Annotated in this window: 45 protein-coding genes (1 of these 45 only partly in view); 24 read left to right on the top strand and 21 right to left on the bottom strand. The window is 44.1% G+C overall.

The genetic code is table 11. The features are described 5' to 3' along the window. Positions 1-204 precede the first annotated feature (204 nt). Entirely contained in the window at positions 205-666 is a 462-nt protein-coding gene (locus NJD71_RS05640; RefSeq protein ID WP_319050970.1) for a BLUF domain-containing protein, read from the top strand. A gap of 348 nt (positions 667-1,014) precedes the next feature. Here NJD71_RS05640 and NJD71_RS05635 read toward each other — a convergent pair whose 3' ends face one another. Further along, entirely contained in the window at positions 1,015-1,374 is a 360-nt protein-coding gene (locus NJD71_RS05635) for a hypothetical protein (protein WP_319050969.1), read from the bottom strand. Between the two features lie 262 nt (positions 1,375-1,636). After that, positions 1,637-3,943: a DNA topoisomerase IV subunit A gene (gene parC, locus NJD71_RS05630; protein ID WP_319050968.1), complete on the bottom strand. Its 2,307-nt coding sequence runs from the start codon at positions 3,941-3,943 to the stop codon at positions 1,637-1,639. A gap of 568 nt (positions 3,944-4,511) precedes the next feature. Here parC and NJD71_RS05625 point away from each other — a divergent pair. The 6 genes from NJD71_RS05625 (at position 4,512) to NJD71_RS05600 (ending at position 13,081) form a co-directional block, all read left to right on the top strand. After that, a complete protein-coding gene (locus NJD71_RS05625) occupies positions 4,512-6,155 on the top strand; it encodes a vWA domain-containing protein (protein WP_319050967.1) in 1,644 nt (547 codons plus the stop codon). Positions 6,156-6,509: 354 nt separating this feature from the next. Continuing rightward, a complete protein-coding gene (locus NJD71_RS05620; RefSeq protein WP_319050965.1) occupies positions 6,510-8,237 on the top strand; it encodes an AMP-binding protein in 1,728 nt (575 codons plus the stop codon). 501 nt (positions 8,238-8,738) lie between these two features. Next, a complete protein-coding gene (locus tag NJD71_RS05615) occupies positions 8,739-10,538 on the top strand; it encodes an AMP-binding protein (RefSeq protein ID WP_319050964.1) in 1,800 nt (599 codons plus the stop codon). 183 nt (positions 10,539-10,721) lie between these two features. Then, positions 10,722-11,438 (top strand): ribonuclease PH, encoded by a 717-nt coding sequence (rph, locus tag NJD71_RS05610; RefSeq protein WP_319050963.1) that lies wholly within the window; start codon positions 10,722-10,724, stop codon positions 11,436-11,438. A 117-nt stretch (positions 11,439-11,555) separates the two neighbouring features. Next, positions 11,556-12,047: a hypothetical protein gene (locus tag NJD71_RS05605; RefSeq protein WP_319050962.1), complete on the top strand. Its 492-nt coding sequence runs from the start codon at positions 11,556-11,558 to the stop codon at positions 12,045-12,047. A 263-nt stretch (positions 12,048-12,310) separates the two neighbouring features. After that, positions 12,311-13,081 carry a hypothetical protein gene (locus NJD71_RS05600; protein ID WP_319050961.1) on the top strand — a complete coding sequence of 257 codons (771 nt, stop codon included), beginning with the start codon at positions 12,311-12,313 and terminating at the stop codon, positions 13,079-13,081. A 226-nt stretch (positions 13,082-13,307) separates the two neighbouring features. On the opposite strand, the gene hemJ is transcribed toward NJD71_RS05600, so the two are convergent. From hemJ to serB, 6 genes are all read right to left on the bottom strand, one after another. Further along, a complete protein-coding gene (gene hemJ / locus NJD71_RS05595; protein WP_319050960.1) occupies positions 13,308-13,742 on the bottom strand; it encodes a protoporphyrinogen oxidase HemJ in 435 nt (144 codons plus the stop codon). A 40-nt stretch (positions 13,743-13,782) separates the two neighbouring features. Beyond that, complete coding sequence (bioB, locus tag NJD71_RS05590; RefSeq protein ID WP_336623807.1) at positions 13,783-14,889, bottom strand: biotin synthase BioB; 1,107 nt, start codon at positions 14,887-14,889, stop codon at positions 13,783-13,785. Positions 14,890-15,188: 299 nt separating this feature from the next. Then, entirely contained in the window at positions 15,189-15,695 is a 507-nt protein-coding gene (locus NJD71_RS05585) for an SCP2 sterol-binding domain-containing protein (RefSeq protein WP_319050959.1), read from the bottom strand. 189 nt (positions 15,696-15,884) lie between these two features. Next, complete coding sequence (gene aciT / locus NJD71_RS05580) at positions 15,885-16,277, bottom strand: AciT family ciprofloxacin tolerance protein (protein ID WP_319050958.1); 393 nt, start codon at positions 16,275-16,277, stop codon at positions 15,885-15,887. Positions 16,278-16,563: 286 nt separating this feature from the next. Next, positions 16,564-17,559: a DUF368 domain-containing protein gene (locus tag NJD71_RS05575; RefSeq protein ID WP_319050957.1), complete on the bottom strand. Its 996-nt coding sequence runs from the start codon at positions 17,557-17,559 to the stop codon at positions 16,564-16,566. A gap of 218 nt (positions 17,560-17,777) precedes the next feature. Next, entirely contained in the window at positions 17,778-18,965 is a 1,188-nt protein-coding gene (gene serB, locus NJD71_RS05570; protein ID WP_319050955.1) for a phosphoserine phosphatase SerB, read from the bottom strand. Between the two features lie 399 nt (positions 18,966-19,364). Between serB and NJD71_RS05565 the strand changes: the two genes are divergently transcribed. From NJD71_RS05565 to NJD71_RS05540, 6 genes are all read left to right on the top strand, one after another. Further along, positions 19,365-20,795: a hypothetical protein gene (locus NJD71_RS05565; protein ID WP_319050954.1), complete on the top strand. Its 1,431-nt coding sequence runs from the start codon at positions 19,365-19,367 to the stop codon at positions 20,793-20,795. A 175-nt stretch (positions 20,796-20,970) separates the two neighbouring features. Next, positions 20,971-21,207 (top strand): PA3496 family putative envelope integrity protein, encoded by a 237-nt coding sequence (locus tag NJD71_RS05560; protein WP_057761656.1) that lies wholly within the window; start codon positions 20,971-20,973, stop codon positions 21,205-21,207. Between the two features lie 256 nt (positions 21,208-21,463). Then, on the top strand, positions 21,464-22,021 hold the full coding sequence (locus NJD71_RS05555; RefSeq protein ID WP_319050953.1) for a YecA/YgfB family protein: 558 nt from the start codon (positions 21,464-21,466) through the stop codon (positions 22,019-22,021). 158 nt (positions 22,022-22,179) lie between these two features. Then, positions 22,180-22,614: a YbjQ family protein gene (locus tag NJD71_RS05550; protein ID WP_319050952.1), complete on the top strand. Its 435-nt coding sequence runs from the start codon at positions 22,180-22,182 to the stop codon at positions 22,612-22,614. Between the two features lie 76 nt (positions 22,615-22,690). After that, positions 22,691-23,197 carry a YbjQ family protein gene (locus tag NJD71_RS05545; protein WP_319050951.1) on the top strand — a complete coding sequence of 169 codons (507 nt, stop codon included), beginning with the start codon at positions 22,691-22,693 and terminating at the stop codon, positions 23,195-23,197. 432 nt (positions 23,198-23,629) lie between these two features. Further along, the gene (locus tag NJD71_RS05540) at positions 23,630-24,553 is read left to right on the top strand and encodes a bile acid:sodium symporter family protein (protein WP_319050950.1); all 924 of its coding nucleotides are present in this window, start codon (positions 23,630-23,632) and stop codon (positions 24,551-24,553) included. 159 nt (positions 24,554-24,712) lie between these two features. Here NJD71_RS05540 and NJD71_RS05535 read toward each other — a convergent pair whose 3' ends face one another. Beyond that, entirely contained in the window at positions 24,713-25,864 is a 1,152-nt protein-coding gene (locus tag NJD71_RS05535) for a formate/nitrite transporter family protein (protein ID WP_319050949.1), read from the bottom strand. Positions 25,865-26,176: 312 nt separating this feature from the next. Between NJD71_RS05535 and NJD71_RS05530 the strand changes: the two genes are divergently transcribed. The 3 genes from NJD71_RS05530 (at position 26,177) to NJD71_RS05520 (ending at position 32,205) form a co-directional block, all read left to right on the top strand. Beyond that, entirely contained in the window at positions 26,177-29,122 is a 2,946-nt protein-coding gene (locus NJD71_RS05530) for a valine--tRNA ligase (RefSeq protein WP_319050948.1), read from the top strand. 168 nt (positions 29,123-29,290) lie between these two features. Further along, entirely contained in the window at positions 29,291-30,898 is a 1,608-nt protein-coding gene (locus tag NJD71_RS05525; protein WP_319050947.1) for a hypothetical protein, read from the top strand. An 8-nt stretch (positions 30,899-30,906) separates the two neighbouring features. Next, positions 30,907-32,205 carry a VWA domain-containing protein gene (locus NJD71_RS05520; protein ID WP_319050946.1) on the top strand — a complete coding sequence of 433 codons (1,299 nt, stop codon included), beginning with the start codon at positions 30,907-30,909 and terminating at the stop codon, positions 32,203-32,205. Between the two features lie 109 nt (positions 32,206-32,314). On the opposite strand, the gene NJD71_RS05515 is transcribed toward NJD71_RS05520, so the two are convergent. Then, complete coding sequence (locus NJD71_RS05515) at positions 32,315-33,211, bottom strand: ABC transporter substrate-binding protein (RefSeq protein WP_319050945.1); 897 nt, start codon at positions 33,209-33,211, stop codon at positions 32,315-32,317. A gap of 697 nt (positions 33,212-33,908) precedes the next feature. On the opposite strand from NJD71_RS05515, the gene NJD71_RS05510 reads away from it, so the two are divergent. Both NJD71_RS05510 and NJD71_RS05505 read left to right on the top strand, forming a co-directional pair. Beyond that, entirely contained in the window at positions 33,909-34,331 is a 423-nt protein-coding gene (locus NJD71_RS05510; protein WP_319050944.1) for a YbaN family protein, read from the top strand. 232 nt (positions 34,332-34,563) lie between these two features. Continuing rightward, positions 34,564-34,773: a cold-shock protein gene (locus NJD71_RS05505; RefSeq protein ID WP_045453470.1), complete on the top strand. Its 210-nt coding sequence runs from the start codon at positions 34,564-34,566 to the stop codon at positions 34,771-34,773. Positions 34,774-34,967: 194 nt separating this feature from the next. On the opposite strand, the gene NJD71_RS05500 is transcribed toward NJD71_RS05505, so the two are convergent. Then, positions 34,968-36,092 (bottom strand): YeiH family protein, encoded by a 1,125-nt coding sequence (locus NJD71_RS05500; protein ID WP_319050942.1) that lies wholly within the window; start codon positions 36,090-36,092, stop codon positions 34,968-34,970. Between the two features lie 246 nt (positions 36,093-36,338). On the opposite strand from NJD71_RS05500, the gene NJD71_RS05495 reads away from it, so the two are divergent. Beyond that, the gene (locus tag NJD71_RS05495; protein ID WP_319050941.1) at positions 36,339-37,274 is read left to right on the top strand and encodes a LysR substrate-binding domain-containing protein; all 936 of its coding nucleotides are present in this window, start codon (positions 36,339-36,341) and stop codon (positions 37,272-37,274) included. A gap of 96 nt (positions 37,275-37,370) precedes the next feature. Here the strand turns inward: NJD71_RS05495 and NJD71_RS05490 are convergent, their stop codons facing one another. Both NJD71_RS05490 and NJD71_RS05485 read right to left on the bottom strand, forming a co-directional pair. After that, positions 37,371-37,832: a universal stress protein gene (locus NJD71_RS05490; protein WP_057761630.1), complete on the bottom strand. Its 462-nt coding sequence runs from the start codon at positions 37,830-37,832 to the stop codon at positions 37,371-37,373. A gap of 142 nt (positions 37,833-37,974) precedes the next feature. Further along, positions 37,975-38,436, bottom strand: a complete 462-nt coding sequence (locus NJD71_RS05485; protein ID WP_319050940.1) for a universal stress protein — start codon at positions 38,434-38,436, stop codon at positions 37,975-37,977. Between the two features lie 374 nt (positions 38,437-38,810). Here NJD71_RS05485 and NJD71_RS05480 point away from each other — a divergent pair, with 374 nt between their 5' ends. Beyond that, a complete protein-coding gene (locus NJD71_RS05480; protein WP_319050939.1) occupies positions 38,811-41,891 on the top strand; it encodes an insulinase family protein in 3,081 nt (1,026 codons plus the stop codon). An 81-nt stretch (positions 41,892-41,972) separates the two neighbouring features. On the opposite strand, the gene NJD71_RS05475 is transcribed toward NJD71_RS05480, so the two are convergent. Further along, a complete protein-coding gene (locus NJD71_RS05475; protein WP_319050938.1) occupies positions 41,973-42,536 on the bottom strand; it encodes an NUDIX hydrolase in 564 nt (187 codons plus the stop codon). A gap of 344 nt (positions 42,537-42,880) precedes the next feature. On the opposite strand from NJD71_RS05475, the gene NJD71_RS05470 reads away from it, so the two are divergent. After that, positions 42,881-43,615 (top strand): NUDIX hydrolase, encoded by a 735-nt coding sequence (locus NJD71_RS05470; RefSeq protein ID WP_319050936.1) that lies wholly within the window; start codon positions 42,881-42,883, stop codon positions 43,613-43,615. A 164-nt stretch (positions 43,616-43,779) separates the two neighbouring features. Here NJD71_RS05470 and NJD71_RS05465 read toward each other — a convergent pair whose 3' ends face one another. Together NJD71_RS05465 and nhaA are read right to left on the bottom strand one after the other, a co-directional pair. Then, on the bottom strand, positions 43,780-45,120 hold the full coding sequence (locus tag NJD71_RS05465) for an oxygenase MpaB family protein (protein ID WP_442967653.1): 1,341 nt from the start codon (positions 45,118-45,120) through the stop codon (positions 43,780-43,782). A 442-nt stretch (positions 45,121-45,562) separates the two neighbouring features. After that, positions 45,563-46,765: a Na+/H+ antiporter NhaA gene (gene nhaA, locus NJD71_RS05460; RefSeq protein WP_319050935.1), complete on the bottom strand. Its 1,203-nt coding sequence runs from the start codon at positions 46,763-46,765 to the stop codon at positions 45,563-45,565. Positions 46,766-47,242: 477 nt separating this feature from the next. On the opposite strand from nhaA, the gene NJD71_RS05455 reads away from it, so the two are divergent. Further along, a complete protein-coding gene (locus NJD71_RS05455; RefSeq protein WP_319050934.1) occupies positions 47,243-47,998 on the top strand; it encodes a TSUP family transporter in 756 nt (251 codons plus the stop codon). 96 nt (positions 47,999-48,094) lie between these two features. On the opposite strand, the gene NJD71_RS05450 is transcribed toward NJD71_RS05455, so the two are convergent. The 3 genes from NJD71_RS05450 to radC form a co-directional block, all read right to left on the bottom strand. After that, positions 48,095-49,471 (bottom strand): dicarboxylate/amino acid:cation symporter, encoded by a 1,377-nt coding sequence (locus NJD71_RS05450; RefSeq protein WP_319050933.1) that lies wholly within the window; start codon positions 49,469-49,471, stop codon positions 48,095-48,097. 494 nt (positions 49,472-49,965) lie between these two features. Further along, complete coding sequence (locus tag NJD71_RS05445) at positions 49,966-52,896, bottom strand: acyl-CoA dehydrogenase (RefSeq protein ID WP_319050932.1); 2,931 nt, start codon at positions 52,894-52,896, stop codon at positions 49,966-49,968. Positions 52,897-53,256: 360 nt separating this feature from the next. Further along, positions 53,257-53,940: a RadC family protein gene (radC, locus tag NJD71_RS05440; RefSeq protein ID WP_319050931.1), complete on the bottom strand. Its 684-nt coding sequence runs from the start codon at positions 53,938-53,940 to the stop codon at positions 53,257-53,259. A 242-nt stretch (positions 53,941-54,182) separates the two neighbouring features. On the opposite strand from radC, the gene coaBC reads away from it, so the two are divergent. Together coaBC and NJD71_RS05430 are read left to right on the top strand one after the other, a co-directional pair. Then, positions 54,183-55,592, top strand: coding sequence for a bifunctional phosphopantothenoylcysteine decarboxylase/phosphopantothenate--cysteine ligase CoaBC (gene coaBC / locus NJD71_RS05435; RefSeq protein WP_319050930.1), 1,410 nt, complete (start codon positions 54,183-54,185; stop codon positions 55,590-55,592). 57 nt (positions 55,593-55,649) lie between these two features. Then, the gene (locus NJD71_RS05430) at positions 55,650-56,432 is read left to right on the top strand and encodes a sulfite exporter TauE/SafE family protein (RefSeq protein WP_319050929.1); all 783 of its coding nucleotides are present in this window, start codon (positions 55,650-55,652) and stop codon (positions 56,430-56,432) included. Positions 56,433-56,597: 165 nt separating this feature from the next. On the opposite strand, the gene NJD71_RS05425 is transcribed toward NJD71_RS05430, so the two are convergent. Next, on the bottom strand, positions 56,598-56,804 hold the full coding sequence (locus tag NJD71_RS05425; RefSeq protein ID WP_319050928.1) for a DUF2905 domain-containing protein: 207 nt from the start codon (positions 56,802-56,804) through the stop codon (positions 56,598-56,600). Between the two features lie 12 nt (positions 56,805-56,816). Then, a protein-coding gene (locus tag NJD71_RS05420; protein ID WP_319050927.1) for a histone deacetylase family protein crosses the window boundary here: on the bottom strand, positions 56,817-57,671 show its 3' portion. 75 nt of this gene lie beyond the right edge of the window; only the last 855 of its 930 coding nucleotides appear in the window; its start codon lies off the right edge, out of view — the gene reads right to left on this strand; it ends in the stop codon at positions 56,817-56,819.

Genomic DNA, 57,671 nt, shown 5'->3' with positions numbered 1-57,671 from the left:
TTAATAAGCTGCAATTGAATAAAAGTACAAGCTGGATTTTCGATGATTAATAACTTAAGGTTATCAATTAACAGTCATATAACAAAAAAACTAAGGGGTTATTGATTAGGGTGATTCTTAAATAGTATCTTAAGTTAAATGGATTTTTTAATTAGATATCTTATGTGTAGATTTATTGAATTCTAATTCAGAAGAGAGAAGGGAATGATTTCAGACGAGAGAAATAAAAATGGTGCTCACATTCTCACCAGTTTAACCTATATAGGTAAAAACCGCGAAAAAGACAATGGCGTCAAAATGGCTCGTACTTTTGAGATAGCAAGACGAAACAACGAGCAAAGCGGTATAACTTCAGCACTTGCCATCAATGATAACTATATTATTCAAAATATTGAAGGTTCAAGACTTGATGTCAACGAGCTGATAACCAGAATCATCACAGAACGTCCGCATTTATCAATTCATGTAGTAGAAATTAAAGAAGTGGAAGTACGTAAATGGGACGGTTTTTTGATTAGATATTTAACGTCAGGTCCTGAATACGAAGTGCATACCCTCAAACATTTTTCGGCAGGAACTGATTTTAATCCCTATCTTATGTCAAAGAATCGCATCATAAGCTTTATGGATGCGCTTTTTACAGATAAGCAGCTTAGTGAAATTTAAACTGAGTGTATGTGTTCGTTGAAGTGGTATTTTGCCATTTTAGTTTTAATAGCTTCTAGTGTCAGTAGCTCATAGCTTTAATATTCGATATGGTCAGCTATTTCTCTTCAGTAGTACAAATTCTTGTTTTGGCAATACAAATCTTTAGTAGCACAAAAAAGCCGCCTATATCATATAGGCGGCTTTTTGGTTAGAGTAAGGTGTGTTTCACATATCTATAAGATGTGTTGACTTGGTGATAAGGTAAAGTCTTTGTTAATGCTCTTAGCATCTAACTGATAAGAACACCTTGGTCAGGATCATTATTATCTAGTCAGGCCTACATGGTAAAAGCCCAGCCTACGGTTGCTAATCTCGATGCTCCCAAACAACAGTAATCTTAGTGCCTAGTATACTTTCTAATTCTTGTAATATTTCCGGACGAATAGATATGGTTTCATTAATATCGCTTTCAAATTCTTCGTTGTCATTGTCATCTAACTGCCAAAATTTATTTGTTGCTACAAAATCTCCAGCGGTCATCATAAATGGGCTAGTAATAATAATATCTGAATGGGTTAGTTCTAAATTTTCAACTGCTTCAAAATAGGGTTCATGTTCACACTCAATGATATTTTCGTCAAAAATAGAAAACGCTTTTTCTTTTTGTTCGTCGCTTATTACATGGTCTTGTTTTTTGACATAAATATAAACGTGTTGCTCACTCACAATATACTCCCGAAAAGTTAAGTAGATTTATTCAAGTTACTTGAAGCTTAATTAATTCCAATTCAATTTTAAATATACTGATTATGTCAAAATTTAACTAATCTACAATAATATATTTTAGAAAATATTAGTATGGATTGGTTATCTATATGGTACGCCCAGTACACTAACATAATAATCTCTAAAAATGGTGCACGGGGCGAACCATACGTCAACTAGGCTATTAATCGAGCTTACTCAAGCTCAAATAATCAAACCAAAACTACCCAACCTCAACACTCGTTACGTTCTGAAAGCCTCTTGGCAGCTGTCCACCCCGGTTGCCGCGACTACCTGTATAGTTAGCCAAATCATTCGGCTTTAGAGTCACATGGCGTTTGCCAGCAGTAATGACGAGGCTGTTTTGTTGATTCAGTGGCGTGATGGCGAGTACCTCTTCGCCATCTTTTAACTTGATCAGCTTATTTCCTTTACCGCGAGCCTGTTCAGGCAAATCATCGAGGGCAAATATCAGTAGATATCCGGCATTAGTTACCACAGCGACATGATCAGGACTTATATCTAGCTTGGTGGTCTCGTCATCAGTACTATCTGCCATTTTTACTGGTGCATCGATACGAGCAACAGACAGCAGACGGCTATCAGCAGCTAGATTAATGACATTTTTACCTGCCTTTTGATTGCTGTCTAAATTACCAAGAGTGTTGATAAAACCATAGCCCTGCGAGCTGGCAAGAATGATGCGCTGATCGTCAGCACCCGTCAGTAGCTGCTCAAAGCTGGCACCTGCTGGCGGCTTCAATACACTAGTTAGTGGATCACCTTGACCGCGCGCTGAGGCGAGGTTGTGCGCATCGATACTGTAGCTGCGTCCAGTACTGTCAAGTACGTAGATTTTTTCATTGGATTTACCGCGCACATGGGCTTGATAGCTGTCACCTGAACGATAGCTCATACCAGCGGCGTCTACGTCATGACCTTTGGCAGCACGAATCCAGCCTGCTTTCGATAAGATAGCAGTAATAGGCTCACTCGGCACCAGATCAGACTCTTTTAAGGCTTGTGCTTCTTCACGTTCTGCTAATGGTGATACGCGCTCGTTGCCATGTTCTTTCATATCGGCAGTCAGCTCATCGATCATCAGGTTGGTCAGACTGTCTGGGTTATCTAAATACTCTTGAATGATGGCACGCTCGGTAGCCAATTCGTCTTGCTCGCGGCGCAGCTCAATTTCCTCTAGCTTTGCTAGCTGACGCAGACGAATATCCAAGATTGCATTGGCTTGAATATCAGTTAAGTCATAGTCCTGCATCAGTGTCGCTTTTGGATCGTCTTCTTCACGAATGATGCGAATGACTTCGTCGATATTAAGGTATGCAATCAGCAAACCTGCCAGAATGTGCAAGCGCTTATCGATTTTATCAAGACGATACTGCAAACGGCGAGTGACTACTGAACGGCGACAGATGAGCCATTCTTCCAACACTTCTTTTAGGTTTTTGACCTGCGGTTTACCATTGAGGCCAATCATATTCATATTGACGCGGTAATTGCTCTCTAGGTCTGTACTGGCAAACAAGTGACTCATGACACGCTCGACATCGACCCGCGTCGAGCGTAGTTCCAATACGATACGGCAAGCATTCTCGTGATCCGACTCGTCATGAATATCGGTGATCCAAGGCAGTTTTTTGTCCGTCATAAGCTTGGCTATTTGCTCTTGGATTTTATTGCCTGAGACTTGGTAGGGCAGCGCATCAATGATGACGAGATTCTTTTCTTTGCTATCGATATGGAACGTGGCACGCATTTTATAGCTGCCACGACCAGTCTCGTACATCGCCTGCAAGTCTTTTTTGCTAGTGATGATTTCCGCTGGGGTTGGCAGATCAGGTGCTGGTATCGACTGCGTAATCTGCTTGACGGACAGCTCAGGATTTTTTAATAAACGAATCGCTGCGCGCACCACTTCATTGAGATTATGCGGCGGTATGTCAGTAGCCATACCGACGGCAATACCTGTCGTGCCATTCAAAAGGATATTAGGCAAGCGGGCGGGTAGGGTGGTTGGCTCTTGCATGGTGCCGTCAAAGTTATCTTGCCAATCAACGGTGCCTTGACCGAGTTCTGCAAGCAAGGTATTGGCATAAGCTGACATTTTTGCTTCGGTATAACGCATAGCCGCAAAGGATTTAGGATCATCTGGGCTACCCCAGTTGCCTTGACCTGTGATGAGCGGATAGCGATAGCTGAACGGCTGTGCCATCAGTACCATGGCCTCATAACAAGCGCTATCCCCATGCGGATGGTATTTACCGAGCACATCACCAACAGTACGTGCAGATTTTTTTGCCTTGGAAGAAGACTTTAGGCCAAGCTCGCTCATAGCGTAGACGATACGGCGCTGAACAGGTTTTAGACCGTCGGCGATATTGGGTAGCGCCCGATCCATGATGACGTACATGGCGTAGTTGAGATAAGCCTGCTCAGTGAATTCTGCAACTGAGCGAGTATCCATCGGTTCATTAGGAATGAGTGGAGCAATGGTATTATCAATGACATCAGACATAAAATAGACTTCGCTTATAGATTTTTAATTAGTATGGTTTATATAGTGATGCATAGTGTGAATATGCGTCGCCCGGCTATTGGGTTCGTCGCAACATTCACTTAAAAGTAAGATAGTGCTATCGTAAAGGATATTGAGCCAATTAAAAAGGCGTATGTCAGAATATACGACAGCTCGTGACGTGCCTATGGCTTACTTTTATAGACTTCCAATGTAGCGTTTTGATACGTGGCTTTCGCCCGTTAAGTTGAGTATAGTAAATCTACTATTTGCTTTTAAGTTGTTAATAAACATCCCGCGATATTGGCTACAGATGTGAATGAGCTAGCAAGTTTATACCATTGACAAGGACACGTCGCCATTGATCTATTTACAATAAGGAAAATCTGCTATGTCATCTGATCATTTATCATCAATACCAATACGTAACGCTGCGAAAAACACGACCAGGCATATAGTCAAAAGCTCACCTAAGAACTTACCTAAAAGCACATTCTTGACAGTCACTATCGTTACTATCGCCAGTTTAGGACTTGCAGCCTGCAGCTCATCGCAAAGAGACAGCTCCGTGTCAACTGTGACCAGTAACTCCGTCGGTCAGGACACAGTCGTGGTATCAGAGTCTATGATGATTGCGCCAAACAAGATGAGTGTAACCAGTGCCTCACAGATGATGATACGTGCTGCGCCTCAGTCGGGTATTCGTCCTCTGCCTAGTATAGCAATACAGCCAAAAGCAAGAGACAACTATCAAGAAAACACCGCCAATCCTGTGCACCGTACGATTGATATGGCAGTATCGACACTGTCTATTGATACAGATACCGGCAGCTATGCCAACGTGCGCCGCTACCTAAACGAAGGACAGCTTCCTCCAGTCGATGCTGTACGAGTGGAGGAGTTGATTAACTATTTTAATTATCAATTTGATGATGCTAAACGCGTCAGTAATGCGCCATTTGTTGTGGCAACGGAAGTTGTTGAGTCGCCATGGGACAGCGCAGATCAGAACAATAGAATAGTCAAGATCGGTATCAAAGCGGTTGAGAATAATTGGTCTTATAAGACTGACAAGCAGTCTATGCCGCCTACCAATCTTGTATTCTTAGTCGATGTCTCAGGATCTATGTCGTCGCGTGACAAGCTGCCACTAGCGCAATCCTCATTGAAGCTGCTGACAGAGCAAATGCGTGCTCAAGACAGCATCAGCATTGTGACGTATTCAGGCAGTACTAATGTGACATTATCAGCGACTACGGGTGACCAAAAAGCAAAAATACTTGCTGCAATTGATAGCTTAAATGCGGCAGGGTCAACCAACGGCGAAGACGCTCTAAAGCTGGCTTATAGACAAGCTGAACAAGCAATGAAAAAGAACGGTATCAACCGTATTGTCATGCTGACCGATGGCGATTTTAATGTCGGTATTAGTGATGTCGATGACATGCTAGATGTGGTCAAAGCCAATCGTGACCGTGGTATCTCGTTATCTACTGTCGGCTTTGGTCGCGGTAATCTAAACGACTATATGATGGAGCAAATGGCAGATAACGGCAATGGTAATTATAGCTATATCGATAGTTTAACAGAGGCCAAAAAGGTCTTTGGTGATGAGCTAGCAGCGACATTCAACACCGTTGCCAAAGACGTCAAAGTACAAGTAGAGTTCAACCCTAATGTGGTGAGTGAGTGGCGCTTGATTGGTTATGAAAATCGTGTGCTTGATGAGCAAGACTTTAACAATGACAAAGTCGATGCAGGTGAGCTGGGTGCTGGCAAAGCGGTCATTGCGCTTTTTGAAGTGACACCAACAGGACAAAAAGGCTTATATAGTGATAGGCGTTATGGTACGAGTAGTGATAAAGAGATGGGTTCCAGTATCAATAAAGGTCAAAGAACAAATGAGCTTGGTTATCTAAAGATACGTTATAAGGATCCTACAGGCAGCCGCTCAAAACTGATCAACCAACCGATTTCGAACACCGCTCAGGTACTTACCAAAGCCAATATAGACACCCAATTTGCGATAGCCGTGGCAGGGTTTGGTCAGCGTTTAAACCAGAGCGATTATATAAACAATTGGCAATATGACGATAGTGCCAAGCTCGTGCAGAACACCATCGACGCTAGAGCAAGTAGCGACAAAGATGGTATTCGTCGCAACTTTATAACATTGACTGAGCTGGCCGGTGCGCTTGAGAGTACTCGATAACAGGCCTGTACCATGCCAAAAGTATTACTAAAAGTAAAAAACACACTATGCTCAATTTGGGGGATGCGATTGGCTGATAACTATGTAAGTATTTGATATTTATGTCAATAGTAGCAGTCAAGCCAGTTTGAGAACTCGTGTAGCAATCTTTTATATTGAGTAGTCTGTACAAAGTGTGTATGTTAATGAACAAAGGGCTACTTACCACTATATTGTCCGCTTATCATCGTATGATTATATCTTAGCCTCGCTGACCATTATGATGGCAAGCTTGTGCTCTGATTTTTCGCATAGGTATCATATTGCGATTTGCATGAGTGGACGGTAATGTTTATTAATAGGAGAGAACAGATTATGGAAAATCAAGGTAACATGACTCGTCGTGACGACAAAGTATGGGTAAAAACGTATGAAAAGCTAGGCATTCAGTATGATATCGATATGCCACCAGCCAATACGTCTCTCATCGATATCATTGAGCAAAATTTCATCAACCATGCTGGAAAAACAGCATTTGTCTGTATGGATGTAAAGCTGTCTTACGAAGAGTTGGATCTCTATAGTAAACAAGTCGCCGCCTATCTACAGTCACTAGGATTGCAAAAAGGCGATAAAGTTGCGGTGATGATGCCCAACATTTTACAGCTGCCTGTTGCTGTACTGGGCGTGCTGCGTGCTGGCATGACATTGGTCAATGTCAATCCACTCTACACGACTAAAGAGCTATCGCATCAGTTAACAGATTCAGATACCAAAGCTCTAATCTTACTTGAGAACTTTGCCAAAACTTATGAAGACATCGGTCAGGACTTGGTTGACCATGTTGTTGTGGCTTCAATGGGCGATATGATGAGTCCGCTCAAAGGATTTATTGTTAATGCTGTTGTACGTCATGTCAAAAAAATGGTACCTGACTATCATATCAAAGGCAGTGTTAAGTTTAAAAAAGCAATGAACCGCTTTTCTGCTGCAAACTATAAGCGTCCCAATAACATCGGTCTCGATGATGTCGCTGTACTGCAGTATACCGGTGGTACTACTGGTGTCGCCAAAGGCGCGATGCTAACGCATGGTAACTTGGTGGCCAACCTGATTCAGAGCGATACGTATCTAGGTGATGCTTTTGAGAAGTTTGAGAAGGGTAACGAGCAGCCGGTTATTATGACTGCTCTACCGCTATATCATATTTTCTCGTTTACCGTTTGTGGTATGTATGGCTTATATCGTGGTTGTATTGGTCTACTCGTACCAAACCCGCGTGATCTACCAAGCTTGATCAAAGCATACAAAGATTATCCGCCAGCGTTTTTCCCAGCAGTAAATACATTGTTTACCGCGCTTGCTAACAACGAAGAGTTTCAGTCGTTAAACCATAGTAAGCTTGAGATGTCTATGGGCGGTGGTATGGCAGTACTAAAAGACACTGCGACCAAATGGGAACAAGTAACGGGTAACGTCATCGTTCAGGGTTATGGTCTGTCAGAGACTTCGCCAGTGGCGTCAGCAAACCCACATGGTACAGGCGAGTTTTCAGGTAATATTGGTCTGCCGATGCCTGCCACTGATATGGCAATCTTGGATGAAGAAGGCAATGAAGTTGCTCTAGGTGAGCGCGGTGAGATTAGTATCCGTGGTCCTCAGGTAATGAAAGGCTACTGGAAACGCGAAGATGCGACTGCTGAGGTTATGACCTCGGATGGTTTCTTCCGTACTGGTGATATTGGGGTTATGGATGAGGAAGGCTACTTCAAGATTGTCGATCGCAAAAAAGACATGATTTTGGTGTCTGGCTTTAACGTCTATCCAAACGAAGTAGAAGATGCAATGTCGATACATCCAAAGATTTTGGAGTGTGGTGTTATCGGTATTGATGATGAGAAGAGTGGTGAGGTGCCAAAGATTTATGTGGTACGTAGTGACGATAGCCTAACAGCTGATGAAGTCATCGCTTACGGTAAAGAAAACCTAACTGGCTACAAACGTCCTCGCCATGTTGAGTTTATCGATGAGCTACCAAAATCTAACGTCGGTAAAATCCTACGTAAAGACCTACGTGCGCTCGAAGAGAAGAACAACGGTTAAGCTCTCGATGCTCAGTGTCAGACAACTATTTTATGAATATAGTTATTAGTAACGTTTACTTATAAAATACTAGAATGATCAATGCCGTTATAATCAAAATGATAAGGTTGCTCTATGCTGCCTTATCATTTTTTGTATTCGTAATCTTTGTGAACACTCATGCTCAAGCGGTATAGATAGAGAATTCGTGGCAAAACTGCTATAGTGCCCACCGATATATTTTTGTATTTATTTACAACAGAGTATTGATTTTACTTAGTATGACTTGCAAAACGACTATGATCATTATGACTTTGCCCTACCGAGGCTTAATATCATTTATTATGCGCTAAGTGATGTTTTTCGGTCTACAAAGCTTACGCATGATGCCGCTTGTGAACGGTAAATAGCTTGCGACAAACTACTGTTTATCTACGAGCGTATTATCATAAATCAATTATAAAAAATGGTGTTTTTATATAGAATATTCTATGTCTTCAACGGTAACATTTAGGGAAAATTATGACGGATAACATCAATAAAGAGACGACAGACAATAACGCTGAAACCAATGGCACAGGCAGTGCATCTGAATATACTTATCAGGACAATGCATTTCCTACTATGCCTACCATCGCCAGTGACAGTCCATGGCTGAGCGCGTATGAGCGCTATAGCATCGATGCGACCATCGATATGCCAGAGGATAATACCTCTTTACTTGATGTATTCGAGCGCAACTTTAGCCGTTATGGGCAAAAAACAGCCTATATCTGCATGGGCGCGTCTATTAGTTTTAAGCAGTTAGATCTATATAGTCGCCAGATTGCCAGTTACTTGCAGTCGTTAGGTCTGGTCAAGGGCGATAAAGTTGGGGTCATGATGCCCAACATCTTGCAATATCCAGTCGTGGCTTTGGGCGTCATTCGCGCTGGTATGATACTGGTCAATGTAAACCCGTTATACACCAGCCGCGAGCTGTCGCATCAGTTGCATGACAGCGGTGCCAAAGCATTGTTTATCGTTGAAAATTTTGCAAAAACCTATCAAGATGCAGAAGACAAAGGTCAGGTTGAGCATGTCGTCGTCTGCAAAGTTGGTGACATGCTGGGCACAGTAAAAGGAACCGTGGTCAATCTTGTCGCTCGCCATATCAAAAAAATGATTCCTCCTTATAGTATCCCAAATAGCGTAAGTTTTAAGCACGCATTAGGTGCGGTATCTGCCAGTAAGTATGAGCGTCCTGAATTGAACTTGGATGATGTGGCGTTGCTACAGTATACCGGTGGTACGACAGGTGTGGCTAAAGGTGCGATGTTGTCACATGGCAACCTAGTCGCCAATATGCTACAGGTCAGCGCATTGATGAATAGCGCATTTGATGATGATGTGGATGGCAGAGATGTGATCTTGACGGCGCTACCGCTATACCATGTATTCTCCTTTATGGTGTGCGGCATATGCAGCATGTACCAAGGTTATGCTGGTCTGCTCATTCCTAACCCGCGCGATCTTGATGGTCTTATCAAAGAGATGGGGAAATACAAGCCGTCTTTTATTCCTGCTGTTAATACATTATTTAATGGTCTGGTACATAAAGAGAGTTTTGCCGACTTAGATTTCTCTAATCTAAAAGCCTCTATCGGCGGCGGTATGTCTGTATTGCCAAGCGTCGCCAAAGAGTGGCACAAAATCACGGGCTTGCCGATTGTTGAAGGCTATGGTTTGTCTGAGACTTCACCAGTCGTCGCTTTTAACCCGATGACTATTGCAGAGTTCACAGGAAAGATCGGTATCCCTGCGCCTAGTACTGATGTTGTGCTAATCGATGAAGAAGAAAATGTAGTGGCTATGGGGGATCGCGGTGAGATCTGTGTCAAAGGTCCACAGGTCATGATTGGCTATCAGAACCGTCCGCAAGAGACAGCCGAATCCTTCACCGTTAGTGGCTACTTAAAGACAGGTGACATCGGTATCATGGACGAAAAAGGTTTTATCAAAATCGTCGATCGCAAAAAAGACATGATTTTGGTATCTGGCTTCAATGTCTATCCAAATGAGATCGAAGAAGCCATGAGCGAGCACCCAGCTGTGGTCGAGTGCGGTGCTATCGGTGTGCCAAATGATGAACGCGGCGAAGAGCCAAAGCTGTTCGTGGTCAAAAAAGGCGAGGTCACCGAAAAAGAGCTGCTCGATTACGGCAAAAAACAGCTGACTGGTTACAAGCGTCCACGTCACATACAGTTCGTTGATGAATTACCAAAGTCGAACGTTGGCAAAATCCTACGTAAAGAATTGCGTAAGATGGAAGGCTTAGAATAGCTCTCAACGTCGATTATCCCCTAATGAATGGAGCAATAGCCGGTGCAAATCTTGCTATTGCGCAGCTGCCACGTTAGGATATCTTAAGATTTTAGTCAGCCACGCACCTATTAATTGGTTTATTAGCTATTATATAGTGCGTTTTTATGACACTGCTTTTACAACATCGTACTAGGAATTTTTATGCGTATTGAGAATCGTGAACTTGACCAACTTCGCTCTATCAGCTTTGAGCGCCACTATACTAAGCATGCTGAAGGGTCCGTACTGGTCAGTTTTGGCGATACCAAAGTACTCTGTACGGCTAGTGTCGAATCTGGCGTGCCGCGCTGGCTCAAAGGTAAAGGCAAAGGCTGGATTACGGCTGAATACGGCATGCTGCCACGTGCAACCAATACCCGTAATCAGCGTGAAGCGGCTCGTGGTAAGCAATCAGGTCGTACCCAAGAGATTCAGCGTTTGATCGGTCGTAGCTTACGTGCCATGATTGATTTGAGTAAGCTTGGTGAAAACACCATTTATCTTGATTGTGATGTATTACAGGCAGATGGTGGTACTCGTACAGCCAGTATCACTGGTGCGGCAATTGCACTGATTGATGCGTTAGAAACCATCCAAAAGAGCAAAAAACTTAAAGCAGATCCACTCATCGGATTGGTCGCTGCGGTTTCTGTCGGTATGAAAGACGGCGAAGCTTATCTGGATTTGAACTACGAAGAAGACTCTAGTTGTGACACTGATTTGAACGTGGTTATGACTCAAAAAGGCGAGTTTATTGAGCTACAAGGAACTGCTGAAGAAAAGCCGTTCACTCGTGCGCAAGCAGACGCTATGCTATCAATGGCAGAAAAAGGCATCGCTGAATTGATTAAGATGCAACAGACAGCGCTTGGCTGGTAGTCCAGTTATCATATAGTACGCTGTCTTTATCTCTGGTTTTAATTACTGCCTGTTAGCTTCTGATAGGCAGTTTTTTATTAAAAAATATCTCCTGTGTCTATTAATAGGTAAAAATGCATGCTTAAGCTGACTGACGATGGCGCCAAAATCACCTTACAGGGTCAGCCAAGTACTGCTGACAATGGTATGTTCTGGTTTGGGTCTGCGCTACTGATAGGCGCGGTCGCGGTGGCTATGGCAATGAGTCTACTGTCTGAACGATTGGCGATTGGTGCGCTGGCACTACTTATCATCGGTAGCTTTGTATTTAACAAAAAACGCCAACAGCATAAGAAAGCCATGAGCGGTGTGATCAGCAGTGGCACATTGTGGGTGCGCGCTGGTGAGTTGGTTCACGACAATCTAGGCAAGCGTGAGCATATCCATCTCACTGACAATGACAAAATCGTGATAAATGGTGACACCCTACAGATTGTTGATGATAGCGACGTCCGTAAATACCATATTACAGGTTTTGAAAGTATCCAAGAAGTAAAAGCAACGAAATCTATATTAGAAGGGCAGGCGCTGACCAAACGTCACGTAAATATCAAAATGAAAAGTAACTGATATGATCGCTCACTCTCATACGGTGCGAAATCACAGCTATTATCTTCGTATCATCTAAATTCCTAACCCAAGTGTCATTTTAAATTCTACTCTGCGCGCCTCTCCAATAGTGCCATCCATCATTATATCTGTACCGTCTATCGCCCATCTAAAGCGAATAGTGCTTGCAGACGCCTGTCTAAATGGTTTATAAGTAAGCGTATAAACATTAATCCTACTATTACTTATACTGTCATTGATACTTTCTTGACCAGGAGTTAGTCATGTCGTGTTTGTCTATACCGTCAGTCGCAGCGTCGTGCAGTTTATTATTATTTACCTGTAGTATCACCGGACAAGCCCACGCAGACAGTATGAGTGCACTTATTGCTCAAAAGTCAGTTCAGTCTGATACCCATGCACGCTATATATCCTCTTATCGAGTAGTCCCTGCTGTCAAAGTAAGTACACACTCTACCATTCAACGTGCAAGCTTACCTCGACGCTCTACCGAAGTCTTGCCCACATACAACAATAACTACTCTACGAGTTCTACTTATCAGTACCCTGAGATGCAGCGTCAGGCGCCTCAAGTATTGCCCGCGTTTTTATCAGGCAACTATGACAACGTCGACAGCGAGTATTTGCCGCTACTAAGTAGTGCTGAAATGCAAAGCAGTATGGCTGCGCGTGAGGTGGTGAGTACGGCTCGCAAAATGGCACTTAACGAGCGGACGATTATCAAAGGGGGCTGCTGGGATTATCTGAATGCGGTATTTAATCGGGCAGGGGTGACCCGCAACACTATCCATAAAGGGACGTATGCGCAAGGCCCTTATGCCAGTAGTAGTGACATTGAGGCGGGTGACTGGCTCTACTATATCAATCATGGCTACAATGGTGTCGAGCATAGCGGGCTTTTCGTTGGCTGGGTCGATGAGCGGGCGAAGCAAGCATTGATACTCAGCTACGCTGGCGAAAACCGCCGTGAGCCTGCGCGCTACCGTGTCTATGACTTGAGCAATGTGTATCAGATCATGCGTCCTAGTGTCTAAGAGCAATGTTCAAGCTCAGTATTTAAGAGCAATGTATGAACTCGGGTTTTAGTAGCAAAGCTGAAAAACACCATGAACGCTATCCAATATTTTTAGTTTGTTATAGTGAATTGACAAAAAAGCGTCCCTCACTTTAACCAGTGAGGGACGCTTTTTCGTCGTAGTCGATCAGTAGTAGCTCATTAGTTGTAATGATTGCGACTAGAAAGCATGTTTTGACTGGCGTTTAGAACGGTTTTACCACGACTAGAATGACGATAATCACTAAGGCAAAGACAGGCACTTCATTGAACCAGCGCCAGAATTTATGCGTTTTATAATGTGGATTATCAATCAGCTTTTTGCGATAAAACCCACAAGCGCCATGATAACCTGAGAGTAGTACGACCAACAGCAATTTGACATGTAACCAGCCTTGGGTTTTGTAGACATCCCAGCCCAGCCCTAACATCCATAGACCGAATACCCACGTCGCGATCATCGATGGTGTCATAATACCGCGATATAGCTTGCGCTCCATAATAGAAAAGCGCTCTTGGCTAATGGTGTCATCACTCATCGCATGATAAACAAACAGGCGCGGCAAGTAGAAAATCGCCGCAAACCAGCAGACCATCGAAATAATATGTGCCGCTTTGATCCAATTAAAATAATCTGCCATTATAGTTTCTCTTGCTTAACTTGTATTTTTTAGCGTGGGCTTACTCTGCTAACACAACTTGGGTTTGATGACCGTTCATTGCATCCATTACAGGTAACACTTTAGGTGCTCTTGGGGCAGCAAACTGCTTGGTTAGACCAAGCTCACGCATGAGCCTGTCGTCGCCTGATTGACTTGCGTTTCCGGTCGTCAACAACTTGTCGCCATAAAAGAAAGAGTTGGCACCTGCCATAAAGGCTAAGGCTTGCTCAGAGTCCGATAAACTCTCACGACCAGCAGACAAACGCACGTAACTGGTTGGACAGCAAATACGCGCTACAGCAATGGTACGAATCCACTCAAGTACTGACAATTGACCCTCCGCCAATACCTTATCACCAATTGGTGTCCCAGCAATAGGAACCAACAAGTTCACAGGAATAGATTCAGGGGCCTTTGGCATCTTGAGTAGCTCGTGAACCCAATCAATGCGGTCATCACGGCTCTCGCCCATTCCAACGATATTGCCACTACAGACATTGATGCCAGAGTTGCGCACGTTTTCTATTGTATCCAAGCGCTCGTCATAGCTGCGTGTGCTGACCACTTGCTCATAATAGCTACGCGAAGTATCTAAGTTATGATTGTAATAGTCCAGTCCTGCATCGGCGAGCTGTGTTGCTTGATTGGTATCGAGCATACCTAGCGTCATACAGGTCTCAAGCCCCAATGCTTTGACTTCCTTAACGAGCTCTACCACATAAGGCATATCTTTGGCACTTGGATGCTTCCAAGCCGCACCCATACAGAAACGTGAGGAGCCAGCTGCTTTAGCACGTTTGGCTGCGGCGATGACCTTGTCCACTTCTATGCGTTTTTCTGCTTGTAGCTTAGTTGTATCGCGGTGATGACCTGATTGCGAGCAATAGCCACAATCTTCAGGACAGTTACCCGTCTTAATAGACAGTAGCGTACTGATTTGTACTTCGTTAGCTTTAAAGTGCTCTCTATGAATGGTTTGCGCTTGTAGCAGCAAATCCATTAATGGAAGATCAAACAACTGAGCGATATCGTCACGGCTATATATGGTCGAAGTACTATCATTGATTAGGCTGTCGTCAATTAGGCTATCGGCGTTTGGTTCTGAGATGATAAGCAATCCTGCCATAAGGTAAGTCCTTTTATAAATATTAGGTGGCATTAGGGAAAATCAATATTGTTATCTGTTGTCATTTATAAGGTAACAAAAAAGGTTGCAGTATAGTATACCGCAACCTTTTTGGAAAATCAGAATCCTGCTAGAGAGTATGTATAAATGTCACAGTAGCGCACATAAATAGTAAGGATTTATATTCTGCTCAACTGCATGACAAACTTTTTACTACTTACTATGATCTAATACATTAGCCGTTTATATAACCAGCTCAATACTAAATCTCTGATTTATTTGACCTAACTTGCAATTATTTATTTACCCAATTTGTGCTTAGCAACCCCAACCCAGTGCCCAGCAAGCTGCTGTGCTTTATAAGCATAAGGTTTGGCTTTTTGGAGGTATGGTTTGCACTCTTCTGGTACGGCTGGCACGATATGTTTAGCCAGTTTATTGAACCACATCATTAGGCTGTAGTCACCTTCGATGCTTAGGTTGCCTTCTTGAACAGCTGTCATAAACGCAGGTAAGCTGCCTTTGGTCAATAGCTTTACACCAGTCATAGAGTCTTTAAAAGTGATGGTAAGATCTGCGTCTTTTGCATGTCCACTTTGTTGACTAAACTGTCCGTTATCAAAGTGAAAAGCGCGTGCAATATCAGATTCGGTACTGGCAAACTCAATGGTGACGTTGCGATCAGCAAACAATGCTTTGACATCTTCGTTGTCGCTATCAGCTAACATAGATAGACGGTAGCCAACGATTGCGAGCAATGCATCTAATGGGTCAGATTTGATATCTAATACAGGAATAGTAAACATAGTGGAACTCCTAAAGGATGAGGCATAAAAATAAAGCGTACTTTATACCAGTTTTTATGATAAATATATAATTAGATTATAAACTATCAGCTGCTTTGAACTCTTTAGGAGTTAAGTAGAGTGCGTTAAGCATCTTGTAACATTCGATGTCAGTATTATGAACCAGACAGTGACATATAAAAGATAGGATTAGTGAAAGCGCGGATGGTAATCATCATCGTAAACAGGTGTATGCTCAACATAACGTGCCGCTTCCAGCTCGCGCTGCTGACTTACTGACTGGCTCACATCGTCGTAACGCAAAGCTCGATACAACACCCAACCTGCCAAAGGCAACCAGCTGATACCCATAGCAATGACATAGCTGTGCCACTCTGACAGTGCAGATAACATTGAGCGACCTGCCAAGATATTCTGGATAACCTCAACACTCAGCCAATAAGCCATCCCACCAAACAGATACCACAAAAGCCAACGCTGTGATGATAAGGCGAGTGCCACAATCATCCCTGCCAGCAAGCTATAGCCCAGCCAAGCTGTGCTACTCCATGCCTCTACACCAATAAAAGAAAAAACCGTCATTACCATCATTCATCTCGCTATTCATAAGGTGAACTCCAATGAAGCTATTATGAAAGGTTGTGGAACAAAGCTAAAGAGGGTATAGGCGACTTTGCGACAACCGTTGACGTTTGATTTTTTGGTTTGTTTTTACGATATTTGATGGCTAAATTTTAGGCTAAGCGCCTTGAGGATTGGCGCTTATTTTGAGTGATACGGAAGTGGTTTCGTTTGCTTGAAGGCATTGGTTAGCTAGCAAATTCGCTAATATGGTGGTCAGTTTTAGAATTGACAGTTTGCCAAACGCTTAGACTCGATTGGTACGATTGCCCCACCATGATAGTAAGGACACCAAAACAGCGCCGATCAGCATAAGCCCAATTGTAGTGACCCAATGTGGCCCAGTGGGGTATTGCCATGGCATGACGTTATTGATTGCCTCGCTATTAAGCGCACCCAAAGCATCTACCTTCCACGGCCAGACTTTTACTAGAGAGCCTGCGATAAACCCTGTTAGCAGTGCCAGTGTTGCTTGATAATAGCGGGACAATAACCATTTTAGTGCACGAGTAAATAACAACAATCCAGTCGCCATACCTGCGACGACAGTTAGGATGACGCTTAGATTCATCGTGTCGACTGCTTCTAGTACCGCATCGTAAGCGCCTAACAGTAGTAAAATAAAAGACCCTGATATACCTGGTAGGATCATGGCACAAATAGCGATTGCCCCTGCAAAAAACAAATAGGGCAGACTGGGTGTGGCTGCGAGTAGTGGCAGGCTACTAATGACCACAGCAGTGATCAATCCAATAGCAAACAATGCCATACGGGCTATGTTCCAGTGCTTGATTTCACTCAACAAAATAAATACGGTCGCGACAACCAACCCAAAAAAGAACGACCAAATGAGGAGCGGTTGGTTGTCCAGCAAATGCTTGATGATACCAGCTAGCGTAGCAAAACTTGTGACAATACCCAGTAGCAGACACAACAAAAATGTTGCATCAACATGACGCCAAACCGAGGCAAGACCTTTAATGCCGCCTTCTTGGCGAAATACCTGCCATAGATTGGGACCAATGCTACCAAGTGCATTAATCAAGCGCTCATAGATACCTGCAATCAGTGCAATGGTACCGCCAGAAACACCCGGTACGATATCAGCCGCTCCCATAGCCATTCCTTTGATATAAATCCCAAAGAGCTGCTTTGGGCTATCGTTGCGTACAGAGGCAGTGCTGGTATCTAATGGCTGCGCTGCTGACGGCTGGTTTGGCCGCGGAGATTGTGGTGCCGTCATGAACAGTCCTTTATTCTGTGAAAGTAAGTATGGTTTGAGAGTCGGTGTCATCTAATAATGAGTGACTAATAAGCAATAACAAGTATAAGCAGTGAATGCTACCAAGGTGTTAAACCTTCGAAGTAAAACTACTTCAGAAGGCATGCGCTAACGCATAAAAGCTGGATCAATGAAAAGGCATCAATCCAGCTTATCAAATCATCTAGAGTATTTAGTGATTACTCAGTAGGCGCAAGCGCTGGATAGCCGAGTGCATAAAGCGTACCCTCAAGCCCAGTTACATTAACAGCAGCATCTGCACGTGCTTGCACGATTGGCTTGGCATGATAGGCAACCCCTAGATCAGCAAGCGCCATCATCGGCAGGTCATTAGCACCATCTCCGATACAGACCACTTGTGACATCTCGATGCCCAAGCGTTCAGCAGTATGCTCGACGATAGCAGCTTTTTTGGCACCATTAACAATAGGAAACTGCACATGACCAGTCACTTCATTGTCTTCAATATCCAAGGCATTAGCATGGACTTCATCGATACCTAGCTGCTCAGCGATATAGCGGGCAAAATAAGTGAAACCACCTGAGACCAGCACCGTATGATAGCCCAATGCTTTTAGCGCACTGATGGTGGTACGTGCACCGACTGATAATGTTAAGCGGCTACAAATATTATCAAGTACATCAGTAGAGGTGCCTTTTAGCAACGCCACGCGCTGAGCAAATGATTCATCAAAATCAATCTCACCGCGCATAGCAGCTTCAGTGATGGCTTCGACCTCTTCACCAATACCAGCCGTTTTTGCCAGTTCTACGATGACTTCTTGTTCAATCAAAGTCGAATCCATGTCAAAGCAAGCAAGCTTATGGGTGCGCAGCATATGACCGACAGACAAAATATGACAATCGACAACGTTTAGGTCGACAGCACTATCTGCAATACCAGTGTTGTATTGTTCAGACAAATCATGACGCAGGCGAGTGGTTAGCTGATCATCGATGATGTGGGCGGCGGCAGTCTTTTTGCCAGGATGCATTAGGGTATCAGTCACGGGTACTAGCAAATAGCGGTACACTTGAGCATTGGTAAAAGGGAGGCGCTGTGCATCTGCCGCCGTCGGCTCCGTATCAGATACTGTGATATTGACAAAACTGGCATCAGTATCTTCTGCGACAGTCACCAAATGCCAGCTTGGCTGTTCATCTACCCAAGACTGAATGTATTGATGAATATCGATTGCTGATACTTGAGTCGGTAGCACGACGATAAGTGCAAAAACAGGTAGCGATTGTAGCGCATCAAAATCTTGCAGATTGGTATCATCAGGCAATAATGTCGCAATAGAGTCGACGGCTTGCTGCCATGCTTTGCTGTCTTTTGGTAACGAATAAGAGGTATTTTTTGGCATGGCTCATTTGTCCCTTGTATGCTCATATAAGATTGGGAATAATAACAGTTTTCCTGAGCAGCGCCTATAGATGACGCGCAAAGTAACAATGATGTTTAAAAACAGAAATGATGCTCAAAAACAGATCTTATGATGTAAGACGCGATAGAAATGCATTGCTATTATTATGATAAATTTATAAAGCGACTCACGCTATAAGGTTTGTTATGGTGATATAGTAGACAAGACAAACTGAGCAATAGGTAGTAACGCTAAGCCAAAGACATCAGAGCCTATGTGCTGATAAACCTCAGTGAATTTGCATCAGTATGCCCGCATCAACATTTTCTAAAAAATAGCCAAAAAATGAGCAATAGCCTCGTTTTTTAATTTCTTTTCTCCAAAAAAGTTTACCATATCATGACGTATTTAGCGCCGCGGCAAGGGTTGTTTGCCATTATTCTTCTGGTTAGTTTTTGTTTGCAGACGCTGTTGTTGGTCATCAGTACCGACCAACAGCTGAGCAAAAGTCGTGCGTTAAAAGGCGAGCAGATGGTCGCCCAGCTGATTGATGAATCAAGACTGTCTTTAGAAAACAAAGACCGAGTCAGTCTTAGCGTTATTGCTAATCGCTATACCAGCGAGCAAGATGTGACGCGAATACTTATCAAAGACAACACCGACGAGATTCTAGTGCCGGTAGGTAACGCGCCGATGCAACAAGGGGATACGATTCGTCAAATCGCAACCAACGGTGACGCGGTGATTGGTAGCGTCGCACTGACCCTAAAAGATGTCAGTAAGGGCGAAATCATTACCATGCAATGGCCGTTCGTGATCGGCACAATGCTACTGCATTTATTGTTATGGTTAATTTATGGTTATCTTGCACGCCCTACCAAAGAGCAAATCAGCGCACTGAGTCGCAGTATTCAAGAGCTGTACCGCGAGCAATATAATCAGGTCGACCAGCGAGGCTACAATCGTGATCTTGAGCGCCGCACAGACACTAATAGTAAAGCATCTAGCGCCGCTCCCGAACAAGCGCTGACCGAAGACACAACGAACACACGTACGTTCAATGTACATAACGAAGTCAACGAATATCTCAGAACACAGCAAAATCAAGGCGTCAATGACGAAGCGAGCAGCTTGACCACTACGACTGAGGATAGTGTTGTTGACACAGCAGCGATAAGTGACGCTCAGCCCAGCAGTCATGCAGCCAAACTGTCTGCGACACGAAACGTTGATAGCGTGCGAGTCCAAATTGTCTTTCATGATGAGTTCAATATGCTGGAGCGTTTAGCACCAGCTCAGCGCCTACCTTATCTGGCACTGTGTACGCAACTGCTCAATCAGGCAGTGACCGAGCTACTCAAACAGCCACTATTGCTGGGCGTCAGTGCGACCAATGAGGCACGTTTTGAAGATGATGGCGCAAGCGTGATATTAAAGGCAGACAATAGCCATGCAAAAGTGGCGCTGGCTGGTGTGATGCTCGCCAAATTGTATTTGATGCTTAACAAAATCATTCATGATAAGCACATTGAGCTGTCACGTTTTGCCCTACCAGCAAAAGCAGGTGTCAGCGATGAGGCGCAAGCAGAAGCAATGACACATCTGCTACAGAGTATCGGCAAAAAAGAGCAGCTGTTGATACTATTACCTAATGCAGGTCTCAAACAAATCAGCAATCATGTACAAGTACATAGCATCATGCGCCCAACGACTGTTTATGAGCGAGAATGTGCGATATTCGATGGTGGTAATGACTCACTGATTCAGCGATTGGCAGACGTTCGTAATGCGGTGCTGATGATTGAAGACGACGATGAATCGTCTATGTAGAGGCGTTATTTATATTACAATTGTCCGCTATATTACCTATATCACGGTCTTGGCACTGAGCCCGAAATGTGACATATTAAGAAAAAGCATTGACAACATTCAACAGAGACTTTATAAGGCATATATATATTAATGTATGTTTAATACCCTTGCCTAAAAATGATAGGAGTTTGTCATGAGTGACGCTGATATTGACGACGATTTTGATGATGATTTTGTCGACGATGATGATGCAAAGATGGTTGAAGAAGCTGAGACGAGCGTACGTACGCGCTTAAGTAGTCTTGAGAAGCGTCGACTGATCGATAATTTGCTAGAAGAAAAGCGTTTGGCTAAAGAATTAAAAGACGATCTAGATGATATAGATAATTTCGATGAAGACGGCGATGACTGGGACGATGATGACTTTTAATTTGTAGGCTTTGATCGTCTAAGCTGACTAAAGTGCTTTAATAATTGATAATTATCTACTCAGTTGTACCGATTGCTCGCTATTTGTTATTTTTTACAATGGCTCGCAATCTGCTCTATTCAATAATACTTATTTTATAAAGGCTGCTTGGTTACGGTTATTCAAGCAGCCTTTGTTTTAAAACAACATAATATCTTGCCATTAACCAATCGATCACTGCGATTGACGATAGCTATCTTTCAAGGACTACCAAACCATGAGTAACCAACTAAGTTTTGATGAATTACTAGATTATTTGGATAACCAAGAGAGCCAGTTCGTGCTCGATAGTGTTGCGGCGCATGGCTTTTTGACAGCGACTGTCATCGGTCGTCCACTGCCTAACTGGATGGATGCGCTTTTTGAAGGGCATGTGAGTGAGATTCCAGACAATGTCATCGATGGCATCAAACGCTGGCGCGACTCGATAATGGCTGAGCTAAAAAACGAGACGCCGATTGAGTTACCATTTGGTGAAGATGCTGGTGACGAAGAGGTAGCAGTTGATTTTTCAGATGAGTCGGATATCGTGGCTTGGTCGATTGGCTTTGTCGATGCGATGTATGGCGATGAGGCGAGCGATTGGTTCGAAGACGAAGAGACAGCAGAAGACGTTGCTGTACTGACCTTGCCAATGATCGTACTAAGCGGCATCGATGATGAAGATCCAGAGCTGTCTGAAATGCGTAAAGATGAAGATAAGATGGTACAAATGGCCAATAGCATCGAGGGTAATTTGACCGAGCTGTTCTTATTGTTCCATACCAATGACTAGTCGTTACTCTAGGAGACTATGCTACTGTGTGGTACTACTAGCGGCATATAGCGGCACGCACTAGCACAATAGCATAGTCTCTTTACTTATATTAAAGCTGCTCCATGTATTTTGGTCATTTTCTTAGATACGTTATAAGTCACTGATAAGGTCTTGTTATGGCTGTGCAACTCTCCAATCTTGAACACCTGCCCAATTATCAAATCACCGAGCGCCTAGATGTAGTATATGGCAGCACCGTACGCTCAAAGCACGTCGGTAAAGACTTGTTTGCTGGGCTAAAAAACATCGTCGGTGGCGAGTTGACTGCTTATACCGAGCTGTTAGAAGAGTCACGTCAAGAGGCGATAGATCGTATGATAGTCAAGGCAGAAGCGCTGGGTGCTGATGCAATTGTAGGACTGCGTTTTTCGACTTCTAGTATCGCACAGGGTGCCTCAGAGCTGTTTGTCTATGGTACGGCTGTCAGAGCGGTACCGCAGCAACAATTCCAAAACCCGCCAAGTGATAGCCACCATCTCTCAGCTCAACGTATGAATCCTCAAACCCCAACCGCGCCCGATGATTTACCGCGTTTCAATCCCTTTGGTTAATTTTGTTTGATTAATTCATTTCGGTTAATTATATAATGCTAAAAGCTGTAGTGCTTTTTATGATGAGAGACGTGCCATGAATGACTCACTGATGCAAGTGCTTATCAATTATGGGCCGTTTGTCTTTCTATTCGCTGCTGGTTGGTTTTTTGGCTCGCGTCACGAGCGTCAGCATTTAGCGCAGCTAAGAGTAGCAGAGCAAGCATTAGTTGATATTACCGTCTCAAGTGAACGCTTCTATCGTCCTCTGCTGGCGACTGGTAGTGAGGGTGAGCTGGTACTGGGTAGTGTTGTCATCGCGCAAGATTATTTTAAAATGATTATCGCCCGTATACTGAGTGTCTTTGGCAAAAACCTAACCACCTACGAGACATTGTTAGATCGCGCGCGCCGTGAGGCTATCGTCCGTATGCGCACCCAAGCAAAAGCCAAAGGCTACACACATATCTATGGTTTGCGCTTAGAAGTCACCAATGTCAACCAATTGGGCAGTATGGTAGAAGCCATAGCCTATGGTACAGCGGTAATCAGTACTGACCATACCTATCCTACATCTGCTACACCTCACGTGATACCCGTCTAGATCATTCCAGATCGTTTTTACCTCAGTCTCAGACATATAAACTGATAGTTGACTGACGAGTAGTCAAAAAAATCAAATACATACACTTTTACAACGATATACTGAATTTTGCCGTTCCGTTATTATTTCGGTTCGTATGGACTAAAAATCGTTATTGCCAAAAATTAGTACTACAAGAATCAGTACTACAAGTACTCGTACTATAAAAACCAATACCGTAAAAGACCAGTACCATAAAGAATTAATACCGTAAAAGATGAGTATCATCAAAAAATTGTCGTTCTAAGCACACAGTTGTGTGAATCAAGATTATATAAAGAGCTGACAACATCGATGGCTGTTACCCCAGATATCAGCAGGATTGGCTGATTGAGCATCACAACGTTGTCATAAACTTGCCCGTGTAAGGGCTCTATCTACAAGGATGTAGTTATGGAAGGTGTGGAGTTAGTCACGTTTGTAAATTCAAAAGTTATTCCTATCAGTATTTTTTTGATTATGATGGGAATGGGACTGTCCCTAGTTACCAATGACTTTAAACGAGTCGTCAAGTACCCCAAGGCCGTCGGTATAGGTCTCACCAATCAGCTTATATTTTTACCATTAGTTGGCTTTGCTTTAGCGGCGTCTATGTCATTAGAGCCTGAGTATGCGGTTGGGGTTATGTTGCTGGTACTGTGTCCTGGTGGCACCACATCGAACCTATTCACTTATCTTGCCAAAGGCGACGTCGCCCTGTCAGTTACGATGACCGCTATTGCCAGCGTCATTACTGTATTTACCATTCCTATCGTACTTAGCTTTTCGCTCGTCTATTTCATGGGAGCGGGCAGCGAGTTCCAACTGCCAGTCGCCAAGACCATGATTAGCCTGATTGCGCTGACTATCCTGCCGGTTAGTATCGGGATGCTGATCAAAAACTATAAGCCTAACTTTGCTGATAGAGCACAGGTTATGGTATCCCGTTTTGGGGTGATCTTTTTGAGCTTCTTGGTGCTTTTCTTGAGCTATGTGCAACGAGACATCATTGTAGAGGCCTTAATTGCTACTGGTCCTGTGTCGCTCATATTGAACGTATCAACGATGGCACTTGGGTATTATACGAGTAAATGGTTTGGTCTCAATCCTGAACAGAGAAGATCAATCACCATGGAAGTCGGTCTACAAAACAGTACGCTATCGATGTTTATGGCATTGACGCTGCTCGCTAACTATAAGATGTCGTTGACGCCAGCTATCTACACGCTAATTATGTTCTTGACAGCTGGTATCATGGTTAGAGTATTCACAGCTCAGCACAATAAAGCCAAAAAAACCGAGATAGAAAACAGTGTATTGGCAGCACGTAGAATGTAAGGTGTTTAAGATAACCGTAGTAATGTCTTGTCACGCCAGTTGAGACAGTACTTGGCAAAAAAGTAGTAATATATGGCGCAATAAAAAAGCCCGCAACACGCTTCGTATAAGGAAGTGCGTTACGGGCTTTTGTGTGTAGTACCTCTTTTTATCTCGAATCTAGAATCTTCGTCTGTCCATTTTTGCTCTCGCCTCGGCAGTTTGCTCTTTGACCTTTTCGATTTCAAATAAGAACGTACGGTTTTTGAGTACGGCAACGAACACCACGCCGCCCACCGTATTGCCCACCAGTACCACGACTAAAAATACCAAATAGTGCCAGAGGCTGACGGTATTGCCATATAGCAGTGCTGAAAATACCTCGATGTTGCCCACGATACTATGGTGCAATCCCAAGAACCCAATACTACCAGTGATGAGGGTGACCAAGACGATACGGCTCAGAGTGTCACGGGCAGAAGTCACTAGCCATGCAGCGACGCCCATCATCCAGCCTGCCAGCACTGCACTGCCAAAGATAACCCACCACTCAAACCCCAAAATATGCTCGGCATAAGCGTCAATAGCATGATCTGTAAACAAGTGCATGTGTAGACCTAGACCAATCATAAGGGCCGCAAATATACAACCGCCCACGATATTACCAGCAATAACGATGCCCCACAGCCTGAGCAATTTATGCAGTGGTTCGATTTTATTGAGTACAGGCAGACTGAGTAGGGATGTCTGCTCAGTAAATAGTAACGACTGACCGATCACCACGATAATAAAGCCAATCGGATAGAGCAGGGACGACAATACCATCGCATAGCGACTTGGCAATACGTCATTTAGTAGTGCAAATGCGGATAAAATCACAAAAAAACTGATACCAATCTCGAGTCCAGCGGTAAAGGCACTGGTAAATAACGAACCAAGTGAGCGCTTGAAGGTTTCTTTGGCATGGATAACTTGCTCTACCAAGATACTGGCATAGCTTTTCGCTTGACTTAGGTTGTCATCACTGGCGACTTTTTTGATGGTTTCTTTGTCTTCGTCGCTGATTTCTTCTGGTAGGTCATCATTATCCAGCTCTTCGGTGGCTTTTATATGATCGTCTGGATGATGGCTGTCCACATGAGGGTTGGCGTGACTGTCTTCTGGAGAGTGGCTGTGCTGTAGCGTATGGCTGTGCTCCGTACTGTTATTTTCGTGATTATCATCCAGCGCATCGTCATCTAGATGTACGTGATGGGTGGTACTTGTGCGTAGAGGCTCATCGTTTGGTAAGTTGCTTTGAGAGTTAGAGGGTTGCTCGATATCTTGGGACACGGTCAGCTCACTGTTGGTTATATAGTGTTTTAGTACGTTTCAGGCTTGGTAGTTTTAAATTTTAGTATGCTCAAATACAGCTACCATTCATATTTTATCGTATGAGGGTAAGATATTCTGTTGCGTATTTGGCTGACTGGGGTTGTTAATTGAGGAATAAATGCGGTTCACGTCCTATAAATTGTCTTACCATCTAACAAAATCTGCCTATCTGCGTTAAAATCACACTATCAATAACTTTCTCTGTTTTTATAGCATTCTGTGCCATCTCAGTTTGACCACATTCATTACCAACAATAAGATCACCCTATTATGAGTAACCAGACCCTCACGCAATCTATTCAAACGGCGCTAAGCCAATTAGAAAACGCCTATAATCCTGCACAAGTCGAAGCAGGTATGTATCAAGGCTGGGAAGAAAGCGGCTATTTTCAGCCGACGTTTGACAAAGACGAGTCGTTTTCTATCGCGCTGCCACCGCCGAATGTCACAGGCTCGCTGCACATGGGTCATGGTTTTAACAACGCCATCATGGATGCGCTGACCCGTTATCACCGTATGGATGGCGACAATACGCTATGGCAGCCAGGTACGGATCATGCCGGTATCGCCACCCAGATGGTTGTTGAGCGTCGTCTGGAAGCGCAAGGCATCAAACGCCGTGATATGACCCGTGCAGATTTCATCGATAAAGTATGGGAATGGAAAGAAGAGTCGGGCGGTAATATCACTAGTCAAATTCGCCGTTTGGGCAGCTCGGTTGACTGGTCACGTGAGCGCTTTACCATGGATGATGGTCTGTCTAACGCGGTAAAAGAAGTGTTTGTGCGTCTGTTTGACGATGGTCTTATCTACCGTGGTAAGCGTTTGGTGAACTGGGATCCAAAATTCCAAACTGCGCTGTCTGACCTAGAAGTCGAAAACCACGACGAAAAAGGCAGCCTGTGGCATTTCCGCTATCATTTCACAGATAAAGACTTAAAGACTCAAGATGGTAAAAACTATTTAGTAGTAGCAACCACGCGTCCTGAAACACTCCTTGGTGATACCGCTGTTGCCGTCAATCCTAGTGATGAGCGTTACGCGCACTTAGTTGGCAAAACTATTACCTTGCCAATTACGGGTCGCGTTGTGCCTATCGTCGCTGATGATTATGTCGAGAGCGACTTCGGTACGGGCTGTGTCAAAATCACTCCAGCGCATGATTTTAACGATTATGAATTGGGTCGTCGCCATAGCTTGCCATTGATCAACATCCTTGATGAGCGCGCTAATATTCTACCAGCGATGGAAGTCTATCCTGACTTGCAGACACGTGAGCCAGAGCTTGAGACCACACCGAGCGAATACGCAGGACTTGAGCGTTTTGCCGCTCGTAAGTTCCTCGTTGAGCAAGCAAAGGATCAGGGCTGGTTAGAAGATATAGAAGACTATGCGCTAAAAGCCCCACGTGCTGAGCGTGGCGGTACGATCGTTGAGCCATGGTTGACCGATCAGTGGTATGTCGCGGTCAAAGAGCTTGCCAAGCCTGCGATTGACGCGGTAGAAGACGGCAGCATTGAGTTCGTCCCTGCGCAGTACAAAAACATGTATATGGCGTGGATGACTGATCTACAAGACTGGTGCATCAGCCGTCAGCTGTGGTGGGGACATCGTATCCCTGCATGGTATGACGATGCGACAGGTGAGATCTATGTCGCCCGTGACGAAAGCGAGGTGCGCACTAAATACAACCTGAGCGATGATGTCGTATTGCGACAAGATAATGACGTGCTTGATACGTGGTTCAGCTCGGGTCTATGGACGTTCAGTACGCTTGACTGGGCAGACGTCAACGCCGATCCGCGCGTGATGGACACTTTCCACCCAACCAGCGTGCTGGTGACAGGTTTTGACATTATCTTTTTTTGGGTAGCGCGCATGATTATGCTGACCATGCATTTTGTCAAAAACGAAGATGGCACGCCGCAAGTACCGTTTAAGACCGTCTATGTGCATGGTCTGGTACGTGATGGTAATGGTCAAAAAATGTCAAAATCAAAAGGTAACGTCTTAGATCCGATTGATCTCATCGACGGTATTGAGCTAGAAGCGCTGGTCGAAAAACGCACCAGCAATATGATGAATCCAAAAGATGCGGCCAAGATTGAGAAGCAAACGCGTAAAGAGTTCCCAGAAGGCATCCCAGCTTATGGTACCGATGCGTTGCGCTTTACCTTTACCTCATTAGCCAGTACGGGTCGCGATATCAACTTTGATCTAAAGCGTGTCGAGGGCTATCGTAACTTCTGTAATAAAATCTGGAACGCCAGCCGTTTCGTACTCATGAACTGTGTCGATGGTGACAGCAATGCCAAGCCTATCGACCAAGCGGCGAACCCTGACGTTTGGGAATTACCAGAAAAATGGATCATGAGTCGTCTGAACTCAAGCGTCAAAGACATTCATCAGCATTTTGCTCAGTATCGTCTCGATATGGTCAGCCAAGATATCTATGAGTTCATCTGGAATGAGTACTGTGATTGGTACGTTGAGCTTGCCAAAGCCAGCCTAAATGATGACTCGGTGTCTGACGAGCGCAAAGCGCAAATTCGCTATGTGCTACTGCACGTGCTAGAGACGGCGCTACGCTTCACCCATCCAATCATGCCGTATCTGACTGAGCAAATCTGGCAGACCATCGCGCCGCTACTGGGTCGCAAAAACACCGACAGCATCGTGATCGCTGACTATCCACAAACCGATGATAGCCAAATCAGCGAGCAGACTGAGGCAGATATGGCGTGGCTACAGGAGCTCATCGCGAGCGTCCGTAACATCCGTGGTGAGATGAAACTGGGCAATGCGGTACGTCTGCCAGTGCTACTACAAAATGTCTCTGCCGATGAAGAAGCGCGTCTATCACGTATCAAAAACCAGTTCAAAGCGCTTGCCAAAGTCGAGAGTTTAGAGATTATAAATAGTGGTGACGGCTCTGATCAAAAGATTCCACTATCATCATCAAGCATGGTCGGTCAGCTACGGGTACTCGTACCGATGAAAGGGCTGATCGATCCAACGGCTGAGCTGGCACGTCTGGACAAAGCGCATGAAAAGCTACAAAAGCAGGCCGACGGTATCACGCGTAAGCTGAGCAATGAAGGCTTTGTCAGTAAAGCGCCTGCGGAAGTGGTCGATGCTGAGAAGGCAAAACTGGTTGAGCTAGAAGGGCAGTTGACTGCGATGACGGCGCAGATGGAGCAGTTGGAAGCGTTGTAGTTGAAAGTAGATATCTGTATAAGTAGAAAACGCCGTCACGATTGTGATGGCGTTTTTTAATTCTAAACTATTGCTTAATTTTTCTGAATTTATGATATAACTGATGGCTAGCAAAATTAGAATGGTTTACTAACTTATTAGCAGTAAATAACGAGAGAATTTTGAGGCATGACATGTACCTTTGAAGGTTGTACAAACAACAAATTTGCACCTCATGAAGAATGTGCTCTCCATTGTGTAAAAGGCAACTACCAAAATGATAGTAGGAAAAGCGTTTTATCTGAGTTTTACAACTTATTGAGGATTTATATAGCAGACTTCCTTGCTGCAAATCAAGCTTCAAATTCTCATAATAATCAAAGCTTATTTAATTCTTCATCTAGCCCATATAAGAGAGGCTTAGGTATAAATTTTTCTCAAATATTCCGAGATGGAGATTTAGATAATGATGAAAATAGAAACTTAATTCGAAGAACAAATACAAACGATTTAATAGTCCTACACAATATTTCTTTTCCTGATAGAAGGAGCAAAGACAGTTTTGATTATTTCAAACTGTTGAAGCTTTTTAGTGGAATTCACTTACTTGACTGTCATTTATATATAGGTGATTGGCAGTTAGAAGATGTAAGTTTTTTCTTTCAAGGTTGCATGTTTTATAATCAGTTTGATATAACTCCATTTAGAATGTTGAGCAATGATACGAATTGCTTGTTTTCTGAATGTGATTTTAAGGATAAGGTAAGAGTATCCCCTACTGAAATAAATAGTATTTTTGAGGATAGTTTGTTTTCAGGTTGTAGGTTTAGTAATCTAATAGATTTAAGTGGAGTTGGGTTCAAATCAGAACCTTTTTTAGAACTAAATGATAAGTTATTTGTCAACACAGAACTGAAAATCTTCAATTGCACATTTGAAGGTGTTGTCAAACTTAATAAAGTTGCTCTAAGCTCTCTCTGGATTAATGACACAAATTTTCTATCTAATTTCGAAATACTAAATACGGAAGTTGGGAAGTTTGTATGTACTAACACAGAAATGCACGGTGTCTTTAAGGCTTCTGAAAGTCATTTCAGTTATGCAAGATTTGAAAGAGTAAAGTTTCATGATGTTGCGGATTTTGAAAAAGCTGCATTTGGTGAAGCGAATAAGATTGTTATAGCCTCTTATCCCGTGACAACGATATTTAGATTTGCGACATTTATGACCGCCTCAAACTTCAAGAAAGTAAATTTTTACTATGGTTTAGATTTCGAGAATGTGGACTTAAGAGAACAACCTAATTTCTTAAAGTCAAATATCAATCCTCACAATACTAATCGAGAGACATTTAGAATTATAAAGTATTCATTCGATTCTAGAGGGAATACTCTTGAAGCAAATAGGTTTTTTGTTCAAGAGATGAAAGCATTTAAAAATGAGTTGAAGGAAGAAGGGGGTTTCTGGGATAAGTTAGTATATAACGTGAATGATCTAATATCTGAGTTCGGTAGAAATTATATAAGAGCCATTACTTGGTTAATTATTAGCCTGATTTCGTATACGATATTACTATATTTACATGACTGGTATTTTGATAATTTTGATTATTTCATTTGGAAAAAATTGGAATGGATTTGGATATTCTTAAATGATATAGCAAAAAACTTCCTACCTTTTAGTAGGTTTCTTGGATCTAAGAGTGGATTTGAGTTTATTAGTCTATTGTTCTACATTTGGTTTGGCATACTAATTTGGCAAATTGTTGTATCTGTTAAACGACATACTCAACGTTAAGGAACACCATGAACCATCTCACCGTCGGACAACGCTCGCCTTTAAGCAACCTTGCTATTGACGAGACCACACCCATCACGCTCAAATTTACCCGCCAAAGCCCGATAGAGATGGACATCAGCTGCTTTGCCTTAGACGCAGCAGGCAAACTGATCAATGATGATTACATGGTGTTTTATAATCAGCCAACCTCACCATGCGGGCAAATCAAGCTCACCCATTACGAGTCGCAGCCAACAGCAAATAAAGGCATCCAAGCCGAGTTTGAAGTGAATTTATCCAAACTGGCTGCCAATATAGACAGCTTGTTTTTTGTATTATCAGCCGACACGCCGCTCAATCAAATTCAATTGCTAGAGATTGGCATTTGGCAGCAATCGCAAAAGGCGCAGGCAGCGTATCAAGCAGCAGACTTTGCCCAGCAGCAAGCCAGTATGTTGATGCAGCTGTATCGTAAGAGTGGCGTGTGGCGAGTATCTAACGTCGCACAAGGCTTTAATGGTGGACTTGCCGCCATCGTGCAGCATTTCGGTGGTGACGTAGAAGAGGGCAGCTCGACAGCAGCTGACGTAAACGCCACGCCAGTTAAAGCAAAACCGTCGCTCGAGAAGGTCATGCTAGAAAAAGCGCCAAAACTGGTTAATCTGGCCAAAAAAGCCACGGTATCGCTTGAGAAACGCCAATTGCAGCAATTAACCGCAAAAGTAGCGTTGGTGTTAGATGCCTCAGGCTCAATGAACAGACAATATAAACAAGGCCGCGTGCAAGAGGTAGTCAATCGCATATTGCCATTGGCAGTGAACTTTGATGATGACCAAGCACTAGATTGTTGGGCGTTTGCCCGAGATCCGCAGTATTTGGGCGAGATTGGACTGAGCAACTATGATGGTTTTATTGACAACGCTCATGGCGGCTGGCGCAAATGGGCACTTGGTCCACGCGTTAATAACGAAGCAGAGGTCATGAAAGCCGTGACGGAGTTTTATCAAAAAGACGGCTTAGATGTGCCTATCTACGTGCTATTTATCAGTGATGGCGGGGTGAATGACAATCGCGGTATTACAAGAGTTATGACGGAAGCGGCGAAACTGCCGATATTTTGGCAGTTTGTGGGCTTGGGTGGTCGTGGTTATGGCATTCTAAAAAAACTAGACGACATGACAGGGCGCGTGATTGATAATTGCGACTTTTTTGAACTTGATGACTTGGATGACATTAGCGAAGAAGCCTTGTATGAAAATATGCTAGAAGAGTTCCCAAGTTGGCTAAAAGAAGCTAAGCAACTAGGTATCGTCAATTCACTATAAAAGTATTAGTGCGCTAACCTCATTATTCGATTACAGCTAAATAAAAAACCGCCATAGCAAACACGATGGCGGTTTTTTATGGTTCAAAATATCTTAACTTCTAAAATGCCTACAGCGTCCACAGCGATTGATACTGCTCATCAGTTAACGTCACGATATCAATCTCTGCCAGCATCTCACGCAGCTCTTCCCACTTACTCGCATCAGGCGTAATCGGCGTGATCAATCTGCCCAGTGTATTATCAATAATCGCATCCATCAGCGCGTCCGCCTCAGTTTTACTATAGTTGTAATACATATGGTGGGCAGTCTCTGGATCATTTTTACACAGCTCTGTCATTTGATTGGTCACTTGGATGAAAGTATCTATCGCGTCTTTTTTCGCTTTATAGATCTCATCCGTCGTGAGGATTTCTAACGCCGAAAAATTCGGATAAGGTGACAGATGCTGATCGATAAATGTAAAGTCCAGCCCTTCATGGGTCGCTTCAACGCCCTCAAAGTTATAAAAGCATAGCCATGCACCATCGAGACTCGGGTCTTCTTGTAGGTTTTTTATATGATAAAAGTCCTTTTGCACAAAGCTCACATTATCACGGCTGATACTAAAGCCGTTTTTTTTGGCATAGCGGGCTAATATCTCAAAGCCAATACGATTGGTCTTTTCTTCAGCCGACGGGGTACAAATGCGAATCGGCTGATTGTTCTTGAGCTTATCCATGCTGGATTGCTGCATCAATATGCCGCCATCGGTCTCAAAAAAACAGCCAAGCGCACGCAGATTAGGCGCGTAATGCTCAAACAGATGAATTGGCTCATTCACATGCAGATCGATGCTTTGATTTTGCAATTCAGCAAAGCCATCATAGTGGTCATCAGGCTCAATGATGGTGATATCTAGCCCTGCCTGCTCATACGCACCTGTGGTCACACCCGCGATAAAGGGCAGGTGATCAGGGTTTAAGAACCATTCGAGGGTAAGGGTCAATTTGGTGGTTGACTGCATGGTTGTTTCCTTTTTAATGATAGAAAACAATCAGACTGATGCTGTTTAAACAAAACAAAAAAGGCAAAACAAAAAAGGCAAAACAAAAAAGGCAAAATCTCAACATGTAAGGCGCTATCAGATCAGCGCGTCAGGTAGAGGTTTCTCTTATTCATAGACTGCTTAGGGTCTGTCATGCTTGTTTCCTACGTCAGTGCTAACTGCTTCAGGTTCACGGGTGTGTCTCAGCGATGGTTTTAACAATCGTTACAAGGTTAAAAGCAAAGCACCCCGACAAGATTGAGTAGTGCTGCATTATTTTTGATCAGTACTGCTAATGGCTATTATCGATGGCTACTGCATCATCATAGACGACTTGTAAGCGGTGATGCAAGCGTATCAGGAATGACAATGAAAGGTGATGACTGACGCTCGTTAACCGCCCTTTATAACAGTTCTCATTTGTGACGGCTTTTTATAAGCGCTTTTAATCTTATAAGCGCTTTCAATCGACGTGTTAATAGAAGAGCGCAGTATTTGCCATTGGTACTTACCCAATCACTAACCAACGATACTGATCGATAGCAAAAAGCTTGTATAAATGGGCTTGTACAATTTTTGGTGATATTGCATGCTTGGTTATTCATACAAGTAGCCATGTAAATACTTTTGATGGCTACCAAAATCATTCACCGCACCGTCCATCGACATCACTTATATGACCCATAATAAAAAAGCGTTTTATCATAGGCCTAAGACCAACCAATCCAAAAGCCCAATGATGCGTTGGACGTTTGTGACGCTCGGCTGGATATTTTTTATTTTAGGTATTATTGGGATATTACTGCCCGTCATGCCGACTGCGCCTTTTATATTACTGGCGGCAGGGTGCTGGGCGCGTAGCTCGCGGCGCTTTCATTTTTGGCTAATCAATCACAAATACTTCGGCAAATACGTCCGTGATTGGGAGGAGAGTCATGCCGTTCCTCTATATGCTAAGTGTCTGGCAACAGTCATGATGGCAGCATCAACCGCTATGTTATTTTATCGCTTGCCTACAGATATGATGTGGATAGCATGGCTGGTAGCCGCTGTCTGTAGCGGGGTCGCGATATATTTATTCCGTCTGCCAAACGCCTAAAATTGTTGCAATTTGTACCAAATATGGCGCCAGTTACACGAAAGATGAGATAAGGCTTGCGATACTAGGATGTACCCCTTATAATACGCCCAAGCTTAAGAGCAGTTCTGCACCAAATCATTACCTCGTAGTATTAGTTATAATCCTTCGTTTTAATATTTATCGTTCAGTAGCTATTTGCAAGCGTTACCGGTCATTAGACCATTAATAAATTTAAAAGTAGGATTATACTATGTCAGACGTTCAAAAAGGTACAGTTAAGTGGTTCAACGAAGCTAAAGGTTTCGGTTTTATCGCTCCAGAAACTGGCGCAGACGTTTTTGCTCATTACAGCGAAATCACTGGTTCAGGTTTCAAAACTTTGGCTGAAGGCCAAGAAGTTGAGTTCACTGTAACTCAAGGCCAAAAAGGCCCACAAGCACATAACATCGTTGCTATCTAATTTGTCTTTATAGACAGATAGATGAATAGATGTAGAAAAGCGGACCTTCGGGTTCGTTTTTTTTCGTCTACTGTTTGATGTCAAACGACATGATAGATATAACAACACCGCCAACTGTATGAATAGTTGGCGGTGTTGTTTTTGGGCTATGATATAGAAAGTGATATCAGCCGCTAAAATGTAAAATCGACTTCTTATATTAAGCTGATACCGATATTAATCAGACCACCGCCTAGCAACAACCAACCAAACATAACTGCGCCTAAGACTAGAGGCTTGACGCCAGCTTGCTTAATCGCGCTTAGATGAGTGGTCAGACCTAGCGCAAACATCGCCATTGTCAGTAGTACATCATCTAACATCACCATACTGCGCACGATACTCTCAGACATGGGTACCCATGTATGTATCAACACAATGCCAATAAAGATAAACGCGAACCATGGCACCTTGACTTGTTTGACGCGGCTTACAAATGATGCTGTCTCATTCTTATTTCTCTTATCTTCTATAGTGGAGTTATCTACGGTGCGACTTTTGGTTAGTGCAAAAGACAACACGAGTAAGAATGGGGCGAGCATCATGACGCGTATCATCTTGGTCACGACCGCGGTATCGCCAATCTCGGTATTGATGGCATTACCAGCGACCACGACTTGCGCCACCTCGTGTACAGTAGAGCCAGTGTACATCCCGTACTGCTGGGCGCTCAGCCAAGGTTGTAGCCAGCCCAGATGATAGAGAAAAGGGTAGAGTAGCATTGCGATAGTGCCAAAAACCACGACGGTTGCCACGGCGATAGTGACTTTATGCGCTTGGGCATTGACTACTGGCTCTGCTGCAATGACGGCAGCGGCGCCGCAAATACTTGCCCCTGAGCCAATCAGAATAACCGTTTCTTTATCGACTTTTAGCCATCTAGTACCTAGCCAGTAGGTTAATAAAAACGTAGACGTCAGTACCAGAGCATCGGTCGCAATCGCTGGCATACCAACGCTTGCTACTTGTGTCATGGTCAGCTTAAACCCATAAAACATGATCGCAAGTCGTAATATCTGACCTTTTGCAAAGCATACGCCGCCGTTTAAACGTTCAGTGAATTTGGGGTAGATAGTATTGCCCAATATCATACCAAGCAATATCGCAAGCGTTAAGGATGACAAGCCGATAATGCGCCCGTTCAACCACACATCTAAACTGCTATCCAACCATAAGCAGAACAAACTACCGATCAATACCACAGCCAAACCCGCCAAGTGACGTTGGCTCGGGACGTAGTTACGAGCTGAGCTGCTGATGGATTGAAGTAGTGTATGCATGACGCGGCACCCTATTACTGATATTAAGATAAGCATAAGCTTATGAGTAGACAGTATATGCCCGCTACATTTATAATAAAAACAGATTAATAAGATATAAACTATCGATTTTTTAGGTTACAGTATTTTTAGTATTGAATGTTGAGAGTGTTGAATTTTAAAAGTATTGATAAAAGGCTGCTGCTACACACTAAATATACTTAGCCTATAAGAGCATTCAAAAACTGACGCAAGGCTATCGATATTATGAAAAAATCTGTGCAAACATTACCAAAGATTACGCTCAAGCAGCTCGCGGTTTTTGTCAGTATTTATCAGACAGGGAGTACCAGCCGCGCCAGTGAAGAGATGCATCTATCACAATCAGCGGTCAGTAGTGCGCTGACAGAGCTTGAGTCTAGGTTACAGATGCCACTATTTGAGCGCGTCGGTCGCAGGCTCAATCAACATCCCAATGCGCATCCTATTTATGTACAAGCACAAGCCATTCTCGGGCAGTCACTCACGCTTGAGCATTATCATCAGTACCAAGCAGGACAGATTCATATTGGGGCGAGTACCACAATCGGTAACTATGTACTGCCGTCATTGCTTGGCAAGCTTTATGAGGCGCTACCAGATGCCAATGTCGATATATATATTGCCAACACACAAGAGGTCGTGGGTGAGGTTGAGCAGTTAAATATTGACATTGCGCTAGTAGAAGGGATGCCGCGACCGATAGATATGAAAGCCATTGAGCTGCGCGAGTGGCGAACAGATACGCTGATGATATTTGCCAAACGTGATAGCAAATGGCTAAAGGATATCGCTATATATCATCAAGAGGAGGATGGCTACCGTCTGACTATTGAGCAGCTCGAACAGTTGCCGTTATTGGTACGTGAAGCAGGATCCGGCACACGGCAAATTATCGATGAGCAGTTGCTAAAATACCTACCCAATGCCGAGGTGGTTAAGGCGATACATCAGTCAGAGGCCATCAAGCATATGGTGAGTGCAGATATTGGACTTGGCTGTCTATCACAGCATGTGATTGAGACAGAACTTGCGTCAGGTGAACTAGTACAAGTCGATGTTGCTGGGATTGATTTGTCACGGACGTGGTGGCTGGTCTGGCATAAGGCAAGGCATCAAAGTCCCATTTGGCAAACCTTTATAGATATTATTCAGCAGAGATGAATAAGAGAAGGTAAATCATAAAAAAGCGCAGCGTCTATCTCGGCGCTGCGCTTTTCATTGTATATGCCACTCATACCAGAGCGTTGTGGCTCAACGCTATGCCGAGACGGGCTTATCCAGTCTCACCACAAAGCTATCGCAAGGTACGTTAGGCAAGATATTATCTGCTGTCGCGCCACTGATCCATGCCGCGATACCAGTGCGCTTATGGCGACCGATGACCAATAGGTCTACATCGTGTTTGTGGCAGTAACTGACGATACCTTCACTACTAGAGATAGCCGTAGTGACTTCTGATGTCGCTGCGTTTAGCTGATTGCGTTCTAAGAACTGGGCCAGTTTGGCGCGTGCTTCTTGGCAACGCTCATCATCAATCTCATCATATAGGCTGGAGGCGGGTACCAGCTCGTAACCGAAACCAACCATCGTATCTTTTACGATATGTAGCACCGATAGCTTAGATCCTGGGCGGTTTTCAACGATACGCTTGGCTTTTTGCGCGACGATATCCGCATCAGAGAGTAAGTCAGTGACCAGTAGTATATGTTCGTAACTCATAGCGTCTTCCTCATGTCAGATAGTATTTACTATAGCACTACTATAGAGCGCTGTTAAGTGGTGCTTGCCTATCTTTAAGGCTCTCAGTAACATGAGATCACGCGCATTAATACTTGATTAAATCAAAGGCTTTATACACGACTTATTCCGTTATGGGTTCGCTCAGTTTGACAACCAAACTGTCGCAAGAGATGTTCGGCAATATACTATCAGCGGTCGCGCCCACCAACCAAGCTGCGATACCTTGACGTTCATGACGCCCGATAATAAGTAAGTCGACCTCTTTTTTATTACAATAGTCAACGATACCTTTACTGTTAGAGATAGCAGCGGTCACTTCAGAGTTGGCGGCTTCTAACTCATTATACTCAAGGAAGCGTGCCAGTTTAGCGCGTGCTTCTTGCCATTTTTCGCCATCGAAATCGCCCGAAAGACTAGATGAAGGTACCAGCTCGTAACCAAAACGCACCATATCATCTTCAACAATATGCAGAACAGATAACCTAGCCTCAGGCGAGCCTGCAAGGATACGTTTGGTTTTTAGAGCGACCTTGTCGGCATCAGATAATAAGTCAGTCACCAGTAAAATGTGTTGATAGCTCATAAGGTACTCCTTTTGGTATTTACTTTCTAATAGTCACTTTTTGGTAGTTATTTCTTGGCAGTTACTTTTTAATAGCCACTTTTATAGTAGCAGTGCAGGCTATTTTTGTTAAGCGACTCAACCATTGTTTATCTATAATTATTGTTGCCCTTGTGTTTTGCTAGGGCTGTTTTAATAGGTAGAGGGTTGCTGAGTTCGATCTCATAGATTATTGCGTGATAGTCGACTTGACTTATCGATGCCGCAGCCCCACTAATAGCGCTAAGCCAATACTTTTTTAGTCACTTTTTATAATTGATATATCGGTAATTATTACCATTTTATTTACCCTGATAGTCAGGGCCCTATACGCATTGTAAGCAATAAGGATAACTATGACTGATACCCCATTTACTGCGGATTTAACGCTGCATCCAGCATTTGAGCTGCTCGAACATCGCCACATTGAGGCGCTATCGATGGATGTGCTGATCAGTCAGCATGTAAAAACAGGCGCGATGCATTATCATCTCGCGCATCCAAGTGACGAAAATGCGTTTTTGGTGGGCTTTCGTACTCAGCCAATGGATTCAAAAGGCGAGGCGCATATTTTAGAGCACGTCGCATTATGTGGTTCTAAGAAATTCCCAGTACGTGATCCATTCTTCTCAATGATAAAACGCTCGCTGAATACGTTTATGAATGCGATGACCGCGGCAGATTGGACAGCCTATCCCTATGCCACGCAAAATAAAAACGACTACTTTAATTTGCTGTCTGTATACCTTGATGCGTCCTTTTTTCCTAACATTCATCCGCTCGACTTTGCCCAAGAGGGCATACGTGTAGAGCTGGACGAAGACGATAAACCGCAGTTTAAAGGCATTGTCTTTAACGAGATGAAAGGTGCTATGAGCGGCGAGATTGATCAGCTCTATCATACGGTGGCGCATCATGTATTTCCAACGACCACGTATCACTACAATTCAGGCGGCGACCCTGCTGATATTCCTGACTTGACGCACACTGAGCTGACCGAATTCCATCAGAGCCATTATCATCCGTCAAACAGTGTCATCATGAGCTTTGGTAATATCCCTGTTGCCGAGACACAAGCAAAAATACATGACGACGCACTGACTCAGTTCGAAGCGGGCAAAAAGCACGTATCGCGCCCAGAGCAGCGTTTGTCTGCGCCTATTAGTGCGGTCGATACTTATACTGCTGACGAAGCAGGTCCAGATCAGACCCATCACGTGGTCGCTTGGTTGCTACCATCGATTACTGATCCAAAGCAGCGCTTGGCATTGCGTCTGCTGGAAGGCGTGTTGATTGAGCATTCAGGCTCACCACTACGTGCTTATCTTGACAGTCACCCACTGGGTAAAGCCCCAAGTCCGTTGTTGGGACTTGATGACAGCCATTACGAAATGGTGTTTTATACCGGTCTGCGTGGTTCTAACCCTGAGCATGCCGAAGCGGTAGAGCAAGGTATCATCGATCTACTGACCGAAGTAGCAAGCACGCCAGTCGATGATGAAACGATCGAAACCATCCTTCATCAGATTGAGATTGATCAGCGTCATATTGGTGGTGATAGCGTACCTTATGGTCTAAACCTTATGCTAGAAGGCTTTAGCACCGCTATCCATGATGGCAATCCTATCGATGTATGGGAAGTAGACGAGCATCTACAGTGGCTACGCGCGCAAGTCGTCGATCCGCAGTGGCTACCGAATTTGATCAAAACACATCTACTAGACAATCAGCATCGAGTCCGCGTAACGATGACCCCTGACAGCGAAAAAACCGCTCGTTTAGCAGCAGCCGAACAGACTCGCCTTGATACCATAGCGATGGATTTGACTGCTGATGACAAGGCTATCTTGAAGCAACAAGCACTAGATTTGGCTGCGCGCCAAGCCGCGCCCGATGATTTAAGCCTGTTACCAAAGGTAGGTCTAGAAGACGTACCAGCGGATATTAGCTTCAAAGCAGGCAAACAAAAACAAGTGCGCTTGAGTGGGCAGGACAGTACTTTATTTGAGTACGAAGCGGGCACCAATGGTCTGTATTATTACCAAGTGATCGTACCGTTGACTGAGGCGATTGGTAACGCGAGCGCCGATGAGCTACCAGTGAATGATGTCATCAATCATCCATTGCTGCCGATCTATCTAAGTTTGCTATCTGAGCTAGGGACTGACTCGCTCAGTGCCCATGAAATGCAAGCCAAGCAGGCCGCGCACTCATCAGGTGTGACAGCACGTATCAGTCAACGAACCCATGTTGATGACAGTCAGTCCATCGGTAGCTATTTTGTGGTTGCAACACGTGCGCTCAATCGCAAACCTGAAGCGATTGATTTGCTCAAAGAAGTCATGGAGCACAGTATCTTTACTGAGCATGACCGCATCAAAGAGATTCTACAGCAGCGTCAAGCCAGCTGGCAGTCAAACCTAGCAGGCTCTGGTCACTCGTATGCGATGCAAATTGCCAGTCGCGGTATGAGTCGTCAAGCGCAGCTAGAGTATGTACGTAGTGGTCTACCAGCACTAAATGCGCTCAAGGACTTCTTGACGCATGCGAGTACTGATGATGCACAGTGGGATCAGTTGGCAACCAGCTTGATGGACTTACATCAACGCTTAATCAGCTTACCTAAGCATGCCGTTATTATCTGTGAAGCCGAGCAAACAGAACGTTTGAGCAGCTTGATCGTCGATAGCTGGACAGATAGCCAAGCAGCAATGTCTGCTGCAAAAGTAACTGATACTGAAGCAAATATTCCTAGTGAGTTTGCAAATCTGCAGCTAGATACCGCTTTAAATGGTGAGACTAATGCAGTCAAGGCATTAGAGAGTGGCGATGATGTTAAAAACGATGTGCTCGATGTTGCAGATCTAGCGTGGCTGGTGCCAACCAATGTCTATCATAATGCTAGCGCCTATACAGTACCAGCGGCTGATCATCCTGATACTGCGGCTCTGATGGTATTAGCGCCGTATTTGCGTAACGGCTACTTGCACAGTGCGATTCGTGAGCGTGGCGGTGCGTATGGCGGCGGTGCAGGCTATGACGCCAATGCATGTGCGTTTAAGTTCTTTAGTTACCGTGATCCACAATGTGCAGAGACTTTTGAGCACTTTGAGGCCAGTATCGAGTGGGTCTTGAATGAACCGCAAACCGATGAGCAGTTAGAAGAGGCAATCTTAGGGATTATCTCAGGTATGGATAAGCCAGGCTCTCCTGCAGGGGAAGCAATCAAAGCATGCTTTGCCAACTTACATCATCGCGGTGCTGACTGGCAGCGTAAAATGCGCGCTGCGATTTTGGCCGTGACTATTGATGATTTGCAGCGTGTTGCTAAGCAATATCTGCAGGGTCAAAAACACGTACGTGCAGTGCTAGCCCCTTATGATAAAGAAGAGACGGTGAAAGGTCTTGGTTTTGAAGTATGTAGAATTAAGAGCTAAGACAATTAGGTTTGTTCTTTATTAAAAGTTAAATATAAAAAGCCAAGCATGATGCTTGGCTTTTTTGTATGTAGTATTTGCTTAGTACCGTTTGATACTCAAATCTTTGCCGATTTTGTCTTGATGGATCGGGAATTCTGACAACTCGTTATACTGCTTACGATCAGAAAAATAGTTTTTTAAGGTAAGGCGAATGGCCTCAAAGGCAAGCGTATCCCATGGAATCTCTTCTTCACTAAATAGCGCACATTCAAGGCTCTCTGAACCAGTACCATAAGTACCGTCTTTTAGATTTCCCAAATAAATCGAGTAAATCTGTCCAATATCTGGCAGGTCGTAAACACAGTATAGATGCGGATGTATCACGGTGGCATCAGCTTCTTCGTAGCTCTCGCGTGCTGCACCCTCAGCCATGGTTTCGCCATTTTCCATAAACCCTGCAGGTATGGTCCACAAGCCATATTGAGGTTCGATCGCTCGCCTACATAGCAGTACTTTATCTTCGTGTACCACTAGTGAGCCGCAGATAACTTTTGGGTTTTCGTAGTGGATATAATGGCAATTAGGGCACACCAAGCGCGGCATATTGTCTGTAGGTGGGATTTTTCGTTCTGCTTTATGACCGCATTGGAGACAATAGCTCATATCGACTACCTTATTAGAAAAGTTATGATGCATAGTGATTTTGTAGGTTGTAAGGCCCATATTTTGAGATGCTGTAAGATATTATTTTAAGAAACAGCTGTGATCTTAAGATAGCACATATTATTGGCATACAGAATCAAGATAACAGTAACGCATCATTTCACTGATAAGTATGCTGTAGTCTGGTATAAATGTTCTTAGCTGCTATTTTTGGACTGTGGAACAGATGTATCGATAGTCACTAATTATGTTTTTGATTAATGATGGTCAGCAATAAGCTAGAATTAAACAAGCGAAAACGCTTTTGATAAAGCGAAATTACGATAAAAAACAAGGCAATTATAATGTTACTTTCTCCAGAGACTGTAAACTTCAATAACCTATCAGTCGCTGTACCGAGCTTTATACGACATCCCACACTCAGAAAATTGGCTGAGCGTGTGCAACATGAGACCCTAAACACGCTGACCAGCCCAGCGATGTATGAAGCGCACAACACCTCGCACAGCACGCGCATTTTAGATAGCTTGTACCAGACACCGATTGCTGACGCCTCAATACTGGTCGCGATCACTCATGAGCGTAAACCAAAACTGCTATTAACACGCCGCGCCGCCCATATGAACAGTCATGCGGGTGAGGTGTCTTGTGTGGGTGGTAAACATGATCGAGGCGACGGTAACAATGTCGTCACAGCACTGCGTGAAGCCTGTGAAGAAACAGCACTACCACCCAACAAAGTCCAACTGCTTGGACAGTTGCCTATCCAAACGTCCAAAAGCGGTATGAGTGTACGCCCTATCGTTGCACTTATTGCGCCAGGCTTGGTACTGGTACCCGAGGTGGGAGAGATATCACGTATTTTCTGGGCGGACTTTGAGTCGTTAGTCACTCAGCCGACAGTAGAGTATGCGGTAGAGTATAAAATGCAAGATCAAGTAGCGACTTTACTGACGCCGAGTTGGCAAGTCGATGGTGAGACGGTGTGGGGACTGACAGGACGTGTTATTGCCAATCTGTTAGAGACAGGATTTGATCGACAGCTAGAGTGGTATTACCGTGTGGACAACAACCGATAATATAATATTTAGATTTATAGCATCAACAGCATTCCTTCACGAGTGTGTACTTAAATAGGGCTGCTTATCTAAGTACTACTATCCAAATGCTACTATATAAGTATGGCTGCTATATAAGTACGGCTGCTATATTTGATAAGTCGTTTAGAGTTTTATAGACCGCTTTATTTATAGTAATCGTCGTTTTTCTTGAGCCACCAGTTCATATTATCTTGACGTTTGGCACGGAACGCCTCTAACTTATCGGCAATGTTTTTGTTATGTCCTCGCGCGGTATCTAGAGCAAACAAAATAGGCACTGAAGACAATACGCCAAAACGTATTTTTGATTTTGGTAAATCTAAGCCATCACCAATATCATCACCGACTAAGGTACGAGTCACACTGGCGTTGACCATCTCCACAAACCGCCCACGACGATTGTCCTCGCCCATGAGCTGACGTGGTAAATCATGCAAGGCTTTTGCGAGTGGCTGCCCCATCTTAAAATCAAGCTGCTGAATGGATAGGTAGGTATACAGCCATTCCCAGCAGGCTGCTTCATCTTTTGGCAGGCGATCTAAATCAACCCCCATCCAATAGCTGGCAAGATTCCATAAATGCAAGATACCTTCTGCTTCCTCGGTGCTGATACGGGCGCCCAGCAGTCGTAGACCGCGCATAATCAATAGAGAAAACTGTAAGTGTGTGGCAATCATATCGGTTTGATTGATGGGCACGCCCCAATAATCGGTGTTCCAGCTGCCATCAGGATTATGATGCTGGTCAGCATTTGTTATCACACCTATCGCGGCATTGCCCTTACCTTTGAGTAAGTTCTGACGTACCAAAGTATGGATTTGACGTACTTTGATGGACTGTCGCCAGCCTTCAGAGCCGATGGCCAATACTTGATCAATAGCGTTATGATGATTACGCGTACTCATATCTAACTGCGGATGCTCAGACACGGCCAAGATATAGGCATAGGTGCGCATGAGTCGCGGCAGTGCGTCATGCATCAGTGCGCCAGTCTGAATCAGTGGCAATGATAGGGCGGGAATACTATAGCCTGCCATGAGTGCCACATTACGCAGTAGCCAAATGAGCATCAACGGATAGCGTCTGTAAGCAACGGCACCAATCTGAGCAAGTTTGGGGTCGAACCAGTCAGGATGCGTACTGAACTGCTCGGCTAATGTACTAAATGAGGGATGGACTAAGTGATCACCAGATATATCGTCACCAAGAATAGTCTGCTGCAAAGGCTTTGCAAAACGAATGTTATCAGCGGCTAGTGCATCTGCAAGCGGGTCACCAATATCGTAGCCGGCAACTATTTCATCAAGTAGGGTAGGCGAGATTTTAAAATCTTTCGGTAATAGATACCGTTTGATCCGCTTTAAAACCTGTAAATCACTATGATCATTGATGGCGGTGGTGCGCCCGTGACGCTGATAGGTTTTTTTTGATTGATGATGAGGTTGTGTAGAGATACTTGCAGTATTGGTGGTTTTCTTACTCATATGATCAAGTGCCTTTATGATTAAGTTATAGCCTGATTTAGCTATAGATCTAATATCTGCAACATCAAAGCCGTCTATAGCGATCCCTCATAAAACCGAATTGATGCATCCAGCTGTCTTTGCGTCTGCTTAATATGGTGTTTGATACGATATTTGGTATAGTGCCTTTCATCCAATAGTGATAGCAGTGTTGCACAAGTTTTTTTTCGCTAGCAAGACCGAAATTCGAGCCATTTTTTAGCTTATCGATTTCTGTATGATAATCCTTAACAAGCCTTTGACCGCTGTTAAATTTATCGTTTAATAGATAGCCATTTAATAGATAGTTACTGAGGTTTTATGAGTCAGCTGGTTGCAGTATATCTATCCACGATAACAAGCGACCTGTACATAATAAAAAACGACTTATAAGCTAAAGGCTCATAAGTCGCTCGTTTTGATATTAATGAGAGCGGGTCAAGTCGACCGACGTGCCGCTGACATTGTCTTTTAAGCTCACTTTGAGCATGATATAACCTGCGATACCAGAGACGATAGAACCCATGATGATACCCAAGCGCTCATCAAACATCGTTGTATCACCAGCAAACGCCAAGCCGCCAATAAATAAGCTCATGGTAAAGCCAACGCCACATAATAATGCTGCGCCATATATTTGCTTATAGTCCATCCCTTTTGGCATGGTTGATAGACCAAGCTTGAAGATTAACCAGCACATGACCATAACACCCACTTGTTTGCCGATGAACAGGCCTGCAGCGATACCTAGCGGCACTGAGTGGAATAGCTCAGCAAGACCTGCGCCCTCGAGTGATATCCCCGAGTTGGCAAAAGCAAATATTGGCAAAATACCAAAGGCAACAGAGTTATGGAGATCGTGCTCTAGCTCCTCTAATGGAGAGTGCTCAGGATCAGTACGGTCAAACATAGGGATAAATAAGGCCAAAACCACGCCTGCCAATGTGGCATGGATACCTGATTTGAGTACCGCAATCCACATGACGATACCGATAAGCAGATAAGGCGTAATACTGGTCACATTGCGACGATTGAGCAGATACAAGAATGGCAGACATAGACCGGCTACTGCCAATGACTCCAATGACAGCTCACTAGTATAAAATAGAGCAATGATTAAAATCGCACCAATATCATCAAAAATAGCGATAGAGACCAAGAACACCTTTAGGGAGTTGGGTACGCGGCTACCTAATAGACTCAGAATACCCAGTGCAAAGGCAATATCGGTTGCTGCAGGAATTGCCCAGCCTTTCCAGTACTCAGGCTCATTGAGATTAAAAAGTATATACACCGCCGCTGGCATAATCATACCACCTAATGCTGCACCAGCTGGCAAGATGATTTGCTTGACGTTAGACAGCTCACCGATGAGTACTTCACGCTTGAGCTCAAGTCCAACTAAGAAAAAGAAAACCGCCATAAGGCCGTCATTGATCCAGTGGTGCGCATCTTTGGCAATAGCAAAATCGCCAATCTGAATCGCAACTGGCGCGTGAATAAAACTTTCGTACCACACATGAAGAGGGGAGTTGGCAATGATCATTGCAGCAACGGCAGCCAATGCTAAGACGATACCGCCTGCTGCCTCAAATTCAAAAAATGCCTTAATCCTTCGTATTGCCATATCATCCTCATTCGCTAAATACAATTTACTAAATAACCTCAAATATCCATCAATGTCTGCGCTACCAACAATGCGAGGGTAGCAAATAGACAGCAACAGTTTCTCATACTCTTATCGATATAGACAACAAAATACGCCCAAACAAACCTGCTAGCCCACTTTATTGTACTCATTATAGTGACATTATAAAGGTGATACGCTGAGCAACATAGTTGTAAGTCGTTAAATCTTTTTAACAAAAGGTCTTTTATAAATGATACCCCAGTCGTTATTAAACAAATTTAGCAGACTTTGGTAGGTTTTTGGCTTTTTTTGCAGTTTTATCTCTATAATGATCGACGCTTTACGAGGTTGTCCCGGTTCCCTTGTCGATTTCAACTATTCAATTGTCTGACTGCTAGTAGCCTCACATCAGTGACATGCTAGCCTCATCTTTCAAGCTCACTTTTTTCTTACGATATTTTGCAGGTCAGCGTTATGGATTTAACTTTCTCATTAGAGATCATTTTGATGCTCACTGCGGTGGCAGCATTGGCAGGATTTATTGATGCTATTGCTGGGGGCGGTGGACTACTGACCATACCTGCCATGCTACTGGCTAACATCCCGCCAGTACTCACGCTAGGCACCAACAAGCTCCAAGCGGCCTCAGGTGCGCTTGCAGCTTCTATTACAATGATCAAAAAAGGAGTCGTTAAACCACAGCGTATAAAAGTGGCGATTATTGCCGCTTTTATCGGGTCAGTCATAGGTACCATCGCGGTGCAGATGTCGCCACCAGATTTACTCGAAAAACTGATTCCTTTTTTGATTGCGGCTATCGGTATTTATACGTTGTTTGCGCCTAGGCTTGGGGAAGTAGAAGCCGCACCGCGCATCTCAGAGGGTAAATGGCAAAAGATTGTAGCGCCGCTCATTGGTTTTTATGATGGCTATATTGGTCCAGGCACAGGGATGTTTTTTGCGCTTGGCAATGTAGCACTGCGTGGGCGACAGATTATCGAGGCGACAGGTACGGCAAAAGTATTGAATTTATCTACCAATATCGGCTCACTCATATTCTTTATTTTGGGCGGTAATGTCCTGTGGAAAGTAGGACTGGCGATGATGGTAGGTCAAACTATTGGTGCGTATTTTGGCTCACATATGGTGGTAAAGGGCGGCAGCAAGCTCATTCGTCCGATGATTGTCGTGGTATGTTTGGCCATGCTGACCAAGTATGTTTTTGGCTAAATAAAAATAATAAATCTATCTATCACAAAAAAACCTCAGTCCATGTGCATGGGTGACTGAGGTTTTTTTATGACATTATTTATCCAATAGATGTGATTAGCGGCGACGATCTACGTCATCGTACTCACTACCCATGATGCCATCGCTGAATACTTCAGAGAATTCACGCTCGTTGTTTTCGTCTATATGACCATCGAAAACGTCTTTTGCACCAGCGTTAGGGTCATTATAAATAGCCAAATCCATTTTGCCTTCTGATTTTGCTACAATAGTCGTAACAGCAGCATCGCCGCCGACATTTACAGCGGTACGTAACATATCAAGGATACGATCCACACCCAAGATTAGACCAATACCTTCGATTGGTAGACCAACCTGAGCAAATACCATAGACAGCATGATGAGACCAACACCAGGCACACCAGCTGTACCAACAGAAGCAAGGACTGACATTAAAATAACGGTCAAGTATTCGGTAACTCCCAGATCAATACCATAAATATTGGCAATGAAAATGGTCGCTGTACCCTGCATAATGGCGGTACCATCCATGTTGATGGTGGCACCAAAAGGAACGGTAAACGACGCAACTGAGTTATTAACACCCATACGCTTGGTAACGGTACGCAGCGTAATAGGAATCGTCGCGTTCGAGCTTGACGTACTAAAAGCAAAGATCTGTACTTCACGCATTTTTGCCAAAAAGGTCTTGATAGATAGACCTGATGCGACTTTGAGTACAATCATCATCGTGATGAAAAAGTGGAATGCTAATGAGCCAACTAATACCGCAACATAACCAAGTAATGACCAGATCAAGTCTAGTCCCAGCTCTGCCATTGCTTTGGTCAATAGTGCAAACACACCATAAGGTGCTAGGTTCATAATGATCGTCACCATCTTCAAGATGACTTCATTAATAAGCTCTAGGCTCTGAACCAAACCTTTGGCAGGCTTGCCAACCATCAAGATACTCACACCGATCAAAATCGCAAAGAAGATAATCGATAACATGTCACCATTGGCCATCGCACTGATAGGGTTCGATGGGACAATGTTTGAGAATACATCAAGTAAAGGCGGTGCTGACGCGGCTTCAAAAGTCGCATCAGTACCAATGTTCATGCCCTTACCAATACCAAATAGTGAACCCAGTCCAATCGCTGTTGCAATCGCAAGCGCGGTGGTGAACATATAGATCATAAATGTTTTGGTACCGATACGTCCTAATAGACGAATATCACCAATACCGCACACACCGCAGATCAGTGAGATAAGTACCAATGGTACGACCAACATTTTTAGTGAGTTAACGAATAGCTTACCGATAATGGCAAGAAAGCCATTAGTGATATAGGTATTAACAAACCCACCTTCGCCATTCAATCCCGAATAGTTTAAAAATAAACCCAGCGCAATACCGAGCACCATGGCAACAATAATCTTGCCCGTCAGTCCCAAATTCTTCCACATAATTCATATCCTTTGTGTGCACAACAGCGCTATAGTCAGCAATCACTCAGAGCTCATGATCGTGTTTATTTACCTAACTATAATGCGTGTTATGACTATTAAGTTATTATGATTGTCGTTTGATGTCACATTTTCGGGGACAATATAAAAGAATAGTTAAGGGCACTGCAAGATTTTTTTACCATTTTATTCTGAGACGATGATAATTTTCACAACGATGTGCCCATAAAATAATCATTATTTATTCTAAACCGTTTGTTTCTTATATGAAACAAAATATTTATGAAAGAGTTTTGAGGCTGGCTAAACATCGAGCTTTTATATCGGATATCGGACCAACCTAATGCAACGGACTCAGTATCGACTTTAAATGCCCCTAAATTTTAGTAATAAAAAAAGCCAAACGGTCGCATAGGGACAGTCTGGCTCTTTGGGGGTAGATAGCACTATAAGTACTAAGCGTAATAGTGGCGCTATCTAAAATAAATGCTTATTTATACTTTATCATCCTCGTGTGGTACATGCACTGGCTGCTCCGAATGCTTGAGAGTATTCGCTTCAGCACTATCATTAGCCTCATCGGGTGGATCAATGTGGCGACTGTGATTGTTACTCATACGCTCACTGAGATGTGATTCAGCATCACGGTAACGATGATCTAATGCTTCTGCTTGCGGTTTTGATTTCTTAAAATCTGTCTGTGAGGTTACTTCTTCGGCAGTATCCTGTTCGCTTACCATCTCTACGTCACCATCACTCTCGTAACCGTGATTGGGGTTTTCGTCACCCGTTTTTGTATCTGTATCTGAAGTATCATTCAGCTCAGCAGTAGCCGGAGTATCAGTAGCTAGAGCGTCAGTATCCGCTGCCGTATCACTATCGTCAGACATACCACGTTTATTTTTAGCCTGCTGTTTTAGCTGAGCATAATCTGTCAATTGATGAACCGCGTTTTCAAGCGCATGTGGATTGTCGCGTTCTAGTGCTTCTGATAGATGCTCGTCAAATGTATCAGTTAATAACGAATCAAAGCGCATGGCATTGTATTGAATCAATACTTCTGCTTCTTCTTCAGTAATCCCGCCATTTTGGCTTGCATGTACCACATGGTCTTCAAACGTCAATCCTTCAAAGCTGTCTTGATGTTCTGCTTTTTTGAACTTCTGCCATAAGGGTTCGATCTCAACGAGTGTCTGATAAGCATGTTCCATACGACCAGTCACATCGTCTGCATCGGTATTGTAATAGACCATGGTTTTCAGATAATCACGGAACGGGTTTGCCGCAAAATCATCCATAAAGGTGTCGCCCAATTGACGCTTGAGTTCATCACCCGCTGGCGTAAAGATACGCCCACTTGGGAAGGTCACAAAGCTAACCACATTGGCTGCCATACGATTCGGGAAGTTGGCAAAGAAAGAGACAAAAGCTTCTTGAGCCGTATATAAGCTATTTTGTAGCGCAACTTCGGCATGTAAGCGTTCAGACTCTGATTTACTACCATACTCGTAAAACTGCAAGATGGCAGTCGCAATGAATAAGTGGCTATGAATGTCTGCTAAGCGACCAGACAGCATCTCTTTGCGTTTTAGATCGCCTGCTAGCAAACCTAACGCCATATCCGCAGTTAGTGCAAAGCTCGCGCTTAGTCGGTTGATATGCTTGTAGTAAGGACGAGTGAAAGCATCAGCAAAACTTGGTGCATCATTACTACCACCAACGTAACCTGCTACAAACGCTTTTGCACCACGGTTAAAGGTATAGCCCAAATGCTTAAAGAAAAGAGTATCGAACTCTTGGGTCGCCGCAGCTTTATCTTCGCTTTGTAGCAGTTGCAGCTCGTCAAATAGATATGGATGACAGCGCATCGCGCCTTGACCAAAAATCATGAGTGAGCGGGTCAAAATGTTGGCGCCTTCGACAGTGATAGATACAGGAATCGCTTGATAAGGCGTCGCCAAAAAGTTACGTGGTCCCATCTGTACGGCGCGGCCACCAACCACATCCATACCATCGTTGACCACACTGCGCATGGTTTCAGTCGCGTAGTATTTTGCCATGGCAGTCATGACGGATGGCGTGCCACCTTGGTTTAATCCGCAAGTCACCAAATGACGAAACGCTTCTAACATATAAGTGTTACTCGCCATACGGCTAGTAGCGTCTTGTACACCTTCAAATTTACCTACTGATATCTTGAACTGTTCGCGAACTTTTGCGAACGCACCGACAGACAAATAGGTCATTTCACTGGCTGATGTAGATAGAGCTGGTAAAGAAATACCACGACCAACGCCGAGACATTCCATCAGCATCCGCCAGCCGCGACCAGCGTTTTCGACACCGCCGATGATGTAATCTAACGGGATAAAGACATCTTTACCATCGACCGTACCATTCATAAATGGTGAGCCGATCGGATTATGGCGTGGACCTGTCACGACGCCTTCGTGACTAGCAGGAACAAGCGCACAGGTAATACCATAATCAGTTTTTTCAGGATTACCAAGCAGTCCTTCTGGATCGTGCATTTTGAATGCCAGACCGACTACAGTGGCGATAGGTGCCAAGGTAATCCAGCGCTTAGAAAAGTTCATGCGTAAACCGAGTACTTGCTCGCCCTCATGCATGCCATAGCAGACCACGCCAGTATCAGGAATTGCACCTGCATCAGATCCTGCCTCAGGACCAGTCAGACCAAAGCAAGGCACTTCATCACCCTTGGCCAGACCTGGTAGCCAGCGCTGTTTTTGCTCATCGGTACCGTAGTGCATTAGTAGCTCACCAGGGCCGAGCGAGTTGGGAACCATGCAGGTTACAGCAGCAGTCGGTGAGCGCGACGCAATCTTACTCATCACGCGGCTTTGTGCATAAGAGCTAAATTCTAGACCACCGAACTCTTTTGGAATAATCAAACCCAAAAAGCCGTTGTCTTTTATAAATTGCCATGCTTCAGGTGACAGCTCCTTATCCTTATGCTGAATTTGCCACTCATCGAGCATGGTACACAAGGCTTCTACTTCATTATCAATGAAGCTTTGCTCTTCTTCTGATAGTTTCGGATAAGGGTAGCTGGCAAAAGTATCCCAGTTTGGTGCCCCCATGAACAGCTCTTTTTCCCACCAGCTAGTACCCGCATCAAGCGCTTCACGCTCGGTATCACTCATACTTGGCATGGCACCGCCGAGTGCCTTATAGACAGGCTTTGTAATCAAGGATTGGCGCAGTGGTGCAACGAGTAAGACCAAGCACAGCAGCGCCATTGGTACACCCAAGATGAGCGACCAGGGACTAATAACTGCCGTAACGATGACCGTTATTAGCGCGACGATACTGCCAGTAACCCGTGATAAGGACAACAAAAAGATGGCCAGGACCACGGCTAATTGAATGATGACTGCCAAAATAAACAAGCCAATTGCCATGACTATCTCCTTTGAAATGCTGGATAAAAAGCGTGAAAAGTATGTGAGTGAAACAGGTAACTGTAATTATTGTTATGTCTTACCACTTACTGTTTTATAAATAAATCGAATGATTTTCTAATTACTAAATGCCCGGTTCTACATTTTTTAAATGTTAGTATTAAAGGTCTAGCAAGTGATTGATAAATAAATAACAAGAATGGCCACTAATATGAAACAGTTGTCGATGACTATCAAGACCCAAAATGCTACGCTGTGTCGACAATATGTATCAAGCAGTGTATAGCTATTAGGCTCTGATGGGTAAAGCCTTAAGAGTGACTAAAATATGGCGACTTGCTAAGCAACTAGCGTTATAGACTAGCCAAAAGGCACAAGACAGCTTTCGGCATAGGATAAGGTTTCATTGCGACCAACAATAATATGATCGACAAGTGAGATGTCTAATAAGTCACATGCTTTTTTTAGCTCATAAGTCAGTAGGTTATCCGCATTCGATGGCTTTGCGTCAGTATGAGGGTGGTTATGGGCAATGATCAACTGACTGGCAGCGTGGCTCAGGGCATGTCGCAATACATGCTTCATACAGACAGAACAAGATGAGATACCGCCAGTAAACAGTATCTCAAAGTTCAAAAGGTTCAATGCATTATCGAGACAAAGTACGGCAAACACTTCACGATGCTCGCCGCGTAACTGGGTGCTGATATAATCTTTGACCACCTGCGAGCGTCCAAGCGCCTGACCTGTTTTGAGCTTGCTATCTAGATAGCGTGTGCCCATCTCAAGCGATGCCAGTATCTGAGCGTATTTCGCAGGCCCAATCCCGTGACAGGCGAGAACGGTCTGTTGCGGCGCAGACAATAGCTCAGCTAAGCTGCCAAATTGATCGATTAATTGACGCGCCAGCTCAATCGCTGATAGAGACTGAGTCCCTGTCCGCAAAAATATAGCCAATATCTCAGCATCGGATAAATGGGCTGCGCCAAATTTTAGTAGTTTTTCGCGTGGTCTGTCGTCTTCATGCCAGTCTTTGATTGCCATTGTCACTCCTTGAAAATGGATTGATACTGCTTGTAGCCTACTTACAATAACACGGTCAATAACTCGGTGGTGGCATCAATATAGCAAGCCAGACTCATGTGCCACTGATACTCAATTTCTTGTATTGTCTTATTGCGTATGGACTATAACGAGGTAAATACGGAAAATCTTACCCAATTTATCTCATAGTTGTTACTATAAGCGCAATTTTATCTTTTTACTTTTTTGTTGATGCCACGCTTATGTCCAATATTGTGCTTGCTATTACTGGCGGTATCGCCGCTTATAAATCTGCCATATTTGCCCGTTTATTAATCAAATCAGGCTTTGATGTGCGCGTCATTATGACGACAGGCGCACAAGCTTTTATCACGCCGCTAACCCTACAAGCGTTGACAGGTAACGAAGTGCACGTCTCATTGCTTGATGAGCAAGCAGAGGCTGGCATGGGTCATATTGAGCTGGCTAAATGGGCTGATTTGGTTGTCATCGCACCTGCATCTGCCAATACGCTCGCACGTCTGGCCATGGGTATGGCAGATGATCTATTGACCACAGTGTGCCTTGCCACTACAGCACCTGTCATTGTTGCTCCTGCGATGAATCAGCAGATGTGGGCGCATCCAGCGGTAAACTTAAATGTACAAACCCTGCAGGATATGAATTATCAAATTATCCAACCAGCCAGCGGCGAGCAAGCGTGCGGTGATGTAGGCGCAGGGCGGTTGCCTGAGCCTGAGCAGTTATTAGCCGAAGTATTGCTATTCAATGCAATACAAACGACACCCCAACTATTAGCAGGTAAAAGGGTCGTTATTACTGCAGGTCCAACGGTAGAGGCAATTGACCCTGTACGCTACTTATCCAACCACTCTTCAGGAAAAATGGGCTTTGCTTTAGCGCGAGCCTGCGTTGCAGCTGGTGCAGATGTCGTCTTGATTGCAGGCGGCAAAGTCGCTCTGCCAACACCGCTCAATGTCACACGTATCGATGTGCTGTCTGCCGAAGATATGCTGATTGCTGCACAGCAGTGTGTGGATGGCACGCACAGTGAGCTGCAACTGGATTTTGAAGAAGAACACGACCATTCTCATAAGTATATGCACGATCATTCTCATACCCACTCCAAAGAACATCATCATAGCGATTGTGGTTGCGGTGAAGATGGCAATCATAATCACGACTATGACCACGACTCGCTACATTCTCATGATCACAACCCAGTCACAAAGGCAGATGTCTTTATCGCGACTGCAGCAGTTGCCGATTATCGTACTGAAGAAGCCGCACCGCAAAAAATCAAAAAAACGCAAGATGCGATGACACTCAGCCTGGTTAAAAACCCTGATATTTTAGCGACCATTTCTCTTGCGCATCCAGAGCTGTTTGTCGTCGGCTTTGCCGCAGAAACGCAAGATGTTGAGCGTTATGCACGTGGTAAATTGGTCGCAAAAGATCTTGATATGATTGCTTGTAACGATGTCTCACGCGCAGATATTGGTTTTGCCAGCGACGATAATGCAATGCAGGTATTTTTCTCAGAGTATTATGCACGTGATGCGATAGCACTAGAAAAGACCAGCAAAGACAAAATCGCTGAGCAGTTGGCTGGCATCATCGGTGAAGCAATCGGTCAACGCAAAAACGGCTAAAGGTACAGGCTTACAACCAGTAGATATGAGCGCAGAGCCTAAAATGGTGTGACCGATATGATAGATATGGCTGGTAACGATAGCACTCAGATGCTAGTGCTGACGATTATTTTTGCGCTGGCATCGCTGTTACATGGTATTAGTGGGCTGGGTGTGACCTTGGTGACGACCACGGCGCTTGCCAGTATTTACCCGTTGCCACACGCCATTGTCTTGGTTATTTTCCCCTCTTTACTACTCAATGCAATGACATGGTTGGCAGGTGGTGAGCGCACTATTTGGCAAAACTTTATCTATTACGGCAGGCGCTATTGGCTGCTTGCGCTTACCAGCTTACTCGGTAGTATTTTGGGCGCTAAGCTGTTGCTATGGATCAATAGCGCTTATATTTTATTGCTATTGGCGGCGGTGATAGCCTTTTATGTGGTGAGTAGTCTACTCGGCAAACAAATCCGTTTACCAGATACCAAGCCGGTACTGATTGCTGTTGGCTTTAGTGCAGGCGTTATCGGCGGTTCGACCAATGCCATGTCTACCATTTTGATGATGTATTTGTTGTCTGCAAGTGATGATAAAAACACTATCGCCAAAGTGGGCAACATGTGCTACTTCTTAGGAAAAATCGCCCAAATTATCGTCTTACGCGAGCCTATCATGGCGCTTAGCAGCGGCGAGTGGCAGTTAATTGCTTTTTTGAGTATATTGTCTATAGCCACGCTTTTGATTGGTATTCGTTTACGTCGTTATTTGCCACAAGCACGTTTTCGTCAGCTTATCTTATTGATCTTAATCGTGCTCGGCGTACGCGTTGGCTGGCAGGGGATCACGGCACTATTGTAGCATCGTTGTCTTGATGCACTATGTTAAGTCAGAGCCAATATAGGAGGGACACTCAACATAACAATGGTCAGCTCAAAGGCTAGCTCAAAATCTTGCTGAAGTTACCAAGGCTACTGAGATTGCAAGAGTTGGTTTAGTCGGCACAATCGAGTCTCTCAATATGGTTTAACGGTTAAACATATTTAAGAGAATAGTCGCGACGACACTAATCACTATCATAGTCACTACTGGGAAATACACTCGCGTATTGCCTGAAGTATGTTTGATATCGCCTGGCATATTACCTATCCAAGAAAAAGCACTTGGAAACAGCAACCAGATAATACCGATAATAACCAATACAATACCTATGCCTATCAATAGTTTCGCCATATAAACTTTGCCTTATGTCGTTGTAAGTTGAACAGTCTCACTAAAATATATCTGCTGTGCCAAACGAAAAGTATTACAGTGCGCTTCGACCACATCTTCGATATCTTCTGAATAGCCACCGCCCATCACGATAGCAACAGGAATGCTGGCAGCTTTTGCTTGTTGCAAGACGTATTCATCACGTGCTTTGCAACCTGCTGGTGTCAAACCAAGTTTGCCAAGCTTATCTGTTGCAAGCACATCAACGGCAGACTGATAAAAAATCATATCTGGCGCAACTTCAGCAATTAAACGAGGTAACGTCTCCTCTAATATCTGCAAATACGCTTCATCACCTGCATCGTTGTCCAGCTCGATATCTAGATCGGACACTTGCTTACGAAATGGATAGTTCTTGGCACCGTGCATACTAAAGACAAAGACGCGTGGCTCATTCATCATGATGCTGGCATTACCATTGCCTTGATGAACATCCAAATCTACAATCAAAATCTTTTGTGCCTGTCCGCGATTTAATAATAAGTTGCTGGCAATACAGACATCATTAAAGACACAAAACCCTTCTCCATGACCGGCAAAAGAATGATGAGTACCACCTGCGACATTCATGGATACGCCATATTGCTGAGCATAGAGTGCGCACTCATAGGTGGCATGAGCAATATAGCGGCCACGCTCCACCAGCTGCGGCGTCATCTCAAACCCAATGGCTCGCGCAGCCTTTCGTGGTAGGGTTTGCGTTTTGAGCTGATACCAGTATTCTGGAGTATGTGTGGTCAGAATCTCAGCTTCGCTTAAGCGGGCAGGGGCAAAGAAATTGTCTTGGGTAATGGTTCCTTCTGCCAGTAGGCGCTCAGGAATCAAGAT

The sequence above is a fragment of the Psychrobacter sp. PP-21 genome, from assembly GCF_033790785.1.
In the GTDB taxonomy this organism is placed as follows: Bacteria; Pseudomonadota; Gammaproteobacteria; order Pseudomonadales; family Moraxellaceae; genus Psychrobacter.
The sequence above is the reverse complement of the archived record's forward strand: the minus strand, read 5'-3'. Positions and strand labels throughout refer to the sequence as shown.

Excerpts from the sequence above, each read along its gene's own strand:
- hemJ (WP_319050960.1), bottom strand. The coding sequence starts at position 13,742 with ATGGCAGATTATTTTAATTGGATCAAAGCGGCACATATTATTTCGATG.
- NJD71_RS05515 (WP_319050945.1), bottom strand. The coding sequence starts at position 33,211 with ATGCAGTCAACCACCAAATTGACCCTTACCCTCGAATGGTTCTTAAAC.
- NJD71_RS05455 (WP_319050934.1), top strand. The coding sequence starts at position 47,243 with ATGGATTTAACTTTCTCATTAGAGATCATTTTGATGCTCACTGCGGTG.
- NJD71_RS05475 (WP_319050938.1), bottom strand. The coding sequence starts at position 42,536 with ATGAGCTATTGTCTCCAATGCGGTCATAAAGCAGAACGAAAAATCCCA.
- NJD71_RS05525 (WP_319050947.1), top strand. The coding sequence starts at position 29,291 with ATGACATGTACCTTTGAAGGTTGTACAAACAACAAATTTGCACCTCAT.
- NJD71_RS05555 (WP_319050953.1), top strand. The coding sequence starts at position 21,464 with ATGAGTAACCAACTAAGTTTTGATGAATTACTAGATTATTTGGATAAC.
- rph (WP_319050963.1), top strand. The coding sequence starts at position 10,722 with ATGCGTATTGAGAATCGTGAACTTGACCAACTTCGCTCTATCAGCTTT.
- NJD71_RS05585 (WP_319050959.1), bottom strand. The coding sequence starts at position 15,695 with ATGTTTACTATTCCTGTATTAGATATCAAATCTGACCCATTAGATGCA.
- aciT (WP_319050958.1), bottom strand. The coding sequence starts at position 16,277 with ATGACGGTTTTTTCTTTTATTGGTGTAGAGGCATGGAGTAGCACAGCT.
- NJD71_RS05450 (WP_319050933.1), bottom strand. The coding sequence starts at position 49,471 with ATGTGGAAGAATTTGGGACTGACGGGCAAGATTATTGTTGCCATGGTG.
- NJD71_RS05485 (WP_319050940.1), bottom strand. The coding sequence starts at position 38,436 with ATGAGCTATCAACACATTTTACTGGTGACTGACTTATTATCTGATGCC.
- NJD71_RS05540 (WP_319050950.1), top strand. The coding sequence starts at position 23,630 with ATGGAAGGTGTGGAGTTAGTCACGTTTGTAAATTCAAAAGTTATTCCT.
- serB (WP_319050955.1), bottom strand. The coding sequence starts at position 18,965 with ATGCCAAAAAATACCTCTTATTCGTTACCAAAAGACAGCAAAGCATGG.
- NJD71_RS05500 (WP_319050942.1), bottom strand. The coding sequence starts at position 36,092 with ATGCATACACTACTTCAATCCATCAGCAGCTCAGCTCGTAACTACGTC.
- NJD71_RS05620 (WP_319050965.1), top strand. The coding sequence starts at position 6,510 with ATGGAAAATCAAGGTAACATGACTCGTCGTGACGACAAAGTATGGGTA.
- NJD71_RS05465 (WP_442967653.1), bottom strand. The coding sequence starts at position 45,120 with ATGAGTAAGAAAACCACCAATACTGCAAGTATCTCTACACAACCTCAT.
- parC (WP_319050968.1), bottom strand. The coding sequence starts at position 3,943 with ATGTCTGATGTCATTGATAATACCATTGCTCCACTCATTCCTAATGAA.
- NJD71_RS05560 (WP_057761656.1), top strand. The coding sequence starts at position 20,971 with ATGAGTGACGCTGATATTGACGACGATTTTGATGATGATTTTGTCGAC.
- NJD71_RS05470 (WP_319050936.1), top strand. The coding sequence starts at position 42,881 with ATGTTACTTTCTCCAGAGACTGTAAACTTCAATAACCTATCAGTCGCT.
- nhaA (WP_319050935.1), bottom strand. The coding sequence starts at position 46,765 with ATGGCAATACGAAGGATTAAGGCATTTTTTGAATTTGAGGCAGCAGGC.
- NJD71_RS05505 (WP_045453470.1), top strand. The coding sequence starts at position 34,564 with ATGTCAGACGTTCAAAAAGGTACAGTTAAGTGGTTCAACGAAGCTAAA.
- NJD71_RS05425 (WP_319050928.1), bottom strand. The coding sequence starts at position 56,804 with ATGGCGAAACTATTGATAGGCATAGGTATTGTATTGGTTATTATCGGT.
- NJD71_RS05520 (WP_319050946.1), top strand. The coding sequence starts at position 30,907 with ATGAACCATCTCACCGTCGGACAACGCTCGCCTTTAAGCAACCTTGCT.
- NJD71_RS05430 (WP_319050929.1), top strand. The coding sequence starts at position 55,650 with ATGATAGATATGGCTGGTAACGATAGCACTCAGATGCTAGTGCTGACG.
- NJD71_RS05480 (WP_319050939.1), top strand. The coding sequence starts at position 38,811 with ATGACTGATACCCCATTTACTGCGGATTTAACGCTGCATCCAGCATTT.
- coaBC (WP_319050930.1), top strand. The coding sequence starts at position 54,183 with ATGTCCAATATTGTGCTTGCTATTACTGGCGGTATCGCCGCTTATAAA.
- NJD71_RS05510 (WP_319050944.1), top strand. The coding sequence starts at position 33,909 with ATGACCCATAATAAAAAAGCGTTTTATCATAGGCCTAAGACCAACCAA.
- NJD71_RS05615 (WP_319050964.1), top strand. The coding sequence starts at position 8,739 with ATGACGGATAACATCAATAAAGAGACGACAGACAATAACGCTGAAACC.
- NJD71_RS05445 (WP_319050932.1), bottom strand. The coding sequence starts at position 52,896 with ATGGCAATTGGCTTGTTTATTTTGGCAGTCATCATTCAATTAGCCGTG.
- NJD71_RS05565 (WP_319050954.1), top strand. The coding sequence starts at position 19,365 with ATGACGTATTTAGCGCCGCGGCAAGGGTTGTTTGCCATTATTCTTCTG.
- NJD71_RS05490 (WP_057761630.1), bottom strand. The coding sequence starts at position 37,832 with ATGAGTTACGAACATATACTACTGGTCACTGACTTACTCTCTGATGCG.
- NJD71_RS05530 (WP_319050948.1), top strand. The coding sequence starts at position 26,177 with ATGAGTAACCAGACCCTCACGCAATCTATTCAAACGGCGCTAAGCCAA.
- bioB (WP_336623807.1), bottom strand. The coding sequence starts at position 14,889 with ATGGCAGGATTGCTTATCATCTCAGAACCAAACGCCGATAGCCTAATT.
- NJD71_RS05600 (WP_319050961.1), top strand. The coding sequence starts at position 12,311 with ATGTCGTGTTTGTCTATACCGTCAGTCGCAGCGTCGTGCAGTTTATTA.
- NJD71_RS05605 (WP_319050962.1), top strand. The coding sequence starts at position 11,556 with ATGCTTAAGCTGACTGACGATGGCGCCAAAATCACCTTACAGGGTCAG.
- radC (WP_319050931.1), bottom strand. The coding sequence starts at position 53,940 with ATGGCAATCAAAGACTGGCATGAAGACGACAGACCACGCGAAAAACTA.
- NJD71_RS05575 (WP_319050957.1), bottom strand. The coding sequence starts at position 17,559 with ATGACGGCACCACAATCTCCGCGGCCAAACCAGCCGTCAGCAGCGCAG.
- NJD71_RS05545 (WP_319050951.1), top strand. The coding sequence starts at position 22,691 with ATGAATGACTCACTGATGCAAGTGCTTATCAATTATGGGCCGTTTGTC.
- NJD71_RS05495 (WP_319050941.1), top strand. The coding sequence starts at position 36,339 with ATGAAAAAATCTGTGCAAACATTACCAAAGATTACGCTCAAGCAGCTC.
- NJD71_RS05640 (WP_319050970.1), top strand. The coding sequence starts at position 205 with ATGATTTCAGACGAGAGAAATAAAAATGGTGCTCACATTCTCACCAGT.
- NJD71_RS05550 (WP_319050952.1), top strand. The coding sequence starts at position 22,180 with ATGGCTGTGCAACTCTCCAATCTTGAACACCTGCCCAATTATCAAATC.